Below are 55103 nucleotides of genomic sequence, written 5' to 3' on the forward strand. Positions count from 1 at the left end.
CAAGAGCAGCACCACGAAGCTGGACTTCCTGTCCCTGAGCATCGCGCTGGTGCTCGGCACCGCGGGCCTGCCGCATGTGCTGATGCGCTTCTACACCGTGCCGACCGCCAAGGAAGCCCGGCGGTCCGTGGTGTGGGCGATCGTGCTGATCGGCGTGTTCTACCTGTTCACGCTGGTGCTCGGCTACGGCGCGGGCGCGCTGGTGGGCGCGGAAACGATCAACGGCGCACCGGGCAAGACCAACTCCGCGGCGCCGCTGCTCGCGCTGGAACTCGGCGGGCCGGTGCTGCTCGGGTTCATCGCCGCGGTCGCGTTCGCGACGATCCTGGCCGTGGTCGCCGGGCTCACCATCACCGCGTCGGCCTCCTTCGCACACGACGTGTACGCGAACGTGATCAAGAAGGGCCAGGTGGACAGCAAGAACGCGGAGGTGCGGGTCGCCCGGATCACGGCCCTCGTGATCGGTGCGGTCGCCATCGTGGGCGGCATCCTCGCGAAGAACCAGAACGTCGCGTTCCTCGTCGCGCTTGCCTTCGCGATCGCCGCCTCGGCGAACCTGCCGACGCTGGTGTACTCGCTGTTCTGGAAGCGGTTCAACACCCGGGGCGCGCTGTACTCCATGTACGGCGGGCTGGCGGTGTCCCTGGTGCTGATCATCTTCTCGCCCGCGGTGTCCGGCTCCTCGACCGCGATGGTCAAGGGTGCCGACTTCGCCTGGTTCCCGTTGCAGAACCCGGGCCTGGTGTCCATCCCGGCTTCGTTCCTGCTCGGCTGGCTCGGGGCGGTCACCTCGAAGGAGAGCGACGAGGACAAGTACGCCGAGATGGAGGTCCGGGCGCTCACCGGTGCGCACGCGGAGAAAGCCGTAGCGCACTAGCTCACATGCACGCGACGGAGGCGCGTGGGAAACTGGCGGGGTGAATCCGGCTCAGCTTCCTACCGCCTCTGTCTCCGAACTTCCTGATGCCGACCTCACCCTGGTTGACGTGCGGGAGCACGACGAGTGGGCGGCCGGGCACGCGCCCGGCGCGGTGCACATCCCGCTCGGCGAGTTGCCCGCCCGGCTCGAGGAGCTCGCGGAACTGCCCGACGACCAGCCCCTGTACATCGTGTGCCGCACCGGAGGCCGGTCCGCGCGGGCGACGGCCTGGCTCAACGCCAGCGGCTGGGAAGCGGTGAACGTGGCCGGCGGCATGAAGTCCTGGCGTACCGAAGGGCGCCCGGTCGTCGCAGAGCGTCCGAACGCGGCGCCGGAGATCCTGTAGGCCCCATGCGTCCCGGCCAGTACCACTTCCGCCCGCGCGTGCGCTGGGTCGCGTCACCCCCGCCCGGCTCGCAGCCGCCGCGTCGCGCCCGGCGGGCCGAGCCCTACACCGGCCCGCCCGCCTATCCCGTCCCGCCGCGCTGGGGGTTCCCGAACCTGACCTGGCGCGCGCCGACGCTGGTGCCGGGCACGCCGTCGAGTTATCCGCGCCCGGTGGAGCGGGTGCGGCTGCTCTCGCGCAACGCGGTCACGGTCCTGTGGTTCCTCGCCGGGCTGGCGCTCGCCGGTGCGGTGGCCGAGTTCTGGCGGTACGCGCTGCTGGTGATCAGCCGGAACTCCGCGCTGAGCTCCGGGGTCGTGGCGATGTCGGACGCGCTGGAGATCATCGCCTCGTTGCTGAGCGTCGTGTTCGGCCTGCTGGCCATCGGCTCGGTGCTGTGGTGGCTCGTGGTCGCCCGCCAGGCCGCGGCGGACGAGAGCGGCCACGAGCCGCCGCGTTCGGCGCGCCAGGTGGTGATCGGCGCGCTCGTACCGGGGTTCAACCTGGTCATGGCCGGCTCGATCCTCGCCGAATTGGAGCACGCGATCCTGCGCCAGTCCCCGGACCGGCGGCCGCGGCCCTCGCGGCTCGTGCTCGCGTGGTGGGCCGCTTGGGTGGTCGACGCCGTGCTGATGGTCCTGGTGATCGTGTGGCGGTTCCGCTCCGGTATCCAGGCACAGGCGGACGGGGTGTTCCTGTCCGGGCTGCTCGACCTGTCGGCGGTGGTGCTCGCCGTGCTGACCGCGGTCGTGGTGCAGCGGCTGACGAGCCTGCTCGCCCCGATTTCGCTCGACCGGCTGCGGGTGCGCCGGGTGGTCGCGGTCAAGGGCGCGCCGGCGCCCGCGCTGCGCCCGGTCCGGCCGACGACCTCACGCTGAGACGGGCAACGTCCGCAGTCCGCGGATCACGAACTCCGGCCGCCGTTCGGGTTCGCCGGCGAGCTGGAGTCCCGGCAGGCGAGCGGTCAGCGCGCGCAGAGCGGCGCCGATCTCGATCCGGGCGAGCGGGGCGCCGACGCAGTAGTGGATGCCGGCGCCGAAACCCAGGTGCCGAGGCCGCGCTGTGCGACACGGCGATCGCGAGCCCCAGCCCTTCGTGCCGGTGCACCTCGCCGCGCGCCCGTAGCCGGGCGAACTCGGGATAGGGATCGGCGAGGAACTCAGGATCCCGGGGATCGAACACGTTTCGACATTACTGCCGGTGGCCGATCCGGCTCGCGCCCCGTGAGCGGGACACGGGCGCGGATTCGGTAGCGTCTGCGGCCAAGCCGTTCGAGGAGGGCATATGGGCAAGGCCGCGCGCAAGAAGAACAAGGCGCCGAAGGTGCGCGAGGTGTTCGTGGCGCAGCCCTTCGAGGGGCTGGCCGCCGAGCCGGAGCTGGTCGCGCTGCGCGAGTTCGTGCCGTCCGCGACGGCTCCGTTGACGCTGAAGGACTCCACTCGCGAGGTCACGCTGGCGACCGTCCTGCCGGGCGCCGCGGCCGCGTTCGTCCGTTCCGACGAGCGGGTGTTCGTCGGCCTGCAGGTGCAGACCCGCTCCTCCGACGTCAGCCGCGACCTCGGCCGTTCGCTCCGGTGGGCTCTGGACGCCAAGCCCGGCGACGTGCTGTCCGTGCCCGACACCACCACACCGGGCGGTGCAGGGGAACGGCTGCAGGATCTGCTGGTCGCGGAGGCGGAACTCGACGTCACGCTGCACGAGAACTTCGACTGGTGGCTGCCCGCGGACGCCGACGCGGAAGGCGAGGTCAAGCTCTCGCTGGACCGCGCGAACGAGGCGATCATGCCCACCGAACGTCTCGGCACCGGGTCGTACTGGGTGCTCGCCGGGGAGAAGGCGCACCTGCGCTGGGTCCGCCCGGAACCGGAGAACGCCGTGCTGCAGGCGCTCGCGCGGCTGTCGGCCGCCGGTGAGCTGGGGCTCGGCGAGGGCTCCCGCTACGCCGGTTCGTTCCGCGCCCACGGCCTGCTGGTGCCGGTGTGGGACCTCGATCCGGAGGCGCACGCGCGCGAGTGGGCCGAGCCGGCCAGGCAGCTCGGCACCCGTCTCGACAACGCGCTGGCGTCCCTCGGCTCCGAACCACTCGACGCGACCGAGCGCCGGGCCCGCGACGGCCTGATCGGGCGCCAGCTGACCCTGCGGTGATCCTCCACATCTGCTCGCGCGCGGACTGGTCGGGCAGAAAAGGCACCGCGTACCGTTCCTCCTCGCTCGATTCGGCCGGGTTCGTCCACTGCTCCGACCCGGGGACCGCGCACCTCGCCGCGAACGCGCACTACGCCGGGCGCACCGACCTCGTCCTACTGGAAATCGACCCAGCAAGGCTCGACGTGCCCGTTCGCTGGGAAGAGGGCGAGCCTCCGCATCCCGCGGGGATCTGGTTCCCGCATGTCTACGGACCGATCGGGGCGCACGCGGTCGTCGCCGTGCACCCGTTCCCGCCCGGACCGGACGGCGCCTTCCGGCTTCCGGCCTCCCTCGCCAACCGGTAGCCCCCCTCACGCGTCCCCTGAACGAGGAACAAGGCGAGGGGACTGCCATGCGAGGCGTTACGGTGACCACGACCGTCCCGGTCACGGGAAGGGAAACGTCGATGGCGGGTGAGCTCACGGACTTCGAGGAGTTCGTGCACGCGAGCCTTCCTGGCCTGCTCCGCTACGGGCACGCGCTCACCGGCAACCCGCACGACGCGGCCGACCTCGTGCAGACCGTGCTGGAGAAGATCGGCTCGCGCTGGACCCATGTGCAGCGCAAGACCGGAGACCCGCTCGCCTACATCCGCAGATCGATGGCGAACGCGCATATCAGCCGCTGGCGCCGGATCCGCCGGGAAACGCTGGTCGCGGACCTCCCCGACGGCCAGGTCGCCTCCCCGCCGGACCCGTTCGAGCACGAACCGCTATGGCAGGCCCTGCGAGAATTGCCGCCGAGGCAACGTGCCGTCATCGTGCTGCGTTACTACGAAGGACTGTCCGAGGCCGAGATCGCGCAGACGCTCGGGATCAGCCAGGGCACGGTGAAGAGCCAGGCCAGCAAGGCCATCGCGAACCTGCGGACCAAGATCACCGGAGGGAGGGAAGTGGGTTGACCGAACACGACGAACTCGACACGGAGCTGCGCCGGTTGTTCGCGGACGACCGGCTGGACATCCGGCCGGACGAGGCCGCCCCCGCCCGCGTCCTCGCCGGTGCGCGCCGGATCCGCCGGCGCCGGGCCGCGCTGACCGCGACCGGCGGCACACTCACCGCCGTGGTCCTGGTGACCGCCGGGCTGCTGCTGGGGCCGCTGCGCCCGGCCAGCACCAACACGGCCGCCCCGGTCGAGGACTCGACGACTCGCGCCACCGGATCGTCTGCGCCGCTCACCGCGAACCCGGTCAACCCGGCGCCGGGCAGCCAGTCCACCGCCGAGTCCACCGGCAGCACGGGGCAGTCGGAGCCGTCGCGGACCCCGGCACGGTCGTCGTCCTCGGCCGCTCCGCCGACGACCGCGTCGTCACGCGGCCAGACCGCACCGCTGATGACCGGAGCGGTCCTCGGCCCGGATGGCTACAGCAAGCTCGTGCTCGGCATGTCCTTCGCCGACGCCAAGAAGACCGGGCTGCTCGCGGGCGCCGGCACCGCGCCGAGCGGCTGCGCGGGCTACCGGCTCACCGAAGGCTCGGCGAGCGTCAGCGTCGTGACGATCTCGGACACGAACGGCGTCGTCGGCTTCGACGCGACCGGCGCGCACACGCCCGAGCGGATCCGCATCGGTTCCACCAAGGACGAGCTGGAGGCGGCCTACCCGGGCCTGAGCAAGAACGGCAGCACGTACACGGCCGACGCGGGCGGAGGCGGCAGCTACGTCTTCGCTGTCGATGACAGCAACCACGTCAGCACGCTCCAGCTGGTCGCCTCCACCAGCTGCTGACCTAGAGTGCGCCGCCGGCCACAGCGGGCATGCTCGCGTCTTCGCCGGGAGCGACCGACTCGCGGGCGAGCCAGTTCTCGATCTCGAACAGGTTGCCTTCGGCGCGCTCGACCACGGTGCGCAGCGTGGTCATCGTGGCGACCTCTTCGATCTGCTCGGCGAGGAACCACTGGAGGAACTGCTCACCCTGGTAGTCGTCCTCGTCGCGGGCGGCCTTGACGAGCGCGCGGAAGTCGGCGGTGACGCCCCTCTCCTGCTCGAGCGCGAGCTCGACCAGGTCGGCGACCTTTTCGAAGTCGTTGCGGATCTCACCCGTGCCGGGGATTTCCACATGGTGGTCGGTATCCATCAGGTACCGCGTGATCGCGAGCGCGTGATTGCGTTCCTCGACCGCCTGCCGGTAAAAGAACTTCGCGAGCTGCGGCAGATCCGAGTTGTCGGCCCAGACCGCGATCGCGACATACTGCTGCGAGGCGTTGAACTCGGTGTGGATCTGCTGTTGCAGCAGCTCATAGAACTTGGAACGGGGTTCTTTCCGCTTGGTGGCCATGTCCCCGAGAATAGAGGAAAGGAAATTGCTTCGCCCGCCTGCCCGATAGCGGCTCCGCCTTATTCGGTAAGGCTTTCCTTATTGCGCTCACGCTATCGGGTCACGCGCTATCGGGCAGGACATGCAGCGTGGGCCGCCTCGGCCGGAGCCCAGTTCCGAGCCCGCGATCGGCAGCACCTCGACTCCGGCGTCTTCGAGCCGCGCGTTCGTTTCGGTATTGCGCTCGTAGCCCACGACCACACCGGGCGCGAGGGCGAGCGTGTTGTTGCCGTCGTCCCACTGCTCGCGTTCCGCGGTGACCGGGTCGAGCCCCGTGTCGATCACGCGCAGTTTCTCGATGCCCATCGCGTCGGCGGCCGCGTGCAGGAACGGCTCCGGACCGCTGACGGTCAAGGAGCCGTCGCCGCCGGGGCGCATCGTGAAGGCGACCAGCGAGTCGCGCGCGAGCGGGTACATCACCACGGCGTCCCGGTCGACCATCGTGCACACGGTGTCGAGGTGCATCGTGGCGCGTTCCTGCGCGATCGGCACCGCGAGCACGGTATGCGCGAGATGGTCGGCGAACACCGAGCGCGCGAGCGACTCCGCACCGGCCGCGGTGGTCCGCTCACCGACCCCGACCGCCAGCACGCCCGGGGCGAGCAGCATCACATCGCCGCCCTCGACCGGCGCCGAATGCGCCCCGTAGGCGCGGGCCGCGCGGCGGAACCGCGGATGGTAGGCGTAGATCAGATCGAGCAAGGCCGTCTCGCGGCGGCGGGCCGGCATCGCGAGCGACGAGATCGCCACCCGGTCCGCGATCCACACCGACGAGTCGCGCGTGAACAGCAGGTTCGGCAGCGGATCGACGGCGAAGTCGTGCGGGTGATGCATCTTCCGCACCAGCGAAGCGCCTTCGGCGGCGGGCAGCTCCTCGAAGGTGACGCCGCAGGTCAGCACTTCGGCAAGGGTGGCCGCATCGACTCCCGACAGGTGCGAGCGCAGTGTGTCCGCGAGCGCCTGGCCGAGCCGCAACTCGTCGACGGCGGCGTGCACTCCCGCGGCATGCGCCCGGTCGTCTTCGAGGGCGGCCCGGAGCACCTCGGTGAGCAGGAGCACCTCGACGCCGCGGCCGCGCAGCACCTCGGCGAACGCGTCGTGCTCCTGCTGTGCGCGGTCCACCCAGGGGATCGAGTCGAACAGCAGCTGGTCGTTGTTGCGCGGGGTGAGCCTTTTTAGCTCGTTACCCGGCCGGTGCAGCAGGACGGCGCGCAGCGGCCCGACCTCGCTGTCCACCCGTGGTTCGGTCATGGCTCGCAGATTACGGGAGGAACGGGAGTTTGCCCTTCAGCAGCGAGTATCCGACGAACGACACCACGTCGAGGAGCGTGTGCGCGACGATCAGCGGCCACAGCCGGTTCGTCCGTTGCCATACCCGCCCGAACACCAGCCCCATGATCAGGTTACCGACGAACCCGCCGAAGCCCTGGTAGAGGTGGTACGAACCGCGCAGTACGGCCGCCGCGAACAGGGCGGTGTTCTCGCGGAACGCCAGCTGCCGCAACCGGGTCAGCAGGTAGCCGATGACGAGCATCTCCTCGGCGAAGGCGTTGCCGAACGCCGAGAGCGTGAGCACGATCGGGCGCCACCACGTGTCGCTCAGCGTCGAAGGCGCGACGGCGAGGTTGAAGCCGAGCTTCCAGGCGACGAAGTACAGCGCGAGCCCGGGAATCCCGATCAGCGCGGCGAGCCCCGCTCCCCACAGCGCGTCGCGGCCGCGCCAGGTCAGGCCGACCGACTTCAGCCGGATCCCGGCCCGCACGAGCAGGTAGGCGCCGAGCGCACCCCAGCCGACGAGTTGCGCGACGCTCAGCAGTTGCGCCAGCAGGTCGATCAGGCTGAGCGCGGCCTGCGGCGCGTTGAGCGCGACGTGCTGCTTGCTGAGCGGGGTCGGCTGGAGCAGTGAGTCCAGGAGCGAGAGCAGGCTGCGCGCGCCGGACAGGCCGAGGGTGATCCCGAAGACGATCAGGATCTCCAGCTTGATGCGGCGCCGCTCAGGCTCGTCGCCGACCTGTTCGGGCAGGTCGGGACGTTCCGGACGTAACCAGTCGCGGGCGAGTGACGTCACGCGCGCACGCTACCGTTCGTACTCATGGCACCGAAAATAGCGACGGCGGACCGGGTCGGACGTGAAGAGTTGCTGGAGTTCCTCCGTCCCCGCCACCGAGCCATCCTGATGACCACCCGCGCCGACGGCACCCCGCAGCTTTCGCCGGTCACCGCCGGCATCGACACCGACGGCCGGTTCGTGGTCGCCACCTATCCGAAGCGCGCGAAGGCGGTCAACGCGCGCCGCAACCCGGCGGTGTCGGCGTGCGTGGTCTCCGACGAGTGGAACGGGGCGTACGTCCAGATCGACGGCCGGGCCGAGGTGCTCGACCTGCCGGACGCGCTGGAGCCGCTGGTGGAGTACTTCCGGTGCATCTCCGGCGAGCACCCCGACTGGGACGAGTACCGCGACGCGATGCGGAAGCAGAACAAGAGCCTGATCCGGCTCACGATCGACCGCTGGGGCCCCATCGCCACCGGGGGTTTCCCACCCGAAGAGACTGACTGAAAACGGCTTGCATAGCGGTGCGGGCAGCGGAACCTCAGGCGGCCCACCGCAAGCGGCTCCGCCGCTTCGAATACAAGCTAGCCCCGCCGCGAGCGGAACGGGCAGCCGACGAGGCGGCGCATCTCGCTCCCGAGTTCGGCGGGGTTCGACACCGGCCGTGAGAACGCCAGCCGGACGTCGTGATCCTCGCCCTCGGTTTCGATCCGCAGGCGCAGGCCGAACCGGTCGAGCCCGAGAGGGCGGATGCGGCCGCCGCGCAACTCGCCGGGGACGTGGCGGGCCAGGCTCGCGACCACGTCGGCGTGCTCGTGTGCGAGATGCCGCAGCCAGGTGGTCTCGTACTCGGCGAATGGGTCCGGGCTCGCCGCGCTGAACACGTGCGGGCGCAGCGAATGCGTGCCCTCGGCGTCCGCGAGTACGAGCGAGGCCGGGGTAAGGCGCAACAGGCTCGCCCCGTGCCCGAGGTCGAGCAGCCTCGGGTCGGGGCGGGTCTCGGCGACCGCGACGGCGCGGGCGCGGGCGGCGGCCGGGCCGAGCGGCCGGAGCCAGCCGGTGATCCACAGCAGCCCGCGCACCGGCTCGCGCAGGTCGACCGGGGCCTGATCGGTCAGTTCGAACATGACGGCGACCTCGGCTTCGGCCGCCCTGGCCAGCAACGGGTCGTCGTCGCCGAGCAGGATGCTCACGCTCCCGCTCGCGTGCACGTGGTGCAACTCGGGCACGACGCGTGCACCGCCGGCGTGCCTGGTCGGCATGAGCGAACCGGGGCACGCGCGAGCCGCGATGGTCTTCGCGCGCTCGGCCGGGGCCGGGGCGGGCGGGCGCCGGATGGAAGTCTCGGTCACGAGGCCACCTCCTAGTTAGGTGAGCCTAACCTGAGTTCTGGAAAAGGGGAAGTCGGGGCGGCAGTGTCCGCCTTGCGGACCCGTTTGTCCGGCTGCCGTACGCTACTAGCGTGTCCCTTGTGTCAAGCGCTGCGGAACTCACGCCCCCCGGCCCCCGTGGAATTCCTTCTCTCTTCGCGCGGCTCGTAGACGACTCGGCGCTGTTCCCCCCGGGAACGGCGACCATGACCGAAGCGCTGCGCGCGCATTTCGCGGCGATGACAGGCGATCATGCCGGGCTGCTCGGTGTCTTCCTCTGCCAGGCCTCCCGGTTGCCGGAGCTCATCACCGAGCTGATCAAGGTGAAGCCGAAGCAGCCCCTGCCGCTGTCGCTGATCATCGACACCGGGCTTGGCGGCGTGCCGAAGGCGATCTCGATCGTCGAGTCGCGCAGCGAACTGCTGTCCCTGCGCATGGTGGAGATGCCCGCACCGTCCGATGTGGACGAAGTGTGGCTCGAGCGGGTGTCGGAGTTCGTGCCGGAGGACGTGATCCGGGTGGTCGAGCCGCGCCGGGGCGTCGGCTGGCTCGACGGGGTGCGCAAGGTGATCGAGCACGGCAGCTGGCCGAAGATCCGCTGCGGTGGCGTGTCGACCGAGAACTTTCCCAGCATCGACGAGGTCGCCGATTTCCTGGCGGTGCTCGGCGGCGCGGCCGGTGCCTCCTTCAAGGCGACCAACAGCCTGCACCGCGCGGTCCGTCACGACGACCCGGAGACCGGCATCGCGCACCACGGGTTCCTGAATCTGCTGGTCGCCGTCGGCCGGTGCCTCTCCGGTGGCGACGTGCGGGAGGCACTGGCCTCGACCGACGGGCAGAAGCTCGCCGACGAGGCGAGTGCGTTGTCGGAGCAGGCATCGAAAGCCGTCCGCGCGCTGTTCGCCTCCTACGCCTCCGCGACCTTCGACCAGCCGGTCGCCGATCTCAGGGTGCTCGGACTGCTGTGACCGCCGAGGGGTCGCTGACCCTCGATCGCGGGCTGGCGTTGCTGCAGGCGGTGGCCGACGCGGGTGGCGAGGCGGCCACGATCTCGGAGCTGGCCGCCAGGATCGGCGCGAGCCGCGCCGCCGTCTACCGGCTGCTCGTCCCGCTGTCCGCCCGTGGCCTGGTCCGGCGCGACGGCAACAAGGTGCGGCTCGGGGTCGCCGTGCTGCGGCTGGCCGGCCAGGTCGTACCCCAGTTGCGTGAGGTGGCCCGGCCGGTGCTGCGGACGCTCGCCGAGACCTCCGGCGCGACGGCGCATCTGTCGATCGCCGAGGGTGACGAGATCGAGTCCGTCGCGGTGGTCGAACCGTCGTCGACGAACCTGCACGTCTCGTACCGGGTCGGCACCCGGCAGCCGGTTGGCGTTGGCGCGGCTGGCAAGGCGTTGGGCCTGCGCCAGGGCGGGCGAGGCTGGGCGACCGCTTCGGAGCGCGGGGTCGCCGGGCTCGCCGCACCCGTGCGAGGTGTACCCGGGCTGCGGGCGAGTGTCGGCGTACTGGCGCTGGGCACGATCAAGGCGGAAACCGTTGGACCACAAGTACTCGCGGCGGCCTCGGAGCTGGCGGCCGCGTTCAGATAGCGCTTACCGCCTGCCAGAGCGCGACCAGGGCGAGGCACGCGAAGGTGAACCCGGCAATGCGCTGGATCAGCCGTGGCTGGATCCGGCTGCGGATCTTTTGGCCCAGCAGCACGGCCACGCCCGCCACCGCGATCAGTGCGGCGAACGCGCCGACGCCCACGGCGACCGGCGCGCCGTAGCGGGCCGTCAGCCCAGCTGTCGCGAGCTGTGACGCGTCGCCCCATTCGGCGGCGAACAGCACGCCGAACGAGGTGAGCGCGGAGCGGAAGAAGGTTACCGGACGCGGCCCGGAACGCGCCGCGTCCTCGCTCCCGTCGCGCACGGTGGAAAATCCCTCACGCAGCAACAGGACGGCGCCGAGGCCGAACAACACGGCCACCACGCCGGCCACCACGTTTTCCGGCAACAATGCCAGCACATGGCCGAACAGCACGGCGACCGCGCATTGCACCCCGAATGCGACGGTGACCCCGGTGAACACCGGCCACGCCCGGAACCGGGTGGTCAGCACGAGTGTCGCGACGAGTGTCTTGTCCGGCAATTCCACGGCCAGGACCAGCGCGAACGTGCTGATGAGCGCCAGCAGTGAGGCATCCATATCGGCTTTGGCTCCCCTTTCACTGCAACGATAAAGGGGAATCACCGAGAATGCCAGCAGATGGGAATTGCGAATTGGCGGTCGAGGGTCGATGGAATTTGTTTTTCGGTGCGCCGAAACAATTTATGAGGCTAGCTAGTAGCTCCTTGATTCGCGGGGCGCTAGTTCCGGTTGTGACGATTCGGAACGATCGCCCCGGTTGTCCAGGACCTAGGTCCTGCCAAGATCAGGACCCCGGGACCTGATGGCCGATCGCGCGTTCGAGCAGGCTGGACGGCGTGGACGTACTCCAGCTGGCGAGATGGCAGTTCGGGATCACGACCGTCTACCACTTCCTCATGGTTCCGCTCACGATCGGGCTGTCCGTGCTGGTCGCGGGCATGCAGACGGCGTGGGTGCGGACCGGGCACCGGCGTTACTACGAGATGACCAGGTTCTGGGGGAAGCTCCTGCTGGTCAACTTCGCGATGGGCGTCGTGACGGGTCTCGTGCAGGAGTTCCAGTTCGGGATGGCCTGGAACGCCTACTCGCGGTTCGTCGGCGACGTGTTCGGCGCGCCGCTCGCGATGGAGGGCCTGGTCGCGTTCTTCGTCGAGTCGACCTTCCTCGGGTTGTGGATCTTCGGCTGGGACCGGTTGCCGAAGAAGGTGCATCTGGGGTGTGCGTGGGCGTTCTCGCTCGCGACCGTGGCGTCGGCGTATTTCATCCTCGCGGCGAACTCGTGGATGCAGCATCCGGTGGGTGTGGACTTCGTCGACGGGAAGCCGACCATGCGGTCGATCGGGGCGGTGCTGACGAACAGCACGGCGCTCGCCGCGATCCCGCACACGATCGCGGGTGCGTTCTCGGTGGCCGGGGCGTTCATCGTCGGGGTGGCCGCATGGCACCTGTGGCGCAAGCGCAAGAGCGACGACGAGCACCGCGCGACGTGGCGAACCTCGCTGCGGCTCGGCGGCTGGGTCGGTGTGGTCGCGTTCGCGGTGCTCACGATCACCGGTGACACGCAGGGCAAGCTGATGTTCGAGCAGCAGCCGATGAAGATGGCTTCGGCGGAGGCGTTGTGCCATACCGAACAGCCGGCGAGCTTCTCGATCATCGCGATCGGCAACGTGAGCAAGCAGGACTGCGAGGACGTCAAGACGTTCACCGTGCCGGCGCTGCTGTCGTTCCTGGCGCACAACGACTTCAAGACGAAGGTGACCGGTGTCGAGGATCTGATCGGGCAGTATCAGGCGAAGTACGGCACGAACTACCCGGACGACCCGGCGCTGGGCAAGCTGGCCGGCAAGCCGATCGACTACACGCCGAACCTGCCGGTGACGTACTGGGGTTTCCGGGCGATGATCGGCTTCGGCGCGATGTCGGCGGGGATCGGGGTGCTGGCGCTGTGGGCGACGCGGCGTGGTCGCATCCCCGAGTCGAAATGGTTCCCCCGGCTCGCGCTGCTGAGCATCGCGGCCCCGTTCATCGGTAACAGCGCCGGCTGGATCTTCACCGAGATGGGCCGCCAGCCATTCGTCGTGGCGCCGAACCCGTCGGGGGTGGACGGGGTCTGGATGTTCACCGCGCAGGCCGTGTCGGACCTGTCGACGGGGGAGCTGTGGACCTCTTTGCTCGCGCTGACCTCGCTGTACGCGGTGCTCGGGGTGGTCGAGGTGTTCCTCATGCGCAAGTACGTACGCGGCGGGGTCGAAGGCGTGCTACCGCCACCGCAGGAACCCAAGCACGACAACGACGAACTCGCCTTCGCCTACTAGGACCAGCGAAATGTGGATAACTCCGGGATCTGTGCACAAATCTGTGGATAACCCTGTGGAAGGTGTCCGATGAGCCTGGAAACGCTGTGGTTCTGCATCATCGCGCTCTTCTGGCTCGGCTACCTGTTCCTCGAAGGCTTCGACTTCGGCGTGGGCATGCTGCTGCCGATCCTCGGCCGCGACGACACCGAACGCCGGGTCATGATCAACACGATCGGACCCGTCTGGGACGGGAACGAGGTGTGGCTCATCGTGGCCGCCGGTGCGATGTTCGCAGCCTTCCCGGACTGGTACGCGTCACTCTTCTCCGCCGCCTACCTGCCGCTGCTGCTCGTGCTGCTCGCGCTCATCGGGCGCGGCGTCGCGTTCGAGTACCGCGGCAAGGTCGACTCGCCGCGATGGCGCCGCAACTGGGACCGGGCCATCATGGTCGGCTCGTGGATCCCGCCGCTGGGCGTCGGGCTCCTGCTCACCACCACGGTGCTCGGCCTGCCGCTCGACGCGCGCGGCGACCGGATCGGCTCGGCGTTCGAGACCATCCGCTGGGACACGCTGCTCGGCGCGCTCGCCGTAACCGGGTTCTCACTCGTGCACGGCGCCGCCTTCCTCGCCCTCAAGACCAGCGGCGAGTTCCGGGAGCGGGCCCGCCTGCTGGCCGTCCGGATACTGCCGGTCGCGCTCGCCCCGCTCGCCGCCCTCCTGCTGATCGTCCAGCTCCACGAGGGTGCACTGTGGACGATCGGGTCGCTCGCGATCTCCGTCTGCGGCGCGTTCTTCGCGTGGCGCAAGCTCGCCGCCGACCGCGACGGCCAGGCCTTCGCCGCGCTGGGCGTCACGCTCGCGGCAGCGGCAGTGACCCTGTTCGGCGCGCTCTACCCGGACGTGCTGCCGTCCACCGTGGATCACGCGAACTCGTTGACCGTGGCGAGCGCGGCGTCGAGCGACTACACGCTGAAGGTGATCAGCTGGGTCGGCGCGTTCGGTGCCCCGGCCGTGCTCGTCTACCAGGGCTGGACGTACTGGGTGTTCCGCAAGCGGATCAGCACCGCGCACATCCCGCCGGTGCACACCCCATGAGGTTTCCCGGACGCACCACCCTTCCCGCCGAAGTGTCCAGAGTGGACACAGTGCGCCTGGGAAAGGGGCCGCTCGGCGCGCTGCCGGCTCTGTCCGTAGCCGCGCGCCGGGCGCTCGCCCTCGCCGCCGTACTCGCCCTGCTGAGCGCCGCCGCACTGGTGGCGCAGGCATTCCTGCTCGCATCGGCCTGCGCGACGATCGTCGCCGGGCACGTCCCGGAGACGGCCGAACTCGCCGCCATCGCCGCGATCGTGCTCGGCCGGGCGCTGATCACGTGGGCGATGCGGGTGGTCGCCGCCCGCGCCGCCGCCGGAGCCAAGGAGGAACTGCGCGCCAAGGCCGTCGACCACGCGATGCGCCTCGGCCCGGAATGGGTCGCCGAACAGGGCCCGGCCGAGCTGACGTCCTTGGCTACCAGAGGACTCGATGCGCTGGACGCCTACTTCACCGACTACCTGCCCGCGCTGGTCACCGCCGCGGTCGTGCCACTCGGTGCGGGCGCCGCGATCCTGTTCGCCGACTGGCCGTCCGCAGTGATCATCGCGCTGACCGTGCCCCTGCTCCCGCTGTTCGCGATCCTCGTCGGCAAGTACACGGCGGCCCGCTCGGCCGCCGCCACCGACGCGCTGCACCGGCTTTCCGGGCAACTGCTGGAACTCGTGCGCTCGTTGCCGGTCCTCGCCGCCTTCCGGCGCGCCGAAGCGCAGGCGGAGACGGTCCGGCTGGTCTCCGACCGGCACCGCCGTGCCACCCTGAAGACTCTCCGGGTCGCGTTCTCCTCGGCGTTCGTCTTGGAACTCGCCGCGACCCTGTCCGTCGCGCTGGTCGCCGTGCTCATCGGGGTCCGGCTCGTCTCCGGCGACCTGCCGCTGGCGATCGGGCTCGGCGTGCTGATCCTGGCGCCCGAGTGCTACCAGCCGCTGCGCTCGGTCGGGGCGGCGTTCCACGCGAGCGAGGACGGGGTCGAGGCGGTCCGCCGGGTCGCGGACGTCCTCGCCCAGCCCCTCCCGCCCACCGGCACGGTGGACCCGGAGCGCGGCGAGGTTCGCGTCGAGGGGCTGCGCGTCGCGCGACGGAACGGGTTCGCACCGGACGGTGAGTCATTCGTCGTGCGTCCCGGCGAGATCACCTGGCTGCGTTCGCCGAGCGGCGCCGGGAAGTCGACGACCCTCGCGGTCCTGCTCGGTTTCGTCCAGCCGGCCGGCGGTCGGGCCACTGTTTCGGATGTCGATCTGACGAACATCCGGATGTCAACATTCAGACGGCAGACGGGCTGGGTGCCGCAGTCGCCGGTCTTCACCTGCGAAACGGTGCGTGAGGAGCTGGCCGGTGCGTCGCCCGAGCTTCTCGCCGAACTGAATCTCGCGGGGTTCGAGTCCGCGCGCCTGGACCAGCTGTCGCTGGGACAGCGGCAACGGGTCGCCGTCGCGAGAGCTCTGTCGCGCGACGCGTGGCTCCTGCTGTTCGACGAGCCGACCGCCCACCTCGACGCCGCGAATGCTGCCAAGGTCATGGCCGCGATCGAGGCCGCACGGCGCCGGGGCGCCGCGATCCTCATCGCCGCCCACGAACGTCCCGAAGCCACCGCGGTCTCCGGCGGCTCGCGGGCGGTGCTCCCGGCAGACCGGACCGTCCGCGCGTCGAGCCGGGTGCGCGGGCTGGTGGGTAAGCGCTTCCTCGGCGGGGCGGTGCTCGGCGCGCTCGCCTTGGTCGCGGGGCTCGCCCTGACCGCGACCTCGGGCTGGCTGATCGCGAAGGCTTCCCAGCAGCCACCGATCCTCACCCTGACCGTCGCCGTGGTCGGGGTGCGCGCGTTCGGCCTCGGCCGCGCGGGCCTCCGCTACGCCGAGCGCCTCACCACGCACGACGCGGCCTTCCGTATCGCCGGGCGGCTGCGCGTCGAGCTGTGGCAGACCCTCGTCCGCCTCGGCCCCGCGCACAGCCTGCGGCACGGCGAAAGCCAGCGGCGGCTGGTCGCCGACGTCGACACCGTGCGCGACCTGCTGCCCCGCGTGCTCACCCCGCCGCTGATCGCCGGGATCGTGCTCGCCTGCGCGATCGCGGTGCAGGCGGTGCTGGTGCCACCGGCGGGACTCGTGCTCGCGGTCGCCGTGCTGATCGGTGCGGTCGCCGGTCCGCTGCTGGCATTGCGGCTGGAACGCCGCGCGACCTCATCGCTCGCACAGGGACGGCGCGCCGTGCACGCGAAGGTGTTCGAACTGTTCGAGCGCGCGGCGGAACTGCTGGCCTTCGACCGGTACCGCGCCCGCCGTGCCGACCTGGCCGCGACCGATGCCGGGCTGGTCGCCAAGGCGCGCCGGCAGGCGTTCGGCGCCGGCGCGGCCGACGGCCTGATCGTGCTGGTCACCGGCCTGGCGGCGGTGACCAGCACCTGGCTCGCGGTCGGCCGCCTGTCGCCGGCACTTGTGCCCGTGGTCGCGCTGGTGCCGCTCGTGCTCGCCGAGGTGCTCGCGTTCCTGCCGCCCGTCGCACAACACTGGGACACCCTGCGCGACGCCCGCGCGCGGCTGGAAATCGAGACACCGCCGGTCCGGCGACCCCAGCACGGCGACCACGTCGTCCTGCGCGGCGACATCGCTTGGCCGGATGCCCCGCCCGTGCTGCGAGACGTCGATCTGGAAATCCCGGCCGGGACACACGTCGCGGTGGTCGGGGAGTCAGGCGCGGGGAAGTCGACGCTGCTGGCCGCGCTCCTCGGCTTCCTCACCCCCGAGCACGCGAGCGTCCCCGCGGAGGTCGCGTGGGCACCGCAGGACCCGTACCTGGTGTCGACGACCGTCGCGGAGAACCTGCGTCTCGCCGACCCGCGGGCGAGCGATGAGCAACTGACCGAAGCCCTGCGCCTGGCGTGCCTCCCGGACCTGGAGCTCGACACCGTGCTCGGCAGCGCGGGCAGCGGGCTCTCCGGCGGCCAGGCCCAGCGGCTCGCGCTCGCGCGCGCTCTCGTGGCGGCGCCGAAGTCGCGGCTGGTCCTGCTCGACGAGCCCACCGCGCATCTCGACGAGCCGACGGCGCGGGCGCTCCGCGCGAACCTGTGCGCCGCACTCGCCGGGCACACCGTGGTGCAGGTGACGCACCATCCGGACGAAGCGGCCGCGGCGGACGTCGTGCTCGAGGTGTGCGACGGTCGGGTCACCGCCCGGGTTCCGGAAGGCGTCTACGCTTGACCTCGCTCATGGAACCGACCCTCGCCGCGCACGCGCTGTCCGCGGCCACCGACATCACGACAGCCGCGCTCTCCGGCGACGAGCCCGACAGCGTCCTGGCCTCGGCTGTGCAGAAAGCGGTCGAGTTCGCCAGGGCCGACCTCGGCCTGATCATGGTGCGCACGGACGACGGCGGCGTAGCCGTGGAAGCCGGGTACGGGTCGCAAACCGCCGAACTGCGAGGGTTGCTGCTGCCCGCGAACTCCGCCGCGGGACAGGTCGCGCGCGGCGGGGAGACCGTGGTGACCGACGATTTCACCGTCGATCCCCGCACGGCGCCGCACGTGCCGGCCGAGTTGCGGGAGTACGGCCCGTTCGCGGCCGTGCCGTTCGGTGCGGGCGGCCGGGTACTGGGCTCGCTCGCCGTCTACCGCAGCCACGGTGCCGAGGGCTTTTCCGCGGGCACGGTCGAGGTGCTGAGCGCGTTCGCCGCGCAGGTCGGCGTGGTGCTGGCGCTGGCAGAGGGCGCGAACGCGCGGCACCGGGTGACCCTGTACGAGGAGCGTGAGCGGATCGCGCGCGAGCTGCACGACGTGATCGTGCAGAGGTTGTACGCGGCGGGTATGCAGCTGGACCGCGTGCGGCGGCGGATGCGCAAGCGGTTCGCCGGCACCGACGCGGCCCGGCTCGGCGACGCGATCGACCAGCTCGACCAGACCATCGAAGAGATCCGCGACACGGTACACAGCCTGCGGTCGCCCGCGCCGGAGCCGGAGGAGAAGCCGCAGACGGATCTCGCCGAATCGGCCCGGGGGGAGGTGCGCATCGCCGAGGAGCTGCTCGGCTTCCCGCCGACGCTCGAGCTGTCCGGAGAGTTCGCCGACATCCCGGCCGAACGCGCCGACCACATCCGCGCCGCGCTGCGCGAGGCACTGTCCAACGTGGTCCGCCACTCCGGTGCCAGCGAGACCCGCGTGACCCTGCACCGCGACGCGCGCGAGATACGGCTTCGCGTGCGGGACAACGGGTCCGGCGTGCCACAGGGCGTCGCGACGCGGGGCCTGCGGCACCTTGCCGAGCGGGCGAAGAGCGCGGGCGGGAAGTTCTACCTCAACTCCTCTCCGAGTCTCGGCACGCTCGTCGCGTTCGACCTGCCCCTGGACCCGGACAAGCGGGCCAGCTGATCCCGGGACGCCGCGGCGACCTCGGCCGGCACGCCGAGCTCGCCCAGCATGTCCGCGGCCGCGGCCATCTCCGTGGTCCGGCGCTCGGCGTGCCGGTAGGAGCCGGTGACCAGCCTGTCCACTGTGGACTCGTTCGCGGTGGACAGTTCGTGCACGATGATCTCCCGCAGCCAGTCCTCCAGCCCCGCGGCGCGAGCGGCGGTCAGCGCCTCCACGACCGCGGCCGACATGCCCTTGAAGAACACGCTGCGCAACAGCTTCCGTTCCGCGGCGAGTCCCGCTTCGCCCGCGATGACCTCGACCGAGGCACCCAGCGAGCGCAACAGGGTGGTGGCGGCTTCGGCGCCCGGACCGCTCGCGAGCATGGGGACCCGCAGGCCCTTGCCCGGTACCGGCGCCATGATCGCGATGTCGGTGAACGGCACCGCGCCCGCGATCGAGGCGAGTTCGCGCTTGAGGCCGGGTGAGGCGGTGTTGAGATCGGCCCAGATGCCGGTCGTCTTGGGCAGGCCGGCGCGCAACGCGTCGACGGCGGCGGTCGCGCTGTTCACGCTCAGCACCAGGTCGGCGCCGTCGGCGGCCTCGGCCTCGGAGGAGGTGTCGACGATGCCATCGGTGGCCGGCACGGCCGGGTCGTAGCCTCGTACGGCGGCGCCGGCGGCGACGAGATCGCGCGCGATCGCGCCGCCCGCCTCCCCCAGGCCGAGTACCGCGATCGTGGCTGACGTTCCGGACATAGCAGACTCCTTGTGCGACGGGCTTACGATCGAGTAGACGGTGTCCGCGACAAAATTGTCAACAATCCGGGGTTGAGGAGTGGGAAGCGGTGACGGAAGCCGAGGCTGAGCAGCCGGTGGTGGTGGCGATCCGCGAGGCGATCGTGAGCGGAGAGTTCGTGCCCAACCAGCGGCTGGTCGAAGCCGACCTGTCCGCCCAGTTCTCGGCGAGCCGCGCGAACGTGCGCGCCGCGCTGATCGAACTCGCCAACGAGGGGCTCGTCGAACGGGTGCAGAACCGGGGCGCCCGCGTGCGAGCGGTGTCGATCGAAGAGGCCGTCGAGATCTCCGAGGTGCGGATGATGCTCGAGGCGTTGTGTGCGGCGAAGGCGGCCGAGCAGATCACCGAGGACGAGATCGCGGAACTCGAGCAGTTGGGGACCCGGATGAGCGAGGCCGTCGCCGCCGGTGACGTAGTCGGCTACAGCACGCTCAACCAGCGGCTGCACCTGCGGGTCCGGGAGATCGGCGGCCAGCGGACCGCGGCGCAGGTGCTGGAGCGGCTGCGTGGCCAGAGCGTGCGTCACCAGTTCCGGCTCGCGATGCGACCGGGGCGGCCGTCGGTGTCGTTGCCCGAGCACCTCGCGATCATCGAGGGCATCTGCGCGCACGACCCGGAGCGGGCGCAGGAGGCGATGCGCGCGCATCTGGAAAGCGTGATCAAGGCCCTCCGTGAGACGGACACCGCCCCGGCGCAGTTTGGCACTTGACGGCTGTCGCCAAGATTGTTAACAATCTGGTCGGAAATCGGCGCACCTGGATGCGGCGGGAAACGCAAAGGAGCGACCATTGACCGACCACCCAGAGCCCTCCACCCACGCCCGCGAACTCGTCAAGGGCGCGTACGACGTGCACATCCACGTCGCACCGGACGTGATGCGGCGGAGGATCGACGATCTCGCGCTGGCTGGGCGGTTCGAAGCCGTCGGGATGGCCGGCTTCGTGCTGAAATCGCATTACGTGCCGACCGCGGAACGCGCGGAGGTGGTGCGCCGCGCGCATCCGGGTATCGACGCGCTCGGGGCGATCACCCTTAACGCCTCCGTCGGCGGGCTCAACCCGATCGCGGTCGAGATCGCCGGCCGTGGCGGCGCCCGGTTCGTCTGGCTGCCCACAGTGGACAGTGCGAACCAGCGCCAGTGCCAGGCCGAGGATCCCGAAGGCGCGAAACCGCCGATGTGGGCCCGGCTCCAGGCCGATCTCGCCGAGGCGGGCATGGCGGCCGATCCGGTGGACGTGCTCGACGCCGACGGCAAGGTACTGGACAAGACGCGCCAGGTGCTGCGCCTGATCGCCAAGCACGACATGACGCTCGCGACCGGACACGTCCACCAGGACGAATCCGTGGCGGTGATCGACGCCGCGCTGGACGAAGGGGTGCGCCGCATCGTCGTCACGCATCCGGAGTTCACGTCGCAACGCATCGGAGTCGAGCGGCAGAAGGCCCTCGCCGGGAAAGGTGCGCTGCTCGAACGCTGCTTCACCACGCCGTACACCGGCAAGGTCGAGTGGGACGTCTGGTTCGGCAACATCCGCGCGGTCGGGCCGGAGCACTCCGTCATCTCCAGCGACCTCGGCCAGCCGTTCAACCCGCCGGTCGAAGACGGCCTCGCGCTGTGCGCGGATCGGTTGCTCGGCCACGGTTTCAGTGACGAGGAGATCCGCCTGATGATCGTCCACAACAGCCGCCGGCTTGCCGCGGCCGAACCGCTCCCGGACGCGCCGGAGCGACTCCGGTGACGGCCGTGCTCACCGCGGACGCGGTCACGAAACAGTTCCCCAAGGGCGACACCGCGACCGTCGCGCTGAGAGAACTTTCCGTGAGCATCGAAGAGGGCAGCTTCGTCTCGGTGCTTGGCCGCAGCGGTTGCGGCAAGTCCACGCTGCTCAACATGCTCGCCGGCCTCACTTCGCCGACCGCCGGCGAGATCCGGTACCGCGACCGGCGTCTCGGCGGGCCCGACACGAACATCGGCTACCTGACCCAGCACGACACCCTCATGCCGTGGCGTGACGTGCGGCGGAATGTCGAGATGCCGCTGGAAATCCGTGGTGTTTCGGCGAAACAGCGCAGGCCGGTCGCCGAGGACCTGATCCGCCGGGTCGGGCTGCAGGGGTTCGAAAAGCATTACCCGCGAGAGCTTTCCGGCGGTATGCGCCGCCGGGCGAGCCTCGCGCGGATGCTCGCCGGCGAGCCGGAAACCCTGCTGATGGACGAGCCCTTCGGCGCCCTCGACGCCCAGTTGCGTACGGAACTGCAGGAGGAACTGCTCCGGCTGTGGCAGGGCAGCGGGCAGACCGTCGTGTTCGTCACCCACGACATCGAAGAGGCGCTGACGCTGGGGGACCGGGTCGTCGTGCTCGGCAAGATCGGCCGCGTGCTGCTCGACCGGCCGATCACGCTCGCCCGGCCACGCTCGGCCGACGATCTGCGGATCGATCCGGATTTCGTTGCGCTGCACCGGGAACTGTCGGCGGCACTGAAGGAGGGGCAATGACCCTGACCGCGACCGAGTCCGGGCCGGTACGGATCGGGCTCGAACGAACCTGGTGGCAGCGGCACGGCACGTCGGCCGTCGTCTGGTCGCTGCGGATCGGGTTGCTGGTGCTGATCCTCGTGCTGTGGCAACTGGCCGCCGACCGCTGGATCGACAGCACGTTCACCAGCAAACCGACCGAGATCGTCAAGCGCCTCGGCGAGTGGAGCGCCGACGGTACATTGTGGACGAACAGCTGGATCACCGTGCAGGAGATCGTCTACGGCTTCCTGCTCGGCGCCGCGGCCGGTGCGATCGCCGGGTTCGTGCTCGCGTCGATGAACCTGATCTACCGCGTACTCGACCCGTTCGTGATGGCACTGTACTCGATCCCGAAGGTCGCGCTCGCGCCGCTGTTCATCGTGTGGTTCGGCATCGGTATGCACATGAAGGTGCTGCTCGCCGCGGCCACCGTGTTCTTCCTGGTGTTCCTCAACACCGCGGCCGGGGTGCGCGAGGTGGACCGCGGGCTGATCGACGCGGTGCGGCTGATGGGCGGCAGCCGCGGCGACATCGCCCGGCGGGTCGTGCTGCCCGCGTCGATGACCGGGGTGCTGACGGGGCTCAAGGTCTCCATCCCGTACGCGCTGATCGGCGCGGTGATCGGGGAACTCGTGGCGTCGAACCGGGGGCTCGGTTACCTGATCAACGATGCGGCCTCGCAGTTCGACACCGCGGGCGTGTTCGCCACCCTGGTCGTGCTGAGCGTCATCGCGGGCGTGCTCAACGTATTCGTCGGGCTGATCGGGCGGCGCGTGAACCGATGGAAGCCGCTCGATGACTGACCGCCGGACGATCTTGAAAGCGTTTTCCGCGGCCCCGCTGCTACTGGCCGCGGGTTGCGCGACCCGCGAATCCACCACCCCGCCCGGCGTGCTCAACGTCGGCCAGATCAGCAACTCGGTCGCCTTCCTGCCGCTGTTCATCGCCGAAAAGCAGGGCTATTTCAAGGCGGAGGGCCTGACTCTCGGCGCCAGGCCCGAACTGGGCACCGGCGCGAAAGTCGCCGCCGCGCTCAAATCGGGCAGTATCGACCTGGGTGCGGGCGTGATCACCGACGCGTTCAACCTCGCCAAGATCGACGACGGCATGCGGATCGTGACGAGCCTGGTCACCGAGTACTACGTGGACATCGTCGTCCCGCCGTCGCTGCCGGAACCCGCCTCGCTGAACGAAAAGATCCAGGCGCTGGTGGGAAAGAAGATCGGCATCACCGGGCCGGGGAGTGGCACCGAAGCGCTCGTCAAGTACCTGTTCGGCAGCATCGGCCGCGACGCGGCGAAGGACGCGACGCTGGTGAACCTGGGCGGGACGATGACTTCCGCGATCGGTGCGCTGAAAGCGAACCGGGTGGACGCGCTGTCCTTCTTCCAGCCGATCGCGCAGCAGGCCGCCGCCGCCGACGTCGGCAAGACCTACATCTCGCCCGCGCGCGGCGACGTGCCGAGCCTGCGCGGCGCGTTGCACGGCGTCGTGTTCAGCACGACGAAACTGCTCGATCGCAAACGGAACGAACTCGCCGCGTTCGAGCGCGCGATGGGCAGGGCGCTCGCGGATGTGCACGGCGATCCGGCGCACGCCAGATCCTTGCTGGGCCAGTACCTCAAGACCACGAATCCGAAGGCGCTCGACGCGCTCGTCCCGATCCTGCGGAAGGAGATGCCGGCGACACCTCAGGTGCGGCGCGCTTCCTACGACACCGCGCGAAAGTTCCATTTGGACAGTGGGTTGGTACGCAAGGCGCCGGCCTACGACGCGGTCCTGTACGAGCAGGCCGCGGTCTAGGAACTCACCCCTTCGACGGTTTGGAGGACCGTCCCGAGCAGGCCCGCGAGTTCGGACCGTTCCGGTTCCGACAGGTTCTCCAGTACGGCGCGTTCGGATTCGAGCTGCCGGGGCAGCAGGTGGTCGATCAGCCGGACACCCTTGGCGGTCAGCCGTACCTGAACGACGCGGCGGTCGCGCTCGCTGGCCGTGCGGGAAACCAGTTCCGTGCGCGCGAGCCGATCGAGGCGTTTGGTGATCGCCGCGCCGGAGGACAGCATTTCCCGGCTGATCTGACCGGGATTGAGCACGGTGTTGCGGCGCAACGCGCACAGTACGTCGAACTCGGCCCTGGTCAGATCGTGCCCGGCGAGCAGGTCGTCGGTTTCGCGGCGGATCAGGGAGGCGAGCCGCAGTACCCGCCCGATCACGGCCATCCCGGAGGTGTCCAGTTCGGGGCGTACCTCCCCCCATTGCCGCTGTGCTCTGTCGATGAGATCACTCACCGGAAATATGCTCCTTCGCCCCAGTCTTTTCACTCGTGCGGGATGGCGGCGAACATAGCCCGGTTCGTTTTCGTGACCGCAGGGCGTACCGTTTTGTGACGGAGAGTGAAGGGACTACTTGTCGCGCCGCGCGACCCACGCGGCCGCCTGGGTCCGGCGCTGCATGCCGAGTTTCGCGAGTACCGAGGTCACGTAGTTCTTGACCGTTTTCTCCGCCAGGAACAACCGTTCCGCGATCTCCCGGTTGGACAGCCCGTCGCCGATCAGGTGCAGCACACTGCGTTCGCGTTCGGTCAGCTTGTCGAACGCGTCCTCGTGCGGGTGGCGCAGCTTGTCGAGTACGCGTGCGGTGGTCAGCGGGTCGAGCAGGGAGCGCCCGGCCGCCACCTCGCGCACCGCGTTGACCACGTCCTGCCCGCGAACCTGCTTCAGCAGGTAACCGGCGGCGCCCGCCATGATCGCGCCGACCATGGCCTCCTCGTCGTCGAACGCCGTCAGCACGAGGCACTGCGGTGGGTTCGGCCTCGAGCGCAGTTCGCGGCACAGCGTGACCCCGTCGCCGTCACCGAGCCGCACGTCGACCACCGCGACGTCGGGCTCGACATGCATGGCCACGGCCAGCGCCTCGTCCGCGCTGCTCGCCTCCGCCACGACCTCGATATCCGGTTCGTCGGTGAGCAGTTCGCGCAGCCCGCGCCGGACCACCTCGTGATCGTCGACAAGCAACACTTCGATGGCCATATACCCAGGCTATCCCGCCCAGATCCGCCTTGACGGGCCCGCGGGATCGGGTTCGACGGAGACCTCGAGGTCCCACCGGCGAGCCAGGCGCGCGCGTGGTCCGCACCAGAGGAGTCACGCACCATGGCTTACCAGAACGCGGTTCGGATTGACGGGTCAGCGGCCGCAGGGCTTGCCATGGTCCACGGCGTGGGGAGGCCGCGGGCAGTCCGGGGGCGGTGTCGTGGTCGTGGTGCGCCGCGTGGTGACGGGCCCGGGCGGGACGGTGCTGCCCGCCTGTGCCACCGGCTCGGTCGCCGTGGACGGTGCCGACGACGGCGCGGGCGCGTCGATGTTCCCGTTGCACGGCGGACCCCACAGACCCTTGCCACCCGTGCGCGCCGCGGTCTCGGCGGCTTCGAGGGCCGGACCGTATCCGGCGGACAGCGCGTCGGGCGCGTATTTCGCGTATCCGCTCTGCAGGGCGATCGTCGAATAGTTCGCGCCGTCGTCGAGCGTGATGAATGCCACGGTGCCGGTTGGCGTTTCGAGCGTCTTCATGGTTATTTGCTTTCCGATGAGGAACGAGCCGGCCCAACTCGCTGTTTCGACGGAGTAACAGTTCGTGGCGAGCGGCAGCGCGATTCCGGCGGCGCGCACAGACGTTTGCCGCCCGTCGACGGTGGTCAGGTGGATCAGGTCGCCGTCGACACCGGTCACCGTGTACGTCGTGACAGGCGGGGAGGTGGTCGTCGGTGCCGAAGCCGCAACCCCGCTGAGCGCGGCGTTTCCCGGCGTGGCCGGTCTGCCGACGATCGTGGCGACGGCGAACAGCAGCACGAACGCCCCCAGCGTGACCTTGAGCCAGGTGGGTACGCGTCTTTTCCGCACGTGAGCTACTCGTTTCCCGGATCAAGTCCGTTACGTTTTCGTGCCCGTTGGCGATTAGCGGGGCAATGGTAACTTTCGGCGCTCTGCGGTTGGCCCGGGACGGCCGGTTCCCGGTATCCGGTACGGAATTCACCGCAGTCGATTTCCGGACCACCGGCCTGCGACCGGGGCATGTCGTCGAGATGGCCGCCGTCCGCACGCGTGCGGACGGCACTGTGCTCGCCGAGTTCACCACGCTGGTGAACCCGGGCTGGCACGTCGAGCCCGGGCCGGCGACCCTGCACCATGTCAGCCGCCGCGAGCTGGACAACGCGCCGGAGTTCGGTGACGTGCTGGGGGAACTACTCGACCTGTGTTCGGGAAGCGTGCTCGTCGCGCACAACCTGCCCGTCACGCTGGAGTTCCTGGACGCCGAGCTGCGGAGACTGAACGTGCGGCTGCCGAAACTGCCCGCCGTCGGCACGCTCGACGCGGCCCGTGAAGCGCTGCACCTGCCGAACGCGCAGCTCGCCACCGTCGCGGACGCGCTGGGGATCAAGGACTTCCCGGGGTTTCTGGCATTGGCGAACGCGCGGACGGTGGCCGGTGTCGTCACCGCACTCACCGGCACGCATCGCCTCGCGTTCACCGAGGAGCCCCGGTGCCCGCAGCTGCCCCAGTTGCCGGTCAGCGACCTCGTGCTGCCGCGAGGGGCCGAAAGCGTGCCGGAGCGTACGTGGCTGGCGGAGCTCGCCGGTCGTGCCTGGGTCGCCGGAGACGATCCGGTGCACGAGGCCTACCGCGAGCTGCTCACGGCCGTGCTCTCCGACCAGTACGTTTCGTCTGACGAAGTGCGTGACCTGGCGGAACTCGCGGCGGACGCGGGGATCGCCGTCCGCCAAACGCATCTCGACTTCGTGGCCGCGATGCGGGACGCCGCCGAGGAGGAGGGCACCCCCGCCGAGACCGAAGCTCGTGACCTCATGCGCATCGCGACCGCGCTCGGCGTGCCCGAAGCCGCACGCAGCCTGCGGACCGAGGAAATTCCGCGGATCCCGGTGCGGGTGCTGGTGCTGGGCGAGGCGGCCGGCTCGGATGCCCTGCGCTCGGCGATCCTCGGCGCCGGACTCGAGCTCTGCGGGGAACTGACGTCTTCGGTCACGCACGTCGTCGTCGCCGACGACGTGCCGCGCAACGATGCTCGCCTCGCCCAGGCCCGCGAGCGGGGCCTGGTGGCCCTCGACGTGGCCGCCGCGTGGACGGCGCTGGGCCTGAGCGAACCGGCTCCGGTCGCCCCCGGGCCCGCCGTGGCGCCCCGGCAGGTCTGGGCCGCGCGGGCACTGATGGGCGCCGGGCTGCTCGTGATGCTGTTCTCGCTCCTGGCCCTCGTCGGCGGCGCCCCGTTCGCGGGCGCGCTGGTGCTCGCGGTGTTCGGCGTGGGCGCGTTGTGCCTCGGCTGGTACTTCAGCGAACCCGGAGTGAGCACCTGATGCCTGTCCGGATTGACATATGGCCCGTGTGAGGTGCGCGTCCTCCATCCGTGCGCTCTGAACGCATGCGGTATCACTGTGTGTATGTCGCCGATCCCCGAGCTCCAGCAACGGCAGATCGTTCGTTGGTGTGAACGGCGCGTTCCGGCGGACAAACGGATCACCTCACGCTGGCGTGGGCGCATGGTGACCCTCGTGGAAAGGCGCCCGGACTGGTCCGGTGACGCGCTCGGCGAGCGGCCGTTCGCGCAGCTGCGGTACGGCATCGACGGCCTGTGGACCCTGTACTACTGGTCCGAGGACCTCGGCCGGTGGCGCAAGTATCCGCAGAGCGTCCGCGAGAACTCGCCGGTGCCGCTGCTGGCCGATATCGACCGCAGCGCCTCCGATGGATACTTCTTCACCTTGCAGACTTGACTGTCCGTGTCCGTAACCAGGCGAAATCAAACGCTCGTGGGTGACGGTGCCACACCTTCGGGTCGGGCAGGATAGGCCCGTGAACCCGGCCCCGGATCTGCGCGCGTACCTGCGCTCGCTCGATGCGGAGACGTTGGCCGAACTGCTGCATGCGGAAGCCGAACGTGACTCCCGGTTACGGCAGGAGCTGACGCGGCGTGCCGCGGCCGCGAGCAAGGTCGGCCCTGCGCTCGACATGGTGCAGCGGCTGCTTGATGCCGGCACCCAGGCCGATCTCACCCCGCTCGCGCGCCGCATGCTCGAGGGCCTCGACGGCGCCACCGCGGCCGAGCGGCGCCGGGCCATCGCGCTGTACGCGCAGGCCTGCGCGACGCATCCGCCCGCGCCCGAGCCGCTCGCCGACTGGATCGTCGGCACCACGTTCCATCGCCCGGACTGGCCGCGGATCGACCTGGCCGCTTTCGCCGGGGCGCTCGGGCAGGCCGGCCTCGCCCGTGTCAAGTCCATTGTGGACGGCGTACTCGCCGGGCGGCCGGGGCCCGGCCGCGATATCGCGCGCCGGCTCGCCGAACAACTCGCCGAAGTCACCGGCGACGTCGACAGGCTGCTCGAGATCCTGGCCTCGAAACCGCCGACGCGCGAGGTCGACCTCCGGATCATCCGCGCGCTGCGCGCGGCGGGCCGCCACGGCGAGGCGGTCGCCCACGCGGCCAGGACGATGGTGCACCGGGAACGCCCGCGCGGCGGGGCGCTGGCCCTGCGGCGCGCCGAGTTCCGGCGCAACCCCTGCCCGGCCAGCTATTCCGCACTGCGCGAGGTTGCGGCCGGGCGCTGGCCGGAGGAGCGCGCGGCGGCGCTCGAAGCCGTCGCCGAGGGAGAACCGGCTGAGGCCATCCCCGCCTACCGGCTGTATGTCGAGGAGTTGATCGAGCACAAGGATCCGTCGTGCTACCGGGAGGCGGCCAGGGCGCTGAAGGACCTGCGCGGCCTGCACCGGCGCGCGGAAACCGGCGACGAGTTCACCCACTACCTCGCGGATCTGCTCGAGACGCACAAACGCAAAACCCGCCTGCTGATCGAGGTCCGTAACGCCCGGATCGCGATCCCCAAGACCAGAACCGCCAGCATGAGCGCATGAACCCCGGGTGCGGGCGAGGCCTTGCGCGGGTAGGCCAGGATGTGCGCGTGACGGATCTCCGGGGCTACCTCCGTTCGCTGGACGCCGAGACGCTCGCCGGCCTGCTGCACGAACAAGCCGAGCGTGACCCGGAGTTGCACGCGCGGTTACAGCTGCGAGCCACCGGGGAGGAACCCGCGGACCTGCTCGAACGGCAGGCGGGGTCGGGGGAGGCCACGAAGATCGTCGCCGTGCTGGACACGCTCCAGCGGCTGCTCGACGGCGGCACACAGGCCGACCTCGCCCCGCTGGCACGCCGTACGGTCGACCGGATCGTCAAGGCGCCGCAGGAAGATCCGGCCGTGTTGCGCCGCGCCGCCGGGCTATACGCACGCGCCTGCGCCGCCCGGCCGCCGGCCGATCTCGCCGGCTGGATCGCGGACACCGCACTCGGGCACGGGGCCGATGTGGACCTGGCCGATTTCGCACAAGCCTTGGGCGACAAGGGGCTCGCCCAACTGAAGTCCGTTGTGGACAAACACCGCGGCAGCGCGGCGGAGCGGCTCGCCGAGCAGTTGGCGGAACTATCCGGTGACGTCGACACGTTGCTCGAAATCCTTTCGCGCCAACCGGAAAGGCTCGATCTGCGGGTGAAGGTCGTGCGTGCGCTGCGAAGCGCCGGCCGCAACACCGAAGCGGTCGCGTACGCGGCCCGCGCGCGCCATCAGGACGAACAGGATCCGGACGCGCTCGTGCGCGCCCTGCTCGCCGAGGAGCGCTTCGGCGAAGCGCTGGTGATCTGCAAACGGCACGTCGATCACCTGATCGAGCAGAAGAGCGCGGCGCATTACGAGCAGGCGGCGAAGTTGCTACGCAAGATCCGCCGGCTGTACCGGCAGGCGGGCACACCGGAGGAGTTCACCCCCTATCTCACCGAACTGGTCACCGTCCACAAGCGCAAGGCCCGGCTCATCGCGGAGATCCGGCAGGCCAGGATCGCGCTGCCGAAGGGGTGACGGCGGCGCGCATTCGACCCGGTGCGAATATGTGACGCATGACCGAGCTGCCCCAGCAGGAATCGAGCGAAGACGCCGAGAGCGCGAGCGAGCTGCTCGAGGAGGTCCTGCGTGAGTTCGCCGAGCTGGACTCGTCTGCTGAGCCGCTGCGGGTGGAGCTCGTCGCATCCGAAATCCTGGGCGAATGGTGGGAGGCCGGCGACGATCTGGCCGCCGAGCTCATCGAGTCTGCCCCCGCCGCCCCCGAGCCCGGGCGGCTCGTCGCGCCGCTGGCCGCGTTGCGCTCGCTCGCCACCGCCGAGGGCCAGCGGGAAGCCGCCGGTCTCGCGCTGGAGAAGCTCGGCCTCGGCGAGCCCGCCTGGGCCGGTGCGCTCAACCAGGTCACCGTTGCCGAGTGCTGGCGCACCGCCGACGTCTACGGCGACGAAAGCTCGGTGCTGTGCGTCTTCGGCGCCGGTGAAGCAGCGCACGGGCTGCTCGTTTCGATCGGCTACGCGGCGTTCGGCGGCTGGGCCGACGAAGCCGTGATCGTCGAATCGCCCGCCGAGGTCGTCGCCGAAATGCAGAGTCAGGCCGCGGAGAGCGGCGACCTCGTCATCTGCGAGCGGATCAGCCCTGGCCGGGCGCACCAGCTGCTCGCCGACGCGTTCGTCGGGACCGAACTGCAGAACGAGCCCGAGGTCAGCGACGATTACGTGCGATTCCGCGCGCTCGCGCTGGCGCGCATCCGAGCCCTTCCTGAGCCAGAGCCGGCCGACCCGCCCCAGCTGCTCTCCACCGAGGACGAGGCCGAGGCGATCGACGAGTTCTTCCGCGCGTCCGCCGACGTCGAGGACACCGAGGCCGCCCGCGTCTGCGTGCTGCGGCTCATCGAGTTCGGCGTCGAGCACGATCCGCGCCGCCCGCTGCGAGTCGGCCCGGACAAGCTCGCGGCCTTCGTCGATTTCGTCGACGACGGCGTCATCGAGCTGACCGACGAACAGGACGAAACGCTCGAAAAGGTGCTGCCCGCCTGGGCTCGCTGGGGCGCCTTCCGCGCTGGCCTGCCCTCCGACGCCGTGGAGCCGCTGGTGGAAGCGGTCGAGGACCGGCTATACGAGCGTGCGCTCGAAACGGAGTCCACAATAGACTCCTATCTCGACGGCTTCGAGGAGCTGGACGAGCACGCGGCCGTGGCGCTGCTCGAACGGCGCCAGTTCGCGGTCCCCTCGGTCTACACGGAGATCGCCGGCGAAGAGGTCGAACTCGACCCTTCGGACCCGGAACAGCGCAGGCTGCTGGTCATCGGCGAGCACCCCGACTTCCAGGAGGCGCTCGCCGAGGACGAGCTGGACGAGGAGTCGTTCCTGCGGGTCACGGCCCATACGACGGTCGTGGACCAGCTGTGGGAGGACGAGCCCGCCGAGGTCTGGCAGGCCGCCCAGCGGTTGCGCGGGCGGGGGCTCGAACGCACCGAAGTGCTCGACGAACTGGCCACGGTGCTCGAAGAACGGCTGGAAACCGGTGAGGGCGACGCTCTCGAATTCGATCTTGACGAGTACCTTCGCGCCCTCGCTGAACTGGGCTGACGGTCAGGAGCCGGGGGTGCCTTCCGGCGCCGGCACCTTCTGGCGGCGGTCGGCGAGCGCGTCGTCGACGTCCACGACGAACGCGCCGGCGGCCATCGCCAGCAGCACCACGATGCCCAGCATCGCCCCGATCCAGGTGAAGATGATCGCGACCATCTGCGGGCCTCCTCCCTGCTCAACGTGCATTTCCTGCTGAGTCCAGGGTGCGGTTCGCCACATGCGCGCGGTATCGGCCAACCGGTTACTGACCGAGTGACAACATCAGCCGTTCGGCCGAGCCCGGCGCCTACAGCTTGCGCAGACGCACACGGTTGATGCTGTGGTCTGCATCCTTACGGAGGACAAGGGTCGCCCGCGGGCGGGTCGGGCGGATGTTCTCGATGAGGTTCGGCTCGTTGATGGTGCGCCACAGGTGGCGGGCCTCCGCGCGGGCCTCGTCGTCGGGCAGGCTCGCGAAATGGTGGAAATGCGAGGCCGGGTCCGCGAAGGCGGTATGGCGCAGCTTGAGGAACCGTTCGACGTACCAGTGCTCGATGTCCTCGGTATGCGCGTCCACGTAGATGGAGAAGTCGAACAGGTCCGAGACCATCAGCCGCGGGCCGGGCTGGAGCACGTTGAGGCCCTCGATGATGAGGATGTCCGGCTGCCGCACGAGCTGCTCCTCGCCCGGCATGATGTCGTAGGCCAGGTGTGAGTAGACGGGTGCGCTGACCTCTTCGGCGCCGGACTTCACTTCCGCCACGAACCGCAGCAGCGCGCGCCGGTCGTAGCTCTCCGGGAAACCCTTGCGGTGCATGATGCCGCGGCGGGTCAGTTCCGCGGCCGGGTAGAGGAAGCCGTCCGTGGTGACGAGATCGACGCGTGGATGGTCGGGCCAGCGGGCGAGCAGGGTGCGCAGCAGGCGCGCGGTCGTCGACTTGCCGACCGCGACGCTGCCGGCGATGCCGATCACGAACGGCACCTTCGTGCCCCGGCAGTCCTCACCGAGGAAGGTCGTGGTCGCTTCGTAGAGCCGCTGCCGGGCCGCGACCTGCAGGTTGATCAGCCGGGACAGCGGCAGGTAGACCTCGGCGACCTCGTTCAGATCGACCTGCTCGCCGAGCCCGCGCAGTCGCAGCAGCTCCTCGGCGGTCAGCGGCAGGGGAGTGCTGCGCCGCAGGTCCCGCCATTGTTCCCGGTGTAGTTCGACGTAGGGGCTGAGTTCACGAACCCGCGACATTCCCACACTCCTTGCCCGTCGGTGGGCCGGCGTCGACGACTGCGTAACGCTCTTCTTACGGTAGGTGGTACCGCCGCGAAACGGGCTGTGAGCGTGGCTACATACGCGGGCCGAACACCTCGGCCCACGCCGCCGCGACCTGGCGCGCACAGGCGGCGGGGCTGACGCCGCCGACACCGGTGCCGAGCCCTGGCATCGCGATCGTGTCGACCGCCGTGCGCACGTCGACCCCGTGCTCGAGCCTGCCGTCGCGCCATTGCAGGAACACCCCGCGCGCGGCGAGGTACGGGTGCACGGTGTCCTCGGGCAGGTGCTCACCCGGCTCGCGCATCGTCGGGGAGCTGATCAGCCACGCCGGTGCCGGTTCCCCGGTCGGCACGATGACCGACTCGCCGATCGGCAGCTCACCGCCGTGGTAGGCGAGGATCGCGCTCCGCACGTGCTGTTCGACCCCGGGAAACGCCCGCGCGTAGATCGCGTCGATCCCGCCGCGCATCCAGCCGTAGGAGTTGGCCGGGCTCACCACGGCCTCGGCCGACACGTCGAGGACGGAGCCGTGATGGACGCGTATGGAGCCTTCGATCCCGTCCACGACCGACTGCCAGGCGCGGACGAGGGGCTCGTCGAGGGCGCAGAGGACCAGAGACGGGGTACGAAGTGAGACCTGATCGTCGGTGCCCTTATGGGTGGCGTGCGTGCCCGAATCAGCGGTCACGGGTACACCATGCCAAAAAAAGCCACCCGGCGTAACCATGCGATCTCCGTGACGCCTGAAGAGACCAGCGTTCCGGTGGGTGCGTAACCGCTCTCGGAGTGCCCGTAACCTGGGTGGGTGGCACGGATCGCATACTTCGGACCCGAGGGAACCTTCACCGAACAGGCCGCCCGGTCGCTCGCGGCCGGCGAGGACGAGCTCATCCCGTTCGAGACGATCCCGCTCGCGCTCGCGGCGGTGCGCAAGGGCGAAACCGAGGCCGTCTGCGTGCCGGTGGAGAACTCGGTCGAAGGCGTGGTACCGGCCACTCTCGACGGGCTCGCCGAGTCCGAACCGCTGATCGCCTTCGCCGAGGCGCTGCTCCCGGTGCACTTCAGCGTGCTGACCCGCCCCGGCACGAAGGAGATCGGCACGATCGCGAGCCATCCGCACGCGCTCGCGCAGGTGCGGCTCTGGGTGGAGGCGAACCTGCCCGGGGCGCGCCCGGTCGCGACCTCGTCGACCGCGGCGGCCGCGGTGGCGGTGCGCGCCGGCGAGTTCGACGCGGCGGTGACCGCGCCGGTCGCGGTCCAGCACTACCCGCTCGAGGTCCTCGCCACCGAGGTCGCCGACGTGCGGGACGCGCGCACCCGCTTCCTCCTCGTCCGCAGGCCGCAACATCCGCTGCCGGAACCCACCGGCGCCGACCGCACGTCGGTCGTCGCGGCCGCCGCCAACCGCACCGGCGCGCTCGCCGAGTTGCTGACCGAACTGGCCGGCCGTGGGATCAACCTGACCAGGCTCGACGCCCGTCCCGCGCGGAGCTACGGCGAGTACCGGTTCTTCATCGACTTCGAAGGGCATGTGTCCGAGCCCCGGATCGGGGACGCGCTCGCCGCTTTGCGCCGCCGGTGCCGGAATGTCCGGTTTCTCGGTTCGCATCCGCGTGCGGACGGAGTGCGCGCGACCATCGAGCCGTCGGCTGGCAACGAGGATTTCACCGAAGCCGCGGACTGGGTCGCCGCCGTGCGCAGGGGGGAGCAGGCGTGAAGCTGTACCTGATCCGGCATGCGCAAAGCACCGCGAACGTGCGGAAGATCCTGGACACCGCGCTGCCCGGACCGCCGCTCACGGACCTCGGGCACCAGCAGGCGCAAGCGCTTGCGCGCCAGTTGTCCGGCGAGCCCATCACGGCCGTGTACGCGTCGCGCGCGGTCCGCGCGCAACAGACCGCGACGCCGCTCGCCGCCGCGCTGATGCACGAGGTCCAGGTGATCGACGGGGTGCACGAGGTGAACGTCGGCGAACTCGAGGGCCGTGGTGACGTCGAGGCGCTCCGGGCCTACGCCGGCACGGTCCACCCGTGGACGCGGGGCGACCTCGGCGTCGCGATGCCCGGCGGTGAGAGCGGCGAGCAGGTGCGCTCCCGCTACCTGGGCGCGGTCGCCGACCTGCGTGTCAAGCACGACGCTGATCCGGCGATCGCGCTCTTCAGCCACGGCGGGGCGATCCGGCTCGCGGCGGAGTGGCTTTCCGACAATGTGCGGCCCGAGCTGGCGGATCAGGGGCTCATCCCGAACACCGGGATCGTCGAACTCGAGTCCTTGACCGGCGGTGGCTGGCGCTGCCTGACCTGGGTCGGCGCCGAGATGTGACGGTGGTGGTTCACCGTTTCCGGGGTTATTCGGTAACAGATTGGCATGGACCACTCAACCCGCGGTGTGCGCGGTGCGTCCTCCGGGTAGTGCTTCGAACGCACGCAGGGAGGGAAGACATGGTGCGAGTGAGGATCTCTCAGGTGGGGTTGGCCGCGAGCGCGGCCGCTGTGGCCTTCGCCGTCTCGGCCTGTGGCGGCGGGACGAACAACGCCCAGCCGCCGGGCGGCACGACGTCCGCGACCACACCGCCGTCCAGCAGCAGTCCGGCGCCGAGTTCGACGTCGAGCGCGGCCCCGAGCAGTTCGCCCGCGGCCGGCCCTGGTGGGAACGGGCTGTGCAAATCCGGGGACCTCAAGCTGTCGTTCGGCCAGGGGAACGGGGCGGCCGGCACGGTCTACCGGCCGCTGATCTTCACCAACGTCAGCGACCATCCATGCACCATCCAGGGGTTCCCCGGTGTTTCCTACGTCGGCGGCTCGGACGGGCACCAGATCGGCCAGGCGGCGTTCCGGGTCGGGACGAAGGGCGCGGCGATCACCCTGAACAAGGGCGACACGGCCTCGACGGCGATCGGGTTCGTCAACGTGCAGAACTACGACCCGGTGACCTGCCAGCCGCAGCCGGTGCGCGGGCTGCGCGTCTACCCGCCGCAGGAGACGGCGTCGATGTTCATCGAGCAGGCAGGCACGGCGTGCGCGAACCAGAACATCCCCGGTAACCAGCTCACGGTGAAGACCCTCGTCAAGGGCAGCAACGCCCAGTAGCCCTCACAGGCCGCCGCACAACTGCCGGGCCAGCGCGAGGTGCCCGCGCCCGGCGGGGTCGGCGAAGTTGAGGCTGATCACCATGCGGCTGACCCCGTCCAGGTGCCTGGCGAGGTCGCCGTAGGCGGGGTTCCGCGCGGCCGCGGCGGCGGATAGATCGCGCGCGGCGGTGATGTGCTGGACCGTCTCGGGAGGGAGCGCGGCCTGGCCGGCATAGCCTTCCGGGAGCGGGCCCGCGCGGTCAAGGGCGCCACAGGCGGCACGGGCGTCCTCGGTCGCGCCGCTGCCGCTGGAGGCGCCGAGCCACAGCAGTCCCATGACCAGCATCCCGAGCACGAACCCGGCGACGGCGGCGAACACGAGCGGGCGCCGGGAGAGCAGCGGCTCTGCCGGCGCCACGTCGTCGTCGATCGCCATGCGCTATTCCAGCACTCGGTAGGGTGAGGAACCAGCATTGCGGCCAGTCTGTTATCCCCAGCCGAGTTCGTGCAGCCGCGCGTCGTCGATGCCGAAATGGTGCGCGATCTCGTGCACCACGGTGATCAGCACCTCCTCGACCACCTGCTCCTCGGTGGCGCAGAGGGCCAGGATCGGCGCACGGTAGATCGAGATCCGGTCGGGGAGCACGCCGCCGTAGCTCGACGTCCGTTCGGTCAGGGCGATGCCGTGGTAGAGCCCGAGAATCCCGGGCGTCTCCTCGTTGTGGTCCTCGACCAGCACGACGACGTTGTCCATCGCCTCGGCGAATTCGGCGGGCACGGCGTCGAGCGCGTCGCCGACTAGTTCTTCGAACCGTGCGGCGGACATCTCCACCGGCATCGGCTCACCCGCCGCCCGGCGGTGCGGCCGGCGACTGCGGCGGTGGTGCGTCCTGCGCCTGCTGCTTGATACTGCCGGTCACCGGCGCGAGCCCGGTGTTGTCCGCGAGCTTCGCCCCGACCTTGCAGTTGACCAGCGTCGACCCGGCGTCCCAGCTTTCCTGCTCGCGCAGGTCCCAGGTCAGGATCAGCTTCTGCGCGTCGAGGTCGACCCCGCCGGCATAGCTCTGCAGGTCGTTGTTGCACTCGGCGTCCAGCCACGCCGCCTGATCCTTCTGCGTCGGGTAGCCGGCCTTGAAGTGGTCTTTCAGGTCGATCGTCGCGACGATCTCGTAGGCGTGCGGCTGGGCACAGTCGATCGGGTTGCCGACCGTCTTGTCCTGCAGGGCCAGGCAGGTTCCCGGCTGCCACACCAGCGACTGCGACTGGCCGGCCACCTTCCCGGTCACCGGCTGCAGCGCACCGCCGGGCGCGGCCCACTGCAGGACACAGCGCATGTCGCGGTCGCCGCCGCTCCACTCGTCGGCCCCCGGGCGCAGCGCGCTCACCGTGAACTTGCCGTACGGGTCGAGTTCCTCGCCGAGGTAGCTCTCCGTCCCCTTGGTGCAGCGCGCCATCGCCAGGTCGCGCCAGTCGCTGACGGTCGGGGCGGGGGCGCCGGGCGGGTACTTGTCGGCGACGCTCACCACGCCGGCCACCTCGTACAGGTGCGGCTGCGCGCACGGCACGACGTGGATGTCCGACGCGTCGGGTTGCAGCCAGTTCAGGCAACTGCCCGGGGCCGAGTGGAAGGCCGCGTTGGCTGCCGGTGCCTCCTCGACCTTGCCACCCCCGGCCAGCCCGGCACCCCACGAGAAGGTGACGCTCAGTGCGAGGGCGACGATCGCGCCGAGGAACACACCCACCATGACGAGCCGGGTGCGCATCGTGTCCGTTGCCAAGCCGTGTCCGAGCATCGCGTCAATAATGCCCGCGTCTTGCTCACACGACGACCCTCGGGTCACTAGTGTGTGCTTCGATGACCGAAGAAAATCCGCCGGAAGAGCCGCAGCCGCCCAAACCGGGGTCCATGCGCTTCCAGGACGCCGACTCGACGAAGCCGCGGGAACCGACGCTCGCGGAGCAGCGGGCGCGGCGTAAAGCGCTGGCCGAGGAACAGGAGCGCGAGGCGGCCGAGGCGGAGGCCGAACAGCGGGCCGCGACCCGGCGCAAGGTGATGATCGGCAGCGGGGTCACCGTCGGCCTCGTCGGCGTGGTCGCCGCGTGGTACCTCGTCGGCACGCCGAACACCGTCAACGCGGTCTGCACGGATGCGAACGGGGTCGTGCAGAACGACGAGTACTGCGACGACGCGTACATCGCCAGCCACGGTGGGCATTACGACACCGTGAGCGGGCTGTGGATCATCCCGTACGGCGTCGGCGCGGGCCAGTACCGGTACAACTACGGCGGTACCGGCGCGATCGGCACGCGCGTCTCGGGCGGTTCGTTCACCAAGCCGTCCGGCAACACGACGGTCAAGACCAGCGCGGGCAAGACCGTGCAGCGCGGCGGGTTCGGGATCAGCGGCAAGAGCGGCGGCATCGGGAAGTCCGGGGGTTCGTAAGGTGCGAAGGGCAACCAGTGCCCGGCGGCGGGACTGGCAGCGCATCGTCGAGGAACAGGGCCTGGTGTTCGGTACCCCCGCGCGCTACGGCACCGGTCAGGCAAGGCCGTACTGGGACGAGTCGGTGCACTACGTGCTCGAGATGGACGAGGTCCTTTCCCTCGAAGCCGACGTCGAGTTGCTGCATTCGATGTGCCTCGAGGCGGTCGACAACGTCGTGCTGACCGAGCGGTACGCGCAGTTCGGCATCCCGGAATGGATCTGGCCACATATCGCCGAGTCGTGGAAACGCCGCGATCCGCACGTCTACGGCCGCTTCGACCTGCGCTATGACGGCAGTGGCCCGGCGAAACTGCTGGAGTACAACGCCGACACACCGACTTCGCTGCTCGAGGCATCGGTGCTGCAGTGGCACTGGAAGACCGAGGTCTTCCCCGAAGACGACCAGTGGAACTCGGTGCACGAGAAACTCGTCGAGCGCTGGCAGGAGATCCGCGGCCAGTTGCCCGACACCGAGGTGTACTTCACCTGGTCCAGCGCCGATCCGACGGGCGAGGACCACATCACGACCTCGTACCTGCAGGAGACGGCGGCCGAGGCGGGGCTCGACACCGTCGGGCTCGCGATCGAGGAGATCGGCTGGGATCCGCTGCTCAAGCGGTTCGTCGACCTCGAAGAGGCGCCGATGAACACCGTGGTGAAGCTCTACCCGTGGGAATGGGTGGTGGACGAGGAGTTCGGCCGTCACGCCGTCGAGTCGCTGCCGCGCACCCTGTGGGTCGAGCCGCTGTGGAAGATGCTGCTGTCGAACAAGACGCTGCTGGCGATCCTGTGGGAGAACTATCCCGGGCATCCCAACCTGCTGCCCGCCTTCGTCGACGACCCCGGCCTGCTCACCGAGTACGTGCGCAAGCCGAAGCTGGGCCGGGAAGGGGCGAATGTGTCGATCGTCGCGCCCGGCTACGAGACCGAGACGCCCGGTGTCTACGGCGAGGAAGGCTATGTCTACCAGGCCTTCGATCCGCTGCCCGAGTTCGACGGGTTCCGGCCGGCGCTCGGCGCGTGGATCGTCGGGGACTCGTCGGCGGGCCTCGGCATCCGCGAGACCGCCGGCCTGGTGACCGACGACGGGGCCGCGTTCGTCCCGCACCGCATCCCGGAATCGTGATAGACACCCCTCGACAGCACAAACCAGACCGGGAGACTCCATGAACCTCGCGCTCGCCGACACGTTCGGCTCGGACCTCGTCAAAGGGATCGGCGCGATCCTGCTGTACGGGGTCGTCGGGCTGCTGCTGATGCTCGTCGGCTTTTACGCGATCGACTGGACCACTCCAGGCAAGCTGTCCGCGCTCGTGCGCCGGGGCCTGCCGAACGCGGTGATCGTCACCGCCTCCGGGATGCTGTCGATGGCGTTCATCGTCGTCGTTGCGATCTTCAACTCGGCCAGCGACCTGACCGAGGGTCTGATCACCTCCCTCGTCTACGGGCTGCTGGGGATCATCGTGCAGGTCCTGGCGGTGCGGATGCTGGAATGGGTCACACGGATCAACGTCGGCTCGACCATCGAGAGCGAAGCATTCGCCCCGGCCAGCGTCGTCGTCGCGGCCGCGCATCTCGCGCTGGGGCTCGTGGTGGCGGTCGGCATCTCCTAGGGTGGGGGGCGTGCGCCTACTCAGGACACCCGAAGACCGGTTCACCGACCTGCCCGACTTCGATTTCCCGGCGCTGTACGCCGACATCGAGAATCCGAGAGACGGCATCGTCAGAGTCGCCTACACCGAGGCGGGCCCACCGGACGGGCCGGTGGTGCTGCTACTGCACGGCGAACCGAGCTGGTCGTTCCTCTACCGCACGATGCTGCCCGTGCTCGCCGATGCCGGGTTGCGCGCGATCGCCCCGGATCTGGTCGGGTTCGGACGGTCGGACAAGCCCGCCGACGTGGCCGACCACACCTATGCCAGGCATGTCGAGTGGATGCGCGCGTTCGCGTTCGACGCGCTGGATCTGCGCGAGGTCACGCTCGTCGGGCAGGACTGGGGCGGGCTGATCGGGCTCCGGCTGGTGGGCGAGCATCCGGACCGCTTCGCGCGGGTTGTCGCGGCGAACACCGGACTGCCCACGGGCGACCAGGACATGCCGAAGGTCTGGCACTCTTTCCGCGAAGCGGTGCAGAAGGCCCCGGTGCTCGACATCGGCCGGTTCGTCCAATCCGGATGCAAGACGAAACTGTCCGAAGAGGTCCGCGCCGCCTACGACGCGCCGTTCCCGAACGAGATGTACAAGGCAGGCCCGCGTGCGATGCCGGGGCTGGTGCCGATCACGCCGGACGATCCGGCGAGCGAAGCCAATCGCGCGGCCTGGGGCGTGCTGTCCACTCTGGACATCCCGTTCCTGTGCGCCTTCTCCGACGGTGACCCGATCACCGGCGGGATGGCCCCGATCCTGCGGCGCGCAATGAAGGGCGCCGCTGGTCTGCACCATCCCACGGTGGCCCACGCGGGCCACTTCCTCCAGGAGGACGCCGGCGAGGAGTTGGGCCGGATCGTGGCGGAGTTCGTCCAGGCTTAACCCTCAAACAAGCGAGGTTTTTGCCTACTGAAGACACTAGGTGCGCGCGGCGTGAAGGGTGTTGTGGCGTGGGGCGCGGTTGGGGTCTACATACGAGGGTGGGATGAACCACGGTTTGCCGTGCACCATGCGGATCTGCCAGTCGGTGTGGTGGATGGTGCGGTGGTGTCGGCGGCAGAGCAGGGTGAGATTCGATAGGGCGGTGGCACCGCCTCGGGACCATTCGAGGACGTGGTGGGCGTCGGTCCACTTGGCCTTCTTGCCGCACCCCGGGAAGGTGCAGCCTTTGTCTCGGCGGGTCAGGGCGCGGCGGATGCTGCGGGGCACGATGCGGGTGGCGCGCCCGACATCGAGGGTTTCGCCGTGCGATCCGAGGACGACGGGCACGATTCGCGCATCGCACGCCATGCGGCGGATCTGGGCGACCGAGACGTTCCAGTAGCCGTCCATCAACCCATGTCCGACACCGGCTTTGAGGTCGTCGACTGTGACGCTGACCATGAGCGTGACGGGTTCCCCGGCTTCGCTGGGGCCATCGCCGCTCCCGGCGGCCAGGCGCAGGATCTCGACGAACGCGTCCCCACGCCGTTCGCTCGCGCTGCGGGGGTCGGGGCCGTCCGGGGTCGGGGCGGGTTCGGTCAGCGGGGACAGTAGGTTGGTCAGTAGCGCACCGGCTTCTGTGTCCAGGTCGAACGAACCCGAGACACCATCAGATGTTTCGCGGAAGTCCACCTGATTCCGGGGGCGCTCCAGGTCCTTGTCGCGCGGCGAGTCGCCGTCCGGATCCAGGCGGTGGCGGATCTCGGTGCCGAGTCGTTTCACCAGGTAAGGCTCGCTGGAAACGGCGGCCTCGCAAAGAATCTTCTCGGCCATCACCCGGTCTTCGGCCGAGGCTGATGCGGGGAGGTTCTCGGCGGCTTTGCGGATGACTTCGACGTGTTCGGGCCCGATCACCCCGTCAGTCAGGGCGTCAGCGACCATCGGGAGCGGGGGCGAGAGCCGTGCGCCCGAGGGCGACACCGATCCGGTCAACGCCCGGGCATGGGCGACCATTCGGCGCGCCTCGAGCGGAGCGAGGTTGAATATATCCCGCAACAATGCACCCACGGCGATGTGACCGCCGCGGTCCATCGCGATCCCGCGAGCGTCGATTTCCGCGACCAGGCGCAGCTCCTCGAAATACGCGCGGCGGCGCTCGATCTCCTTCTCCCGCACGGCATCCAACAGCTCCGTGTCGCTCAGGGAGGAGAGGTTGCTGGTCATGAAAACAGCCTAGCACGATATCGAACACGTGTATTAACACTTTCGAGTTGCCCGCCTGGTCCGGGGACTGGGCTATTCGGGTGGTGTCGACCTTGCGTGTCGCTTCGCGACTGTCCACATAGGAACGTTCCGTCGACTCTGCGCCTAGCCGTCGTCCGGAGTGAACGCGGCTTCGTAGGCGAGCAGGGTGTCGACGAACATCCGTTGCTGCGCCGGCGTCAGCGGTTCGAGCGCGTGCCGCCACGCCTGTGCCCCCGGCGAGAGCCACTGCGAGATGGCCGGGCGGCTTTCGGTACTGATGTCGATGATGCGGCGGCGGCGGTCGTCCTCGTCCTCGCGCCGGACCAGTACGCCCTTGCGGCTCAGGTCGCTCACGAGCAGGCTCACCGTGGTCGGCGCCACGCTCAGCCGGTCGGCCAGTTGTGACACCGTCTGCGGACCGTCGTGAAGCAGCAGGGTCAGCAGCGAGAGATGCCGCGGGGCGAGGTCGAACGACCGGAGTTGTTCGGGCAGCGGCAGGCGTTTCGCCCGGCCGACCAGTCGTGGCATCAGCAGCAGCAACTCCCGGACGGCGTCGTCCGTGGACCCGGGCGTTGACATGCGCCGGTCGCCTCCATTACCTTTGTTTGCAAAGCTTATTTGCGATCAAACTCATTTTAGGGGTTGTCATGCCGCATCTGACCGTACGTGCGCTCGAAGACGATCTCGCCGGCCGGGAGGTCGAGTTGATCGGGGCGCTGACCGACGCGGTCGTCGAGGTCTACGGGGACTGGGCACGGGAGATCGCGGTCGTGCAGCTGATCGGCCTGCCTGCCAACCGGTGGGGCATCGGCGGCAAGCCGGCCGAATCGCCTTCGCCGAGCGTCACGTTCGGGATCAACGAGGCGGCCTTCAGCAGGCCCGACGCGCAGGACATCGTGGCCCGGCTGATCGCCGGTGTCACCGACGCGATCGTCGCGGTGTTCGGCGAACGCGTCCGCTCGGGGGTGACGGTCGAGTTGGTCGGAACGCCGATGGAGCGCACCGGCGTCGGCGGGGTGATGGCGACGCCGTAGGCGCGGCGGCAACTTTTCCGGCAGGCCAGGCGTTGACCGGCCATGGGAGTCGTCTGGGCGCTTTCGATACCCGGCCTGGTGGTCGGTCTGTTCGTGCTCGCGTTGCTGGAATCCGCCGGCGCGCGGTTGAACTGGCTCCCGTGGCGCCGCCGGAGCACCAGGTCGGCGGCGGGGCTGGCCAACGAGGAGCTGTTTTCCTTCCTGTACGGCACGAAACGCGTGGAACTCGAGCAGCGCGACATCGAGCTGGTACTGCCCCAGCGAGAGGAGGACGGCGCCCCGCCGCGCTCGTCGGTCGATCTCGAAGCCGGTGTCGCCTTTCTCGAACCGCCGCACCGGGCCTAGCCGAGTGCGGGATCAACGGGCTCTGTCAACGCAACCACCCCGTCAGCTCGTCGTACCGTCCGCGTTGATCATCGCGAAACCGGTGTACGGCACCAGCGCCTCGGGGATCCGGATCGAGCCGTCGGCCTGCTGGCACTGCTCGACCAGCGCGACGAGCGTCCGGCCGACCGGCAGCCCGGAGGCGTTCAACGCGGCCACCGCGCCGCGTTTGCCGTCCTTGCCCTTCGCGCGGATCCCGGCCCGGCGGGTCTGGAACACGCCGGTGTCCGACGCGCTCGAGATCTCGCGGTAGGTCTGCTGGCTGGGCAGCCACACCTCGATGTCGAAGGTGATCTGCGCGGAGAACCCGACGTCCCCGGCCGGCAGCTTGATCACGCGGTACGCGAGGCCGAGCTTCTGGAGCGTCTCCTCGGCGTGCGTGAGGATCTCGTCCAGCGCCTCGCGTGACTTGGCCGCATCGACGAGCTGGACCAGCTCCACCTTCGAGAACTCGTGTTGCCGGATCAGGCCGCGGGTGTCGCGGCCGTAGGACCCGGCCTCCGAGCGAAAGCACGGCGTGTACGCCGTGTAGCGCAGCGGCAGGTCCTCGAGGTTGAGCATTTCGCCCGCGTGCAGGTTGACCAGCGGCACCTCGGCGGTCGGGATGAGGAACAGCTCCCGGTCCGCCACGCTCGTGCGGAACAGGTCCTCCTCGAACTTCGGCAGCTGGCCGGTCCCGGTCATCGTCTGCCGGGTCACGAGCGCGGGCAGCGAGAACTCCGTGTAGCCCTGCTCCTGCGTGTGCACATCGAGGAAGAACGTGGCGAGCGCCCGCTCGAGCCGCGCGCCCGGGCCCTTGAACACGGCGAACCGCGGGCCGGAAAGCTTCGTCGCGCGCTGAAGATCCAGGAAGCCCGCGCGCTCACCGAGATCGACGTGGTCGAGCGGCTCGAAGTCGAACTCGGGAATCGTGCCCCAGCGGCGCACCTCTTCGGCGAAGTCCTCGGTGGCACCGTCGGGTAGCTCGTCGAGCGGGAGGTTCGGCACCGCCAGCAGGAAATCGTTCAGCTCGGCCTCGACCGAACGCTGCTCCTCTTCCAGTTCACCGATGCGGACCTTCAGCAGCCGCGCCTGTTCCCGCAGTTCGGTGATGTCCTCGCCGCGGCGCGCGGCGGCCTGCACCTCGGCGGCCGACTTCTTCGACTGCGCGCGCGCCTGGTCGCCCTCGCTGATGACCTCGGACCGCCTGCTCACCAGCTTGCCGAGGCGGTCGGTGTCGAGCACGTACCCGCGGCGGCGCAGCTTGGCGGCGGCGTCCGTCTCGGGGTCGAGCAGCAGGCGAGGGTCGTGCATCGGTACTCCAGGTACGAGCCGGGATTTTGCTGCACCCAGGGTAGTCGCGGCGACCGGGAGGTGGTGCGGAGGGACCTGGCCTCCGCACCACCCGCGCGTCACGACGTGAAGTAGCCGAACAGGTCCGCGATCACGTCCACGGTGCCGAACCGGTTGTAGAAGTCGACCTTGCCGTTCGTGACCGGGACGATGACGAGGTTGGGCACGGTCTGGCCGGGGACGTAGTTGAGGTTCGACGCGGTCGGCCTCGACGTCCCGTCCGGGTAGACGGTCAGGAAGCTGTAGTCGGTCGGGTTGGTGGCCGTCACGTTCAGCACCACGGCGGTGGTGCTGGCCGGCACCCCGGTCAGCGGCAGCGCGTAGGTGCCACCCGCGCCGATGGTGCCGCTGTTACTCCGGGTGTCGAGCAGGCGGGTCGGCCCGGCGGGGGTGAACGTGTTGCCGCTGCCGGTGGTGTAGTAGCCGAAGAGGTCCGCGATCACGTCCACGGTGCCGAACCGGTTGTAGAAGTCGACCTTGCCGTTCGTCACCGGGACGATGACGAGATTGGGCACGGTCTGGCCGGGGACGAAGTTCAGGTTCGACGCGGTCGGCCGAGACGTCCCGTCCGGGTACACCGTGAGGTAGCCCGAATCCGTGGGGTTCGTGACCGTCACGTTCAGCACGACCGCCGTGACGCCGGAGGGAACTCCGCTCAGCGGCAACGTGTACGTGCTGTCGGCGCCGAGCGTTCCGCCGTTGTTCCGCGTGTCGAGCAGGCGGGTCGGCCCGGCGGGGGTGAACGTGTTGCCGCTGCCGGTGGTGTAGTAGCCGAAGAGGTCCGCGATCACGTCCACGGTGCCGAACCGGTTGTAGAAGCTGACCTTGCCGTCGGTCACCGGCACCGTCACCAGGTTGGGCACGGTCTGGCCCGGGACGAAGTTGAGGTTCGACGCCGTCGGCCGTTTGCTGCCGTCCGGGTACACGGTGAGGTAGCCGGAATCCGTGGGGTTCGTGACAGTCACGTTCAGCACGACCGCGGTGACGCTGGACGGGACTCCGCTCAGCGGGAGCGTGTACGTGCTGTCGGCGGCGATGGTGCCGCCGTTGTTCCGCGTGTCGAGCAGTCGTGTCGGACCCGCGGGCACGTAGCGGTTCGGCACCGGGACGGCGGCCGCACCCGCGACGCCGACGTCGAGCACGTCTTTGTCGATATTGAGCGTGTACCCACCGTGGGTCTCGTTGACGTTGCCCGAGTACTGGTGCACCCGCTGGTGGTTTGCCCACGCTGCGCTCGGCAGCACGGGGAGGCTGGTGTCGTCGGTGTTGTCCCACTTGGCGACGAAGGCGACGTCCGGGGTGGCCGCGTTGCCGTAGTTCGCGACGAGGTCCTGGACCGTGGAGTAGGCGGCGCCGTAGATCCCGGAGAGGTACCCGGCCTTGTGCAGTTCGCTGTTCCAGGCGGCCTCGAACGCCAGCGCCGCCGGGCCCTGGCCGGACGAGTACGCCTCCATGTCGTAGTAGAGGACGCTGCCGGGGCCGAAGCCGAGGTTCGTGGCCTGCGCGATCGCGTCCTGCGCGGCGGTGACCGCCTGGTTGGACGGATCGGTCAGCTCACCGAACGCGGCCTGCGGGCCCACGTAGATCGGCATGAAGGACCACCCGGCCGCCGCCTGCGTGCTGACCCAGTCGGCCGTCAGGTTCGGCTGCGTGCAAGCCATGTCGGACCCGCCAAGGTAGATGCCGACGTTCGAATAGCTGCTGCGCCAGGCGCTCATCACCGTGCTGCTGGGCGCGGAGCACGCGTCGAAGCCCTCGCCGGAGCCGTTCGTGGTGGTGCTGGGCACTCCCGCGGTCGCGAGCCGCGGGGACACCAGGCCGGTGCTGGTGCGCGGCGTGGGCGCGGGCAGTCCGGCCTCGCTGAGGATCCCGGTGACCAGCGCGCGGTCGGCGCCGTAGGCCGCGGAGATCGTGACACCCGGCCGGGTGGCCGTGATCTGCCGCCCCGCGGAGTTCTCGACGCTGGTCGTGGCGGTCGCGTCCGACGGCTGCACGAGCAGCGCCTCGGTGCGGCCGACGAGCCCGCTCGGGCAGTCCTGATCCGGACCGGGCACGCCGAGGTACACCGCGTGCTGATCGAACCGGACACAGGTGTGCGGGTTCGCGGTCAGGTCGAGCACCGGCCAGTCGGCCGGCACGCTGAAGTCGAGCCCCAGGTACGAAACGTGCTGCTGAGCGGCGGCATCGGCAGTCGCGGAGCCGGTGGCGACCAGCAGGAACGCGGCCGCGGCGGTGACGAGTGTGCGCGCCGGTCTCAGCGCGCGGGCAGGGTGGAGCCCCACGAAGTCACACCTTTCTCAGGATGGCGAATGACAGCGCCCCCCCGAGCCCGATCATTAAACCTCTTCGCGTTCGGCCCGTCTCACGCGACCTCGGGCACGGGCAGCGGCGCGGTGAGCGCGCTTGCCTGGGCCAGGGCCGAGCCGGCGTGCTGTAGCGCCGCCCACATGGTGACCTGGTTCGCGGTGAGCACGGGCAGGTCGAGCCGCCGTTCCAGCGGGGCGACCAGGTCGTAGGTGGGCACGTTGGTGCAGCTGACGAACAGCGCGTCGGCGCCGGTGACGTCCAGGTCCGCGACCGCGCCGAGGACCTCGGAGTAGGACATCTTCCAGATGTCGCCGAGCATGCCGAGGCCGACGCTCGCGGTGGTGGCGATGCCGTACTCGGCGAGGAACGACAGCAGGCGGCCGGTCACGTCCTCGACGTATGGCGTGATCACCGCGAGCCGGCGGATCCCGAGCTTCGTGCACGCGCTGATGAGCGCGCCGGACGTGGTGACGGCGGACGGGGCGCCCGCGTCGAGCATGCCGGCCACCAGGGCGGCCTCACCCGCGGCGCCATCGACGAAGCTGCCCGACGTGCAGGCGTAGGCCACGACGAGCGGCTCGGGTGCGAGCACGTCGCGGGTCGCGCGGCGGACGCCGTGCGGGTCGCTGAGCGCTTCCGCGAGTTGCACGGTGACCGGCTCTGGCAGGTACGGCAGGCGGGTGGTGTGCAGGCAGACCTGATCGGGCACCCAGCGCCACAGCTCGCGATCGAGCGCGAAGTCGAACGGGGCGACCACGCCGACCCCGACCTGCGCGGGCAGCGTGACCTCGAAGGGACTGACGGTCATGGAACTTCCCCTTCTCACCCATGCGACTCCACCGCAGACGGTAGGTTCGACGTGCGAAAACGACGGGCGGCTCGTGTTACCGGGTCGTTAAACCTTGGAGGGGGCGCGAGTGCGCGCAGGTGCGGCATGCTTGGCCATCGTGCTGCTCGCCGGTGGCTGCACCAGCTCGGTGAGCGGGGTCCCGCAGCCGGATCCGCGGCGGGTGACCGTGACGCCCGCCTTTTCGACCGATCCCTGCTCGCTGTTGACGAGCGACGAGGCCGTGCAACTCGGGTTGCGCGTGCCGGGCACGCCGAAACCCGAGGACAAGGGTGCGCTGGTGCCGCCGAGCTGCGAGTGGCGTTCCTCGAACCCGGTCTCGGATCTCGACGGCTCGCTGCAGATCTTCTACGCGACCGACCTCAACGTGCGGGAGTACTTCTCGAGCGCGCCGTCCGGGCAGGAACGGCTCGGCGGGGTCACCTGGGACGACTACCCGAGCGTGCTGGGTGACTCCATGTGCAACCTCGCCGTCACCCTGTCCGATCTGGCGTTCATCGCCCTGACCAGCCAGAACTTCGTCGACGGCACGAAGTCCTGCGACGCCGTGCGCAAGGCGGCGCCGGTGGTGGCTAAGCGGATACCAGGTTAGCCACGTGCTTGCCGATCTCCAGCGCGCTCGTCGCGGCGGGGGACGGCGCGTTGAGCACGTGGACCTGGTTCGGCGCGCTCGAGATCAGGAAGTCCTGCACGAGCGAACCGTCCGGGAACAGCGCCTGCGCGCGCACGCCGGAGCCGGCCCGCACGATGTCCTCGGGCCCGATGGCCGGCACGAGCCGGGCGAGGCTCGCCGCGAACCGGCGTTTGGACAGCGACCGGCGGATCTCGTCGAGGCCGGTGGGGTAGGCGTATTTGCGGGCGAGCCGCCAGGAGCCGGGGTAGCGGGCGACATCGAGCAGGTCGGCCGCGGAGATGTCGCGCCAGCGATAGCCCTCGCGGCGCAGCGCGAGCACGGCGTTCGGGCCGGCGTGCACGCTGCCGTCGAGCATGCGGGTCAGGTGCACGCCCAGGAACGGCAGCGCCGGATCGGGCACCGGGTAGATGAGGCCGTGTACGAGATGTGCCCGAGCCGGGCGGAGTTCGTAGTACTCGCCACGGAACGGGACGATCCGGGCGGTCGGGGTGAGCCCGGCGAGTTCGGCGACGCGGTCGGCCTGCAGTCCGGCGCAGTTCACCAGCGCGTCGGCCGCCAGCACCTCACGGCCGGTGGCGATCTCGACACCGCCGGCGCGGCCGGGCCGGATCGCGAGCGCGGGCGTGCCGAGCCGCAGTTCGGCGCCCTTTTCCTCGAGCAGGCGCACGAGCGCGGCGCAGACGCCGGGGAAATCGATGATGCCGGTGGACTCGACGCGCAGGGCCTTCACGCAGGAGACTTCGGGCTCGTACTCGCGCGCTTCCTCGCTCGAGATCAGCTTCGCCGGGACGCCGTTCGCCTCGGCCCGCTCGGCCAGGACGCCCAGGGCGGGCAGTTCGGCTTCGGCCGTGGCCACGACGAGCTTGCCGCACACCTCGACGCCGACGCCGTTCGCGCGCGCGAAGTCCACAATGGACCGGTTGCCCGCGACGGACATGCGGGCCTTCGCGGAGCCGGGCCGGTAGTACAGCCCGGCGTGCACGACGTTCGAATTGTGCCCGGTCTGGTGGGCTGCCCAGGAATTTTCCTTCTCCAGCACGGTTACGTGGCTGCCCCGCCGGGTCAGTTCCCACGCCACGGCCAGCCCGAGGATCCCGCCGCCGATTACCACCACACGCTGCGCCACACGGCCCAGGGTAGCTACGGGCCATTCCAGGTGGTTCGCCCGATCAGGTGAGGGGGTGTGCTGCTTAGACTTCGCGCGACTCTAAGGAGCACTGGTGACGATCCCGCTGGGCAGGCCGAGCGTTGGCGAGCCGGAACTGGCCGCCGTGGCGGAGGTGTTCGCCTCGGGGTGGCTCGCGGGAGCCGGTCCTGCCTGCCGCCGGTTCGAGGAGCGTTTCGCGAAGCTGACCGGGACGGCGCATGCCCTCGCGACGAGCAACTGCGGTTCCGCCCTGTTCCTCGGGTTGCGTGCGCTCGGCGTACGCCCCGGCGACGAGGTCGTCGTCGCGGACTACACCTTTCCCGCCACCGGGCACGCGGTACTGCAGGCCGGGGCCACCCCGGTGTTCGCCGATGTGCGGCCTGACTCGTTCTGCGCGGACCCGGCCGCGATCGAGGCCGCGATCAGCCCGCGCACCGTGGGCATCCTTGTCGTCGACCTCGCCGGCCAGCCGGGGGATTTCGACGAGTACCGCGCGATCGCGGACCGCCACGGGCTCTGGCTGTTCGAGGACGCCGCGTGCGCGGCCGGTGCGAGCTACCGCACGCGCCCGGCCGGGAGTTTGGCCGATCTCGCGGCGTTCTCCTTCCACGGCCGCAAGGGCATCACCGCCGGCGAGGGCGGGGCGCTCGTCTCGGACGACGCGGAGCTGATCGAGCGCGCGCGCAAACTGCACACCTACGGCGTGCGGCCCGCTTACGGCCGGCAAACGGTGCCCGTCTTCGACGAGCTGGGTTACAACTTCCGCCTCTCCGACGTGCAGGCCGCGATCCTGACCGTGCAACTGGACCGCCTCCCCGAAATCCTGGCCGCACGGCGGCTCGTCGCGAAGCGGTATGCCGAGGGGTTCGCGGGGCTGGCCGGTGTGCGGGTGCCCGAGGAACTGCCGGACCGAGTGCACCCGTGGCAGTCGTACCTGCTGCTGCTCGCGCCTGGGATCGATCGTGACCGGGCCATGGACAGCCTGCGCGCACGCGGTGTGCAGTGCACGATCGGCACCTACGCCTCGCACCTGCAGCCGGTTTACGGCGGGTGCGCGCCCTGCCCGGTGTCCGCGGACGCGTTCCGCCGGCACCTCGCGATCCCGATGCACGCCGAGCTCACCGGGGAACAGGTGGACCGCGTGATCGAAGCCGTCCGAGGAGAGGTGCATGACTGAGCACAAGGTGTTCTTCACCGGTGGCGCGGGATTCATCGCCGCGCACACGATCCCGCTGCTGCTCGAACGCGGCTACGCGGTGCGGATCTTCGACAACATGACCCGCGGCGACCGGGAGCGCGTCGGCGAGTTCGTCGCGACCGGCCGGGTCGAGCTCGTCGAGGGGGACGTGCGCTACGGCGGCGCGGTGCGCGAGGCGATCCGCGGCTGCACGCACGTGATCCACTTCGCGACCGTGTCGATCAACAAGTCGATCGCGGATCCGCACGAGTCGATCGACATCAACATGACGGGCAACCACAACGTGTTCGCCGCCGCGGCCGCGGAAGGCGTGCGGCGCCTGGTGTTCGCGTCCTCGGCGTCGGTGTACGGCGAGCCGGAGAAGCTGCCGATGCACGAGGACGACCCGCTGCGCCCGCTGACCCCGTACTGCATCAGCAAGCGCGCGGGCGAGGATCTGCTCGGCTTCTACGAGCGGCGGCACGGGCTTTCGTGGCTCGCCCTGCGGTTCTTCAACGTCTACGGTCCCGGCCAGAAGATCGAGGCGTACTACACCTCGGTCATCAACCACTTCATCCAGCGGCTGCGCGCGGGCAGGCCACCGGTGATCGACGGCCGCGGCGAGCAGTCGATGGACTTCGTGCACGTCACCGATCTCGCGAAGGCTGTGGTGCTGGCCCTGGCATCCTCGCGCGCGAACCTGCCGGTCAACATCGGCACCGGGATCGACACGTCGATCGCGACGCTCGCGAAGATCCTCATCGAAGCGGTCGGCGCGGACGTCGAGCCCGAGTTCAACCCGCGCGAAGTGCTGGTGTCGCGCCGTGCCGCGGACGTCGCCCGCGCGCGCGAGGTGCTCGGCTGGGAGCCGAGCATTCCCGTCGAGCAGGGGATGCGCGAACTCGTCGAGTCCTACCGCTGAAATGCGGATCGTCGTCGTCAACAACTTCTTCCCGCCGCGAGTCGGCGGGAGCGCTCATATGGCCGCGGCGCTCGCGGGGAAGTACGCCGAGGCCGGGCACGACGTGCTCGTGCTGACCGCCGCCTACGGCCAGGCGCCGGCGGAGGAGGAGCGCGACGGCTACCGGATCATCCGGTTGCCCGCGGTGCGGATGCCGATACTGGGCCTGTCGATCGACTTCGACCTCAGCTTCGCCGCGATGGTGCCGGGCAACCGGCGGCGGATCCGACGGCTGCTGCACGAGTTCCAGCCGGATGCGCTGCATCTGCACGGACAGTTCTTCGACCTGTCCTGGCTCGCGGGCTGTTACGGGCGGCGGCTCGGTGTACCGTCCATAGTGACCATCCACACGCTACTGGTCAGCGAAAATCCCTGGTACGGCGCGATCTTCCGGGCGCTCGACGCGGTACTGGTGAAGCCGATGCTGCGGCGGATCGGCCCGCTGCACATCCTGCTCGACAAGCTGGGCGCGGACTACTGCGCCCGCCGCTACGGGACGACCGCGGCGAACTCGGTGCATCTGCCGATCCCGATCGACACCGGGTTCTTCGACCGTGCCGATGTCCGGACGGGGGAACGGGAAGGCGCGTCGATCCTGTCTCTCGGCCACGTTATCCCGCTGCGGAACCGGTTGCCGCTCGTCGAGGCGTTGCCGTCGATCCTGGCGAAACACCCTGGCACCACCGTGACGGTCGTCGGGCGGGTGTACCACGACGAGTTCCTGCGCCGGGCCGAGGAACTCGGCGTCCGGGATGCGATCGTCGTGCGGGGCGCGGTGCCGCGCGAGGAGGTTCCGTCGTATTTCGCCGCGGCGGACGTCGTCGCGCACGACCTCAACGGCGGATGCGGTACGGCTTCGCTCGAAGCGATGCTGTCCGGTACGGCGACCATCGCCTCGGTCGCGCCCGACAACTATCCGGGCGTGGAACTGCGCAATGGCGAGAACATCCTGCTTGTCCCACCGGACGACCCTGGCGCGGTCGCGGAAGCCGTCATCGGGCTGCTCGACGACCCGCGGTGGCGGGCCGACCTGGCCCGCCGCGCGAGCGCGCTGGTGCGCGAGCATTTCGCGCTCGACGTGGTGGCCAAGCATCATCTGCGACTACTGGAGGCACTGTGTTCTTCGACGACGAGCGCAGCAACCGGCTCCGGCCGGAGATCCTGACCCAGCTGGTCGGCCAGTACCTCAACGACGCCGAGCGCGCGCGGTACCTCGGCCTGCCGGACACGACGCGGATCCGCGAGCGCGCGAAGATCATCAACCCGGAGCGGCTGATCCTCGGGGAGCACTGCTGGATCGGCGAGGACGCGGTGCTCGACGCGAGCGGCGGCCTGACGATCGGCGAGCACACGAGCGTCGGCGTGGGCACGCTCGTGTTCACGCATTCGAGCTGGCTGGCGAACATGATGCTGGAGAACCACTCCGGCAGCGATCTCATCGAGCGGACCCCGGTCGTGATCGGCAAGGGTTGCTTCCTCGGCGGGCACGCGGTCATCATGCCGGGCGTCACGATCGGGGATTTCGCCACCGTGCAGCCGAATTCGGTGGTGGCGAAGGACGTGCCGGACCGCTGCCTCGTCGCGGGCAATCCGGCGCGTGTGTTCCAGCGCTACGACGAGGACTACGTGGAGTCCGAGGCCGAGCGGGTCCGCGCCAAGAACGCCCGCTTGCCGTGAGGGGGCCCCTCACGGTCGTATAGGGCATGAGGGGGTCCCTCACGGCATCACGAGCATCACGAGGGGTGGGGGTTGGTTGCCTGAGCGATGACCTGGTGCGCGGGCAGGATCGAGGCGCGTTCGGCGTCCGCATCCACCTGACCGGCCGCCAGCGCAAGGAAATACTCGAGCTGCGCGGCCAACGGCTCGGGCCCCGTCGGCTCATGCACCTCCACCGCTGACCCGCGGGTCACGACGATCGACCGTGCCACCAGGTCCACTTCGATCACCCGGTCCAGTTCGGACATCGTGATCGTGCGCGTTTTCCGTTGCCCGAGGCGGGAAGCCGACAGGGTGGCGACTCCGGTGGGGAACGACAGCGTCGCGTCCACCGTGTCCTCCGCAGCCGGCGCCGAAGCGGGATGGAAGTAGCCCGCGGCGGAGGTGACCCGGACCGGCGAGCACCCGAAGCACCGGATCGCGAGGTCCACGTCGTGCACCAGCAGATCCCACGCCACGCCGGTGCGGATCCGCGGCGCATAGGGGCCGTGCCGGTGGGCGATCAGGTGCACCGGTTCCGTCACCAGGCTCATCGCCGTCACGACGGCCGGGTTGAACCGCTCGACGAACCCGCACATCACCGGCACGCCGAGGTTCTCCGACAGCCGGACGATCTCCTCGGCCGCGCCCAGTTCGTCCGCCACCGGTTTCTCGACGAGCAAAGGCTTGCCCTGCTTGAGGATCTCCAGTGCGAGCTCGTGATGGGATTCGGTCGCGGAGGCGAGCACCACGGCGTCCACATCGGACAGGGTGTCCAGCGAAGGCGCCCAGGCGGCACCGAATTCCGCGGCACAAGCCCGCCCCGCGTCGGCTCGCGGCTCGATGACCCGAACCAGCGAAGCCCTCGAGCCGGCTATCGTCCTCGCGTGCAACCGGCCCATGCATCCGGTGCCCACCAAGGCCAGTCTCATGCGCCCAGCGCCTCTCTGACTTCTCGCACGACGGTGTCCACATCGGACTCGGTGAGAGCCGGGTGCACCGGCAGCGACAGCGCTTCCTGAGTCAGCCGGTGCGCCACCGGGAACTGCTCGGGCGACACCGCCGGGATCTGCGGATGGCCCCGGAAGCAGTCGTGATCGAACACCAGGCTCGGGTAGTACACGCCGGTGCCGATCCCCCGGCCGGTCAGCTCGGCGGCGAGTTCGTCGCGCGAGAGCATCGCGTGCGGGCCGATCAGCACCGTGTACTGGTGCCAGACATGCGAACGCCCCGGCAGCACGGCCGGCACCGCGAGCCCAGGCGTTCCGGCGAGCCCGGTCGAGAGCTGCTTGGCGTTGTGGCGCCGGGCGGCGACCAACTCGTCGAGCCGTGCCAGCTGGGGAATGCCGACGGCGGCGTGCAGCTCCGACATCCGGTAGTTGTGCCCGGCCAGCTCGTACCGGTACCGCGCGCGCATGCCCTGATTGCGCAGCACACGCAGCCGGTCGGCCAGTTCGTCGTCGTCGCAGGTGACGACGCCGCCTTCGCCGGTCGTGACGTTCTTCGTGGCGTACAACGAAAAGCAGCCCAAGCCGTAGGAGCCGGCCGCCTGGCCCTCGAACGCCGAGCCCACCGACTGCGCCGCGTCCTCGACCAG

Annotated in this window: 61 protein-coding genes and 1 pseudogene (2 of these 62 cut by a window edge); 38 read left to right on the forward strand and 24 right to left on the reverse strand. The window is 69.9% G+C overall.

Translation table 11 applies throughout. The features are described from left to right. The 3 genes in view from FG385_RS09875 to FG385_RS09885 are tightly spaced (at most 40 nt apart) and all read left to right on the forward strand, a layout consistent with a single transcriptional unit that may run on beyond the window. Window positions 1–877, forward strand: partial view of a solute symporter family protein gene (locus FG385_RS09875; protein ID WP_139096334.1) — the 3' portion only. Its footprint begins 740 nt before the window's first position; the window shows 877 of its 1617 coding nt (coding positions 741–1617); its start codon lies beyond the left edge, outside the window; its stop codon occupies window positions 875–877. A 40-nt stretch (window positions 878–917) separates the two neighbouring features. Then, window positions 918–1265: a rhodanese-like domain-containing protein gene (locus tag FG385_RS09880; protein WP_139096335.1), complete on the forward strand. Its 348-nt coding sequence runs from the start codon at window positions 918–920 to the stop codon at window positions 1263–1265. 5 nt (window positions 1266–1270) lie between these two features. Continuing rightward, entirely contained in the window at window positions 1271–2182 is a 912-nt protein-coding gene (locus FG385_RS09885; protein ID WP_139096336.1) for a DUF4328 domain-containing protein, read from the forward strand. Here the strand turns inward: FG385_RS09885 and FG385_RS34765 are convergent. Beyond that, window positions 2174–2353, reverse strand: a pseudogene (locus FG385_RS34765) (cytochrome P450); the annotation flags it as partial. The gene FG385_RS09885 and the pseudogene FG385_RS34765 overlap by 9 nt on opposite strands. 235 nt (window positions 2354–2588) lie before the next feature. On the opposite strand from FG385_RS34765, the gene FG385_RS09895 reads away from it, so the two are divergent. From FG385_RS09895 to FG385_RS09910, 4 genes are all read left to right on the forward strand, one after another. Beyond that, window positions 2589–3449 carry a DUF5926 family protein gene (locus FG385_RS09895; protein ID WP_139096337.1) on the forward strand — a complete coding sequence of 287 codons (861 nt, stop codon included), beginning with the start codon at window positions 2589–2591 and terminating at the stop codon, window positions 3447–3449. Then, window positions 3446–3796 carry a DUF952 domain-containing protein gene (locus tag FG385_RS09900; protein WP_139096338.1) on the forward strand — a complete coding sequence of 117 codons (351 nt, stop codon included), beginning with the start codon at window positions 3446–3448 and terminating at the stop codon, window positions 3794–3796. Before FG385_RS09895 ends, FG385_RS09900 begins: the two co-directional genes overlap by 4 nt. 101 nt (window positions 3797–3897) lie before the next feature. Then, window positions 3898–4392 carry a SigE family RNA polymerase sigma factor gene (locus tag FG385_RS09905; protein WP_139096443.1) on the forward strand — a complete coding sequence of 165 codons (495 nt, stop codon included), beginning with the start codon at window positions 3898–3900 and terminating at the stop codon, window positions 4390–4392. After that, complete coding sequence (locus FG385_RS09910) at window positions 4389–5216, forward strand: RodZ family helix-turn-helix domain-containing protein (RefSeq protein WP_139096339.1); 828 nt, start codon at window positions 4389–4391, stop codon at window positions 5214–5216. The genes FG385_RS09905 and FG385_RS09910 overlap by 4 nt, the downstream gene beginning before the upstream one ends. 1 nt (window position 5217) lies before the next feature. On the opposite strand, the gene FG385_RS09915 is transcribed toward FG385_RS09910, so the two are convergent. From FG385_RS09915 to FG385_RS09925, 3 genes are all read right to left on the reverse strand, one after another. Further along, window positions 5218–5766, reverse strand: a complete 549-nt coding sequence (locus FG385_RS09915; protein ID WP_139096340.1) for a ferritin — start codon at window positions 5764–5766, stop codon at window positions 5218–5220. Window positions 5767–5853: 87 nt separating this feature from the next. After that, window positions 5854–7056, reverse strand: a complete 1203-nt coding sequence (locus FG385_RS09920) for an arginine deiminase (RefSeq protein ID WP_139096341.1) — start codon at window positions 7054–7056, stop codon at window positions 5854–5856. 10 nt (window positions 7057–7066) lie between these two features. Beyond that, entirely contained in the window at window positions 7067–7873 is an 807-nt protein-coding gene (locus FG385_RS09925; RefSeq protein ID WP_139096342.1) for a CPBP family intramembrane glutamic endopeptidase, read from the reverse strand. Window positions 7874–7897: 24 nt separating this feature from the next. On the opposite strand from FG385_RS09925, the gene FG385_RS09930 reads away from it, so the two are divergent. Continuing rightward, window positions 7898–8362, forward strand: coding sequence for a PPOX class F420-dependent oxidoreductase (locus FG385_RS09930; RefSeq protein ID WP_139096343.1), 465 nt, complete (start codon window positions 7898–7900; stop codon window positions 8360–8362). Window positions 8363–8439: 77 nt separating this feature from the next. Here the strand turns inward: FG385_RS09930 and FG385_RS09935 are convergent, their stop codons facing one another. Further along, the gene (locus tag FG385_RS09935; RefSeq protein WP_200834383.1) at window positions 8440–9207 is read right to left on the reverse strand and encodes a DUF2470 domain-containing protein; all 768 of its coding nucleotides are present in this window, start codon (window positions 9205–9207) and stop codon (window positions 8440–8442) included. A 224-nt stretch (window positions 9208–9431) separates the two neighbouring features. Here FG385_RS09935 and FG385_RS09940 point away from each other — a divergent pair, with 224 nt between their 5' ends. Both FG385_RS09940 and FG385_RS09945 read left to right on the forward strand, forming a co-directional pair. Then, entirely contained in the window at window positions 9432–10193 is a 762-nt protein-coding gene (locus FG385_RS09940; RefSeq protein ID WP_139096344.1) for a hypothetical protein, read from the forward strand. Next, window positions 10190–10810 (forward strand): IclR family transcriptional regulator, encoded by a 621-nt coding sequence (locus tag FG385_RS09945; RefSeq protein WP_139096345.1) that lies wholly within the window; start codon window positions 10190–10192, stop codon window positions 10808–10810. The genes FG385_RS09940 and FG385_RS09945 overlap by 4 nt, the downstream gene beginning before the upstream one ends. Here the strand turns inward: FG385_RS09945 and FG385_RS09950 are convergent. Continuing rightward, the gene (locus FG385_RS09950) at window positions 10803–11408 is read right to left on the reverse strand and encodes a TMEM165/GDT1 family protein (RefSeq protein ID WP_139096346.1); all 606 of its coding nucleotides are present in this window, start codon (window positions 11406–11408) and stop codon (window positions 10803–10805) included. The genes FG385_RS09945 and FG385_RS09950 overlap by 8 nt on opposite strands. 278 nt (window positions 11409–11686) lie before the next feature. Here FG385_RS09950 and FG385_RS09955 point away from each other — a divergent pair, with 278 nt between their 5' ends. The 4 genes from FG385_RS09955 to FG385_RS09970 all read left to right on the forward strand — a co-directional run bounded on the left by FG385_RS09955 (window position 11687) and on the right by FG385_RS09970 (window position 18593). Continuing rightward, entirely contained in the window at window positions 11687–13165 is a 1479-nt protein-coding gene (locus FG385_RS09955) for a cytochrome ubiquinol oxidase subunit I (protein ID WP_139096347.1), read from the forward strand. A gap of 69 nt (window positions 13166–13234) precedes the next feature. After that, on the forward strand, window positions 13235–14242 hold the full coding sequence (gene cydB / locus FG385_RS09960; RefSeq protein ID WP_139096348.1) for a cytochrome d ubiquinol oxidase subunit II: 1008 nt from the start codon (window positions 13235–13237) through the stop codon (window positions 14240–14242). Beyond that, the gene (gene cydD / locus FG385_RS09965) at window positions 14239–17430 is read left to right on the forward strand and encodes a thiol reductant ABC exporter subunit CydD (protein WP_139096349.1); all 3192 of its coding nucleotides are present in this window, start codon (window positions 14239–14241) and stop codon (window positions 17428–17430) included. The genes cydB and cydD overlap by 4 nt, the downstream gene beginning before the upstream one ends. Window positions 17431–17438: 8 nt before the next feature. Continuing rightward, the gene (locus tag FG385_RS09970; RefSeq protein WP_139096445.1) at window positions 17439–18593 is read left to right on the forward strand and encodes a GAF domain-containing sensor histidine kinase; all 1155 of its coding nucleotides are present in this window, start codon (window positions 17439–17441) and stop codon (window positions 18591–18593) included. Here the strand turns inward: FG385_RS09970 and FG385_RS09975 are convergent. Beyond that, window positions 18515–19330 (reverse strand): DUF1932 domain-containing protein, encoded by an 816-nt coding sequence (locus FG385_RS09975; protein ID WP_139096350.1) that lies wholly within the window; start codon window positions 19328–19330, stop codon window positions 18515–18517. The two genes, FG385_RS09970 and FG385_RS09975, sit on opposite strands and share 79 nt — an antisense overlap. An 89-nt stretch (window positions 19331–19419) precedes the next feature. On the opposite strand from FG385_RS09975, the gene FG385_RS09980 reads away from it, so the two are divergent. The 5 genes from FG385_RS09980 (at window position 19420) to FG385_RS10000 (ending at window position 23691) form a co-directional block, all read left to right on the forward strand. Continuing rightward, window positions 19420–20079, forward strand: coding sequence for a GntR family transcriptional regulator (locus FG385_RS09980; RefSeq protein ID WP_139096351.1), 660 nt, complete (start codon window positions 19420–19422; stop codon window positions 20077–20079). A 79-nt stretch (window positions 20080–20158) separates the two neighbouring features. Further along, entirely contained in the window at window positions 20159–21109 is a 951-nt protein-coding gene (locus FG385_RS09985; RefSeq protein WP_139096352.1) for a DUF6282 family protein, read from the forward strand. Further along, the gene (locus FG385_RS09990; protein ID WP_139096353.1) at window positions 21106–21867 is read left to right on the forward strand and encodes an ABC transporter ATP-binding protein; all 762 of its coding nucleotides are present in this window, start codon (window positions 21106–21108) and stop codon (window positions 21865–21867) included. The genes FG385_RS09985 and FG385_RS09990 overlap by 4 nt, the downstream gene beginning before the upstream one ends. After that, the gene (locus tag FG385_RS09995; RefSeq protein WP_139096354.1) at window positions 21864–22691 is read left to right on the forward strand and encodes an ABC transporter permease; all 828 of its coding nucleotides are present in this window, start codon (window positions 21864–21866) and stop codon (window positions 22689–22691) included. The genes FG385_RS09990 and FG385_RS09995 overlap by 4 nt, the downstream gene beginning before the upstream one ends. Then, window positions 22684–23691 carry an ABC transporter substrate-binding protein gene (locus FG385_RS10000; protein ID WP_139096355.1) on the forward strand — a complete coding sequence of 336 codons (1008 nt, stop codon included), beginning with the start codon at window positions 22684–22686 and terminating at the stop codon, window positions 23689–23691. Before FG385_RS09995 ends, FG385_RS10000 begins: the two co-directional genes overlap by 8 nt. Here the strand turns inward: FG385_RS10000 and FG385_RS10005 are convergent. The 3 genes from FG385_RS10005 to FG385_RS10015 form a co-directional block, all read right to left on the reverse strand. Beyond that, complete coding sequence (locus FG385_RS10005; protein WP_235022482.1) at window positions 23688–24176, reverse strand: MarR family winged helix-turn-helix transcriptional regulator; 489 nt, start codon at window positions 24174–24176, stop codon at window positions 23688–23690. The two genes, FG385_RS10000 and FG385_RS10005, sit on opposite strands and share 4 nt — an antisense overlap. A 114-nt stretch (window positions 24177–24290) precedes the next feature. Beyond that, window positions 24291–24917: a response regulator gene (locus FG385_RS10010; RefSeq protein WP_139096356.1), complete on the reverse strand. Its 627-nt coding sequence runs from the start codon at window positions 24915–24917 to the stop codon at window positions 24291–24293. 156 nt (window positions 24918–25073) lie between these two features. Next, on the reverse strand, window positions 25074–25787 hold the full coding sequence (locus FG385_RS10015; RefSeq protein WP_139096357.1) for a thermonuclease family protein: 714 nt from the start codon (window positions 25785–25787) through the stop codon (window positions 25074–25076). A 65-nt stretch (window positions 25788–25852) separates the two neighbouring features. Here FG385_RS10015 and FG385_RS10020 point away from each other — a divergent pair, with 65 nt between their 5' ends. The 5 genes from FG385_RS10020 (at window position 25853) to FG385_RS10040 (ending at window position 31374) form a co-directional block, all read left to right on the forward strand. Then, window positions 25853–27256 carry an exonuclease domain-containing protein gene (locus FG385_RS10020; RefSeq protein ID WP_139096358.1) on the forward strand — a complete coding sequence of 468 codons (1404 nt, stop codon included), beginning with the start codon at window positions 25853–25855 and terminating at the stop codon, window positions 27254–27256. A gap of 84 nt (window positions 27257–27340) precedes the next feature. Beyond that, window positions 27341–27673 (forward strand): DUF3024 domain-containing protein, encoded by a 333-nt coding sequence (locus FG385_RS10025; RefSeq protein WP_139096359.1) that lies wholly within the window; start codon window positions 27341–27343, stop codon window positions 27671–27673. Window positions 27674–27752: 79 nt separating this feature from the next. Beyond that, the gene (locus FG385_RS10030; RefSeq protein ID WP_139096360.1) at window positions 27753–28811 is read left to right on the forward strand and encodes a hypothetical protein; all 1059 of its coding nucleotides are present in this window, start codon (window positions 27753–27755) and stop codon (window positions 28809–28811) included. A gap of 47 nt (window positions 28812–28858) precedes the next feature. After that, the gene (locus FG385_RS10035) at window positions 28859–29806 is read left to right on the forward strand and encodes a hypothetical protein (protein ID WP_235022484.1); all 948 of its coding nucleotides are present in this window, start codon (window positions 28859–28861) and stop codon (window positions 29804–29806) included. A 38-nt stretch (window positions 29807–29844) separates the two neighbouring features. Beyond that, window positions 29845–31374: a hypothetical protein gene (locus tag FG385_RS10040; protein ID WP_139096362.1), complete on the forward strand. Its 1530-nt coding sequence runs from the start codon at window positions 29845–29847 to the stop codon at window positions 31372–31374. A gap of 3 nt (window positions 31375–31377) precedes the next feature. On the opposite strand, the gene FG385_RS34335 is transcribed toward FG385_RS10040, so the two are convergent. The 3 genes from FG385_RS34335 to FG385_RS10050 form a co-directional block, all read right to left on the reverse strand. Further along, entirely contained in the window at window positions 31378–31530 is a 153-nt protein-coding gene (locus FG385_RS34335; RefSeq protein ID WP_200834384.1) for a hypothetical protein, read from the reverse strand. Window positions 31531–31660: 130 nt separating this feature from the next. Continuing rightward, window positions 31661–32593, reverse strand: a complete 933-nt coding sequence (gene coaA, locus FG385_RS10045) for a type I pantothenate kinase (protein WP_139096363.1) — start codon at window positions 32591–32593, stop codon at window positions 31661–31663. 97 nt (window positions 32594–32690) lie between these two features. Further along, entirely contained in the window at window positions 32691–33308 is a 618-nt protein-coding gene (locus FG385_RS10050) for a macro domain-containing protein (RefSeq protein WP_139096364.1), read from the reverse strand. Between the two features lie 117 nt (window positions 33309–33425). Here FG385_RS10050 and pheA point away from each other — a divergent pair, with 117 nt between their 5' ends. From pheA to FG385_RS10065, 3 genes are all read left to right on the forward strand, one after another. Continuing rightward, complete coding sequence (pheA, locus tag FG385_RS10055) at window positions 33426–34337, forward strand: prephenate dehydratase (RefSeq protein WP_139096365.1); 912 nt, start codon at window positions 33426–33428, stop codon at window positions 34335–34337. Beyond that, entirely contained in the window at window positions 34334–34942 is a 609-nt protein-coding gene (locus FG385_RS10060) for a histidine phosphatase family protein (RefSeq protein WP_139096366.1), read from the forward strand. Before pheA ends, FG385_RS10060 begins: the two co-directional genes overlap by 4 nt. Before the next feature lie 119 nt (window positions 34943–35061). After that, on the forward strand, window positions 35062–35709 hold the full coding sequence (locus FG385_RS10065) for a DUF4232 domain-containing protein (RefSeq protein ID WP_139096367.1): 648 nt from the start codon (window positions 35062–35064) through the stop codon (window positions 35707–35709). Between the two features lie 3 nt (window positions 35710–35712). Here the strand turns inward: FG385_RS10065 and FG385_RS10070 are convergent, their stop codons facing one another. Genes FG385_RS10070 through FG385_RS10080 form a run of 3 tightly spaced genes read right to left on the reverse strand, consistent with a single transcriptional unit; the run spans window position 35713 to window position 37483 of the window. Then, a complete protein-coding gene (locus tag FG385_RS10070; protein ID WP_139096368.1) occupies window positions 35713–36126 on the reverse strand; it encodes a hypothetical protein in 414 nt (137 codons plus the stop codon). A 51-nt stretch (window positions 36127–36177) separates the two neighbouring features. Beyond that, window positions 36178–36528, reverse strand: a complete 351-nt coding sequence (locus tag FG385_RS10075) for a metallopeptidase family protein (RefSeq protein ID WP_139096369.1) — start codon at window positions 36526–36528, stop codon at window positions 36178–36180. A 4-nt stretch (window positions 36529–36532) separates the two neighbouring features. After that, window positions 36533–37483 (reverse strand): septum formation family protein, encoded by a 951-nt coding sequence (locus FG385_RS10080; RefSeq protein WP_235022485.1) that lies wholly within the window; start codon window positions 37481–37483, stop codon window positions 36533–36535. Between the two features lie 62 nt (window positions 37484–37545). On the opposite strand from FG385_RS10080, the gene FG385_RS10085 reads away from it, so the two are divergent. From FG385_RS10085 to FG385_RS10100, 4 genes are read left to right on the forward strand one after another with little or no spacing between them, the layout of a single operon-like run. Then, window positions 37546–38133, forward strand: coding sequence for a hypothetical protein (locus FG385_RS10085; protein WP_139096370.1), 588 nt, complete (start codon window positions 37546–37548; stop codon window positions 38131–38133). A gap of 1 nt (window position 38134) precedes the next feature. Continuing rightward, complete coding sequence (locus FG385_RS10090) at window positions 38135–39301, forward strand: glutathionylspermidine synthase family protein (protein ID WP_139096371.1); 1167 nt, start codon at window positions 38135–38137, stop codon at window positions 39299–39301. A 40-nt stretch (window positions 39302–39341) separates the two neighbouring features. Then, window positions 39342–39788 carry a DUF350 domain-containing protein gene (locus FG385_RS10095; protein WP_139096372.1) on the forward strand — a complete coding sequence of 149 codons (447 nt, stop codon included), beginning with the start codon at window positions 39342–39344 and terminating at the stop codon, window positions 39786–39788. Between the two features lie 10 nt (window positions 39789–39798). Next, window positions 39799–40704 (forward strand): haloalkane dehalogenase, encoded by a 906-nt coding sequence (locus FG385_RS10100; RefSeq protein ID WP_200834385.1) that lies wholly within the window; start codon window positions 39799–39801, stop codon window positions 40702–40704. 36 nt (window positions 40705–40740) lie between these two features. On the opposite strand, the gene FG385_RS10105 is transcribed toward FG385_RS10100, so the two are convergent. Together FG385_RS10105 and FG385_RS10110 are read right to left on the reverse strand one after the other, a co-directional pair. Further along, window positions 40741–41967: an HNH endonuclease signature motif containing protein gene (locus FG385_RS10105; protein WP_139096374.1), complete on the reverse strand. Its 1227-nt coding sequence runs from the start codon at window positions 41965–41967 to the stop codon at window positions 40741–40743. A 144-nt stretch (window positions 41968–42111) separates the two neighbouring features. Beyond that, window positions 42112–42567 (reverse strand): MarR family winged helix-turn-helix transcriptional regulator, encoded by a 456-nt coding sequence (locus tag FG385_RS10110; RefSeq protein ID WP_139096375.1) that lies wholly within the window; start codon window positions 42565–42567, stop codon window positions 42112–42114. Window positions 42568–42635: 68 nt separating this feature from the next. Here FG385_RS10110 and FG385_RS10115 point away from each other — a divergent pair, with 68 nt between their 5' ends. Together FG385_RS10115 and FG385_RS10120 are read left to right on the forward strand one after the other, a co-directional pair. Next, window positions 42636–43022 (forward strand): tautomerase family protein, encoded by a 387-nt coding sequence (locus FG385_RS10115; protein ID WP_139096376.1) that lies wholly within the window; start codon window positions 42636–42638, stop codon window positions 43020–43022. Between the two features lie 42 nt (window positions 43023–43064). After that, entirely contained in the window at window positions 43065–43367 is a 303-nt protein-coding gene (locus FG385_RS10120) for a DUF6191 domain-containing protein (protein WP_139096377.1), read from the forward strand. Between the two features lie 42 nt (window positions 43368–43409). Here FG385_RS10120 and serS read toward each other — a convergent pair whose 3' ends face one another. The 3 genes from serS to FG385_RS10135 all read right to left on the reverse strand — a co-directional run bounded on the left by serS (window position 43410) and on the right by FG385_RS10135 (window position 47853). After that, window positions 43410–44699: a serine--tRNA ligase gene (gene serS / locus FG385_RS10125; protein WP_139096378.1), complete on the reverse strand. Its 1290-nt coding sequence runs from the start codon at window positions 44697–44699 to the stop codon at window positions 43410–43412. 98 nt (window positions 44700–44797) lie between these two features. Further along, complete coding sequence (locus FG385_RS10130) at window positions 44798–47020, reverse strand: DUF1906 domain-containing protein (protein WP_139096379.1); 2223 nt, start codon at window positions 47018–47020, stop codon at window positions 44798–44800. An 80-nt stretch (window positions 47021–47100) separates the two neighbouring features. Then, the gene (locus tag FG385_RS10135) at window positions 47101–47853 is read right to left on the reverse strand and encodes a maleate cis-trans isomerase family protein (RefSeq protein ID WP_139096380.1); all 753 of its coding nucleotides are present in this window, start codon (window positions 47851–47853) and stop codon (window positions 47101–47103) included. 139 nt (window positions 47854–47992) lie between these two features. On the opposite strand from FG385_RS10135, the gene FG385_RS10140 reads away from it, so the two are divergent. Further along, entirely contained in the window at window positions 47993–48484 is a 492-nt protein-coding gene (locus FG385_RS10140; protein WP_235022496.1) for a DUF3558 family protein, read from the forward strand. Here the strand turns inward: FG385_RS10140 and lhgO are convergent. After that, window positions 48465–49652: an L-2-hydroxyglutarate oxidase gene (gene lhgO / locus FG385_RS10145; RefSeq protein ID WP_235022486.1), complete on the reverse strand. Its 1188-nt coding sequence runs from the start codon at window positions 49650–49652 to the stop codon at window positions 48465–48467. The two genes, FG385_RS10140 and lhgO, sit on opposite strands and share 20 nt — an antisense overlap. Before the next feature lie 91 nt (window positions 49653–49743). Between lhgO and FG385_RS10150 the strand changes: the two genes are divergently transcribed. From FG385_RS10150 to FG385_RS10165, 4 genes are read left to right on the forward strand one after another with little or no spacing between them, the layout of a single operon-like run. Next, a complete protein-coding gene (locus FG385_RS10150) occupies window positions 49744–50850 on the forward strand; it encodes a DegT/DnrJ/EryC1/StrS family aminotransferase (protein ID WP_407645482.1) in 1107 nt (368 codons plus the stop codon). Beyond that, window positions 50843–51772, forward strand: coding sequence for an NAD-dependent epimerase/dehydratase family protein (locus FG385_RS10155; RefSeq protein ID WP_139096382.1), 930 nt, complete (start codon window positions 50843–50845; stop codon window positions 51770–51772). Before FG385_RS10150 ends, FG385_RS10155 begins: the two co-directional genes overlap by 8 nt. Before the next feature lies 1 nt (window position 51773). Further along, window positions 51774–52976, forward strand: coding sequence for a glycosyltransferase family 4 protein (locus tag FG385_RS10160; protein WP_139096383.1), 1203 nt, complete (start codon window positions 51774–51776; stop codon window positions 52974–52976). Next, complete coding sequence (locus FG385_RS10165) at window positions 52928–53488, forward strand: acyltransferase (RefSeq protein WP_139096384.1); 561 nt, start codon at window positions 52928–52930, stop codon at window positions 53486–53488. Before FG385_RS10160 ends, FG385_RS10165 begins: the two co-directional genes overlap by 49 nt. 56 nt (window positions 53489–53544) lie before the next feature. Here the strand turns inward: FG385_RS10165 and FG385_RS10170 are convergent, their stop codons facing one another. Next, on the reverse strand, window positions 53545–54438 hold the full coding sequence (locus FG385_RS10170; RefSeq protein ID WP_139096385.1) for a Gfo/Idh/MocA family protein: 894 nt from the start codon (window positions 54436–54438) through the stop codon (window positions 53545–53547). After that, window positions 54435–55103: the 3' portion of a DegT/DnrJ/EryC1/StrS family aminotransferase gene (locus FG385_RS10175; RefSeq protein WP_139096386.1), read on the reverse strand. Its footprint extends 438 nt past the window's final position; the window shows 669 of its 1107 coding nt (coding positions 439–1107); its start codon lies off the right edge, out of view; it ends in the stop codon at window positions 54435–54437. The genes FG385_RS10170 and FG385_RS10175 overlap by 4 nt, the downstream gene beginning before the upstream one ends.

Source organism: Amycolatopsis alkalitolerans, assembly GCF_006152065.1.
Lineage (GTDB): Bacteria > Actinomycetota > Actinomycetes > Mycobacteriales > Pseudonocardiaceae > Amycolatopsis_E > Amycolatopsis_E alkalitolerans.

Excerpts from the sequence above, each read along its gene's own strand:
- FG385_RS09895 (WP_139096337.1), top strand. The coding sequence starts at position 2,589 with ATGGGCAAGGCCGCGCGCAAGAAGAACAAGGCGCCGAAGGTGCGCGAG.
- FG385_RS10025 (WP_139096359.1), top strand. The coding sequence starts at position 27,341 with ATGTCGCCGATCCCCGAGCTCCAGCAACGGCAGATCGTTCGTTGGTGT.
- FG385_RS10010 (WP_139096356.1), bottom strand. The coding sequence starts at position 24,917 with ATGGCCATCGAAGTGTTGCTTGTCGACGATCACGAGGTGGTCCGGCGC.
- FG385_RS09930 (WP_139096343.1), top strand. The coding sequence starts at position 7,898 with ATGGCACCGAAAATAGCGACGGCGGACCGGGTCGGACGTGAAGAGTTG.
- FG385_RS10085 (WP_139096370.1), top strand. The coding sequence starts at position 37,546 with ATGACCGAAGAAAATCCGCCGGAAGAGCCGCAGCCGCCCAAACCGGGG.
- FG385_RS09970 (WP_139096445.1), top strand. The coding sequence starts at position 17,439 with ATGGAACCGACCCTCGCCGCGCACGCGCTGTCCGCGGCCACCGACATC.
- FG385_RS10040 (WP_139096362.1), top strand. The coding sequence starts at position 29,845 with ATGACCGAGCTGCCCCAGCAGGAATCGAGCGAAGACGCCGAGAGCGCG.
- FG385_RS10160 (WP_139096383.1), top strand. The coding sequence starts at position 51,774 with ATGCGGATCGTCGTCGTCAACAACTTCTTCCCGCCGCGAGTCGGCGGG.
- FG385_RS09920 (WP_139096341.1), bottom strand. The coding sequence starts at position 7,056 with ATGACCGAACCACGGGTGGACAGCGAGGTCGGGCCGCTGCGCGCCGTC.
- FG385_RS10075 (WP_139096369.1), bottom strand. The coding sequence starts at position 36,528 with ATGCCGGTGGAGATGTCCGCCGCACGGTTCGAAGAACTAGTCGGCGAC.
- FG385_RS09905 (WP_139096443.1), top strand. The coding sequence starts at position 3,898 with ATGGCGGGTGAGCTCACGGACTTCGAGGAGTTCGTGCACGCGAGCCTT.
- FG385_RS10105 (WP_139096374.1), bottom strand. The coding sequence starts at position 41,967 with ATGACCAGCAACCTCTCCTCCCTGAGCGACACGGAGCTGTTGGATGCC.
- FG385_RS34335 (WP_200834384.1), bottom strand. The coding sequence starts at position 31,530 with ATGGTCGCGATCATCTTCACCTGGATCGGGGCGATGCTGGGCATCGTG.
- FG385_RS10070 (WP_139096368.1), bottom strand. The coding sequence starts at position 36,126 with ATGGCGATCGACGACGACGTGGCGCCGGCAGAGCCGCTGCTCTCCCGG.
- FG385_RS09950 (WP_139096346.1), bottom strand. The coding sequence starts at position 11,408 with ATGGATGCCTCACTGCTGGCGCTCATCAGCACGTTCGCGCTGGTCCTG.
- FG385_RS10020 (WP_139096358.1), top strand. The coding sequence starts at position 25,853 with ATGGTAACTTTCGGCGCTCTGCGGTTGGCCCGGGACGGCCGGTTCCCG.
- FG385_RS10095 (WP_139096372.1), top strand. The coding sequence starts at position 39,342 with ATGAACCTCGCGCTCGCCGACACGTTCGGCTCGGACCTCGTCAAAGGG.
- serS (WP_139096378.1), bottom strand. The coding sequence starts at position 44,699 with ATGCACGACCCTCGCCTGCTGCTCGACCCCGAGACGGACGCCGCCGCC.
- FG385_RS10155 (WP_139096382.1), top strand. The coding sequence starts at position 50,843 with ATGACTGAGCACAAGGTGTTCTTCACCGGTGGCGCGGGATTCATCGCC.
- FG385_RS09885 (WP_139096336.1), top strand. The coding sequence starts at position 1,271 with ATGCGTCCCGGCCAGTACCACTTCCGCCCGCGCGTGCGCTGGGTCGCG.
- FG385_RS10135 (WP_139096380.1), bottom strand. The coding sequence starts at position 47,853 with ATGACCGTCAGTCCCTTCGAGGTCACGCTGCCCGCGCAGGTCGGGGTC.
- FG385_RS10000 (WP_139096355.1), top strand. The coding sequence starts at position 22,684 with ATGACTGACCGCCGGACGATCTTGAAAGCGTTTTCCGCGGCCCCGCTG.
- cydD (WP_139096349.1), top strand. The coding sequence starts at position 14,239 with ATGAGGTTTCCCGGACGCACCACCCTTCCCGCCGAAGTGTCCAGAGTG.
- FG385_RS09940 (WP_139096344.1), top strand. The coding sequence starts at position 9,432 with ATGACCGAAGCGCTGCGCGCGCATTTCGCGGCGATGACAGGCGATCAT.
- FG385_RS10110 (WP_139096375.1), bottom strand. The coding sequence starts at position 42,567 with ATGTCAACGCCCGGGTCCACGGACGACGCCGTCCGGGAGTTGCTGCTG.
- coaA (WP_139096363.1), bottom strand. The coding sequence starts at position 32,593 with ATGTCGCGGGTTCGTGAACTCAGCCCCTACGTCGAACTACACCGGGAA.
- FG385_RS10080 (WP_235022485.1), bottom strand. The coding sequence starts at position 37,483 with ATGCTCGGACACGGCTTGGCAACGGACACGATGCGCACCCGGCTCGTC.
- cydB (WP_139096348.1), top strand. The coding sequence starts at position 13,235 with ATGAGCCTGGAAACGCTGTGGTTCTGCATCATCGCGCTCTTCTGGCTC.
- FG385_RS10115 (WP_139096376.1), top strand. The coding sequence starts at position 42,636 with ATGCCGCATCTGACCGTACGTGCGCTCGAAGACGATCTCGCCGGCCGG.
- FG385_RS09915 (WP_139096340.1), bottom strand. The coding sequence starts at position 5,766 with ATGGCCACCAAGCGGAAAGAACCCCGTTCCAAGTTCTATGAGCTGCTG.
- FG385_RS09995 (WP_139096354.1), top strand. The coding sequence starts at position 21,864 with ATGACCCTGACCGCGACCGAGTCCGGGCCGGTACGGATCGGGCTCGAA.
- FG385_RS10170 (WP_139096385.1), bottom strand. The coding sequence starts at position 54,438 with ATGAGACTGGCCTTGGTGGGCACCGGATGCATGGGCCGGTTGCACGCG.
- FG385_RS09975 (WP_139096350.1), bottom strand. The coding sequence starts at position 19,330 with ATGTCCGGAACGTCAGCCACGATCGCGGTACTCGGCCTGGGGGAGGCG.
- FG385_RS10120 (WP_139096377.1), top strand. The coding sequence starts at position 43,065 with ATGGGAGTCGTCTGGGCGCTTTCGATACCCGGCCTGGTGGTCGGTCTG.
- FG385_RS10065 (WP_139096367.1), top strand. The coding sequence starts at position 35,062 with ATGGTGCGAGTGAGGATCTCTCAGGTGGGGTTGGCCGCGAGCGCGGCC.